Source organism: Microbacterium sp. NPDC055521, from assembly GCF_053619695.1.
Genome location: NZ_JBSHJX010000007.1, coordinates 1 through 56,066, shown reverse-complemented (window position 1 = coordinate 56,066; position 56,066 = coordinate 1). Strand labels below are relative to the sequence as shown.

Annotated in this window: 55 protein-coding genes, 1 pseudogene and 1 riboswitch (1 of these 57 running past the window's edge); of the genes and pseudogenes, 35 read left to right on the top strand and 21 right to left on the bottom strand. The window is 68.9% G+C overall.

Annotated features, from left to right (window positions below; genetic code table 11):
- The 3 genes from ACWGSM_RS08745 to ACWGSM_RS08735 form a co-directional block, all read right to left on the bottom strand.
- Positions 1-17: the start of a F510_1955 family glycosylhydrolase gene (locus ACWGSM_RS08745; RefSeq protein ID WP_452322528.1), read on the bottom strand. The gene continues 790 nt to the left of window position 1, outside the view; only the first 17 of its 807 coding nucleotides appear in the window; its start codon is at positions 15-17; the stop codon falls past the left edge of the window.
- A gap of 179 nt (positions 18-196) precedes the next feature.
- Positions 197-805 (bottom strand): DUF305 domain-containing protein, encoded by a 609-nt coding sequence (locus ACWGSM_RS08740; protein ID WP_344820468.1) that lies wholly within the window; start codon positions 803-805, stop codon positions 197-199.
- Positions 806-896: 91 nt separating this feature from the next.
- The gene (locus tag ACWGSM_RS08735; RefSeq protein ID WP_425562787.1) at positions 897-1,265 is read right to left on the bottom strand and encodes a DUF6153 family protein; all 369 of its coding nucleotides are present in this window, start codon (positions 1,263-1,265) and stop codon (positions 897-899) included.
- 244 nt (positions 1,266-1,509) lie between these two features.
- On the opposite strand from ACWGSM_RS08735, the gene ACWGSM_RS08730 reads away from it, so the two are divergent.
- From ACWGSM_RS08730 to ACWGSM_RS08700, 7 genes are all read left to right on the top strand, one after another.
- Positions 1,510-1,770: a YHS domain-containing protein gene (locus tag ACWGSM_RS08730; protein WP_344820467.1), complete on the top strand. Its 261-nt coding sequence runs from the start codon at positions 1,510-1,512 to the stop codon at positions 1,768-1,770.
- Between the two features lie 71 nt (positions 1,771-1,841).
- A complete protein-coding gene (locus ACWGSM_RS08725; RefSeq protein ID WP_452322527.1) occupies positions 1,842-4,052 on the top strand; it encodes a heavy metal translocating P-type ATPase in 2,211 nt (736 codons plus the stop codon).
- Between the two features lie 21 nt (positions 4,053-4,073).
- Positions 4,074-4,394, top strand: a complete 321-nt coding sequence (locus ACWGSM_RS08720) for a metal-sensitive transcriptional regulator (protein WP_344820465.1) — start codon at positions 4,074-4,076, stop codon at positions 4,392-4,394.
- 531 nt (positions 4,395-4,925) lie between these two features.
- Entirely contained in the window at positions 4,926-5,225 is a 300-nt protein-coding gene (locus ACWGSM_RS08715) for a hypothetical protein (protein ID WP_452322526.1), read from the top strand.
- Between the two features lie 79 nt (positions 5,226-5,304).
- The gene (locus ACWGSM_RS08710; protein WP_452322525.1) at positions 5,305-5,913 is read left to right on the top strand and encodes an SRPBCC family protein; all 609 of its coding nucleotides are present in this window, start codon (positions 5,305-5,307) and stop codon (positions 5,911-5,913) included.
- A gap of 59 nt (positions 5,914-5,972) precedes the next feature.
- Positions 5,973-6,593, top strand: a complete 621-nt coding sequence (locus ACWGSM_RS08705; protein WP_452322607.1) for a DUF4166 domain-containing protein — start codon at positions 5,973-5,975, stop codon at positions 6,591-6,593.
- 84 nt (positions 6,594-6,677) lie between these two features.
- Positions 6,678-7,181, top strand: a complete 504-nt coding sequence (locus ACWGSM_RS08700) for a hypothetical protein (protein ID WP_452322524.1) — start codon at positions 6,678-6,680, stop codon at positions 7,179-7,181.
- Between the two features lie 11 nt (positions 7,182-7,192).
- Here ACWGSM_RS08700 and ACWGSM_RS08695 read toward each other — a convergent pair whose 3' ends face one another.
- From ACWGSM_RS08695 to ACWGSM_RS08685, 3 genes are all read right to left on the bottom strand, one after another.
- Complete coding sequence (locus ACWGSM_RS08695; RefSeq protein ID WP_452322523.1) at positions 7,193-8,080, bottom strand: hypothetical protein; 888 nt, start codon at positions 8,078-8,080, stop codon at positions 7,193-7,195.
- Between the two features lie 133 nt (positions 8,081-8,213).
- Positions 8,214-9,659: a DUF222 domain-containing protein gene (locus ACWGSM_RS08690; RefSeq protein ID WP_452322522.1), complete on the bottom strand. Its 1,446-nt coding sequence runs from the start codon at positions 9,657-9,659 to the stop codon at positions 8,214-8,216.
- Positions 9,660-9,763: 104 nt separating this feature from the next.
- Complete coding sequence (locus ACWGSM_RS08685; RefSeq protein ID WP_452322521.1) at positions 9,764-10,810, bottom strand: alpha/beta hydrolase family protein; 1,047 nt, start codon at positions 10,808-10,810, stop codon at positions 9,764-9,766.
- 29 nt (positions 10,811-10,839) lie between these two features.
- Between ACWGSM_RS08685 and ACWGSM_RS08680 the strand changes: the two genes are divergently transcribed.
- Together ACWGSM_RS08680 and ACWGSM_RS08675 are read left to right on the top strand one after the other, a co-directional pair.
- Positions 10,840-11,430 carry a GNAT family N-acetyltransferase gene (locus ACWGSM_RS08680; protein WP_452322520.1) on the top strand — a complete coding sequence of 197 codons (591 nt, stop codon included), beginning with the start codon at positions 10,840-10,842 and terminating at the stop codon, positions 11,428-11,430.
- Entirely contained in the window at positions 11,427-12,230 is an 804-nt protein-coding gene (locus ACWGSM_RS08675) for a PaaX family transcriptional regulator (protein ID WP_452322519.1), read from the top strand. The genes ACWGSM_RS08680 and ACWGSM_RS08675 overlap by 4 nt, the downstream gene beginning before the upstream one ends.
- 24 nt (positions 12,231-12,254) lie before the next feature.
- On the opposite strand, the gene ACWGSM_RS08670 is transcribed toward ACWGSM_RS08675, so the two are convergent.
- Entirely contained in the window at positions 12,255-12,707 is a 453-nt protein-coding gene (locus ACWGSM_RS08670) for a MepB family protein (protein ID WP_452322518.1), read from the bottom strand.
- A 57-nt stretch (positions 12,708-12,764) separates the two neighbouring features.
- Positions 12,765-14,876 carry a RecQ family ATP-dependent DNA helicase gene (locus ACWGSM_RS08665; protein ID WP_452322517.1) on the bottom strand — a complete coding sequence of 704 codons (2,112 nt, stop codon included), beginning with the start codon at positions 14,874-14,876 and terminating at the stop codon, positions 12,765-12,767.
- A gap of 65 nt (positions 14,877-14,941) precedes the next feature.
- Between ACWGSM_RS08665 and ACWGSM_RS08660 the strand changes: the two genes are divergently transcribed.
- The 8 genes from ACWGSM_RS08660 to ACWGSM_RS08625 all read left to right on the top strand — a co-directional run bounded on the left by ACWGSM_RS08660 (position 14,942) and on the right by ACWGSM_RS08625 (position 21,687).
- A complete protein-coding gene (locus tag ACWGSM_RS08660; RefSeq protein WP_452322516.1) occupies positions 14,942-15,361 on the top strand; it encodes a pilus assembly protein CpaE in 420 nt (139 codons plus the stop codon).
- A gap of 74 nt (positions 15,362-15,435) precedes the next feature.
- Entirely contained in the window at positions 15,436-16,413 is a 978-nt protein-coding gene (gene paaA, locus ACWGSM_RS08655; protein ID WP_452322515.1) for a 1,2-phenylacetyl-CoA epoxidase subunit PaaA, read from the top strand.
- Positions 16,410-16,700, top strand: a complete 291-nt coding sequence (gene paaB, locus ACWGSM_RS08650) for a 1,2-phenylacetyl-CoA epoxidase subunit PaaB (protein ID WP_452322514.1) — start codon at positions 16,410-16,412, stop codon at positions 16,698-16,700. Before paaA ends, paaB begins: the two co-directional genes overlap by 4 nt.
- Positions 16,701-16,702: 2 nt before the next feature.
- Positions 16,703-17,506, top strand: a complete 804-nt coding sequence (gene paaC, locus ACWGSM_RS08645; protein WP_452322606.1) for a 1,2-phenylacetyl-CoA epoxidase subunit PaaC — start codon at positions 16,703-16,705, stop codon at positions 17,504-17,506.
- Positions 17,500-17,997, top strand: coding sequence for a 1,2-phenylacetyl-CoA epoxidase subunit PaaD (gene paaD / locus ACWGSM_RS08640; protein WP_452322513.1), 498 nt, complete (start codon positions 17,500-17,502; stop codon positions 17,995-17,997). Before paaC ends, paaD begins: the two co-directional genes overlap by 7 nt.
- 28 nt (positions 17,998-18,025) lie before the next feature.
- The gene (gene paaE, locus ACWGSM_RS08635) at positions 18,026-19,174 is read left to right on the top strand and encodes a 1,2-phenylacetyl-CoA epoxidase subunit PaaE (protein ID WP_452322605.1); all 1,149 of its coding nucleotides are present in this window, start codon (positions 18,026-18,028) and stop codon (positions 19,172-19,174) included.
- Positions 19,175-19,249: 75 nt separating this feature from the next.
- Positions 19,250-20,020: an enoyl-CoA hydratase/isomerase family protein gene (locus tag ACWGSM_RS08630; protein ID WP_452322512.1), complete on the top strand. Its 771-nt coding sequence runs from the start codon at positions 19,250-19,252 to the stop codon at positions 20,018-20,020.
- A 143-nt stretch (positions 20,021-20,163) separates the two neighbouring features.
- A complete protein-coding gene (locus ACWGSM_RS08625; protein WP_452322511.1) occupies positions 20,164-21,687 on the top strand; it encodes an ATP-dependent DNA ligase in 1,524 nt (507 codons plus the stop codon).
- Positions 21,688-21,703: 16 nt separating this feature from the next.
- On the opposite strand, the gene ACWGSM_RS08620 is transcribed toward ACWGSM_RS08625, so the two are convergent.
- Entirely contained in the window at positions 21,704-22,213 is a 510-nt protein-coding gene (locus ACWGSM_RS08620) for a phosphoribosyltransferase (protein ID WP_452322510.1), read from the bottom strand.
- A 134-nt stretch (positions 22,214-22,347) separates the two neighbouring features.
- Here ACWGSM_RS08620 and ACWGSM_RS08615 point away from each other — a divergent pair, with 134 nt between their 5' ends.
- The gene (locus ACWGSM_RS08615; protein ID WP_452322509.1) at positions 22,348-23,163 is read left to right on the top strand and encodes a class II glutamine amidotransferase; all 816 of its coding nucleotides are present in this window, start codon (positions 22,348-22,350) and stop codon (positions 23,161-23,163) included.
- 29 nt (positions 23,164-23,192) lie between these two features.
- Here ACWGSM_RS08615 and ACWGSM_RS08610 read toward each other — a convergent pair whose 3' ends face one another.
- Positions 23,193-24,326, bottom strand: a complete 1,134-nt coding sequence (locus tag ACWGSM_RS08610) for a YihY/virulence factor BrkB family protein (RefSeq protein ID WP_452322508.1) — start codon at positions 24,324-24,326, stop codon at positions 23,193-23,195.
- A gap of 269 nt (positions 24,327-24,595) precedes the next feature.
- Between ACWGSM_RS08610 and ACWGSM_RS08605 the strand changes: the two genes are divergently transcribed.
- Positions 24,596-26,311, top strand: coding sequence for a thiamine pyrophosphate-binding protein (locus tag ACWGSM_RS08605; protein ID WP_452322507.1), 1,716 nt, complete (start codon positions 24,596-24,598; stop codon positions 26,309-26,311).
- A 97-nt stretch (positions 26,312-26,408) separates the two neighbouring features.
- Here ACWGSM_RS08605 and ACWGSM_RS08600 read toward each other — a convergent pair whose 3' ends face one another.
- The 5 genes from ACWGSM_RS08600 to ACWGSM_RS08580 form a co-directional block, all read right to left on the bottom strand.
- Positions 26,409-27,026, bottom strand: coding sequence for a response regulator (locus tag ACWGSM_RS08600; protein ID WP_452322506.1), 618 nt, complete (start codon positions 27,024-27,026; stop codon positions 26,409-26,411).
- Positions 27,023-28,102, bottom strand: a complete 1,080-nt coding sequence (locus tag ACWGSM_RS08595) for a sensor histidine kinase (protein ID WP_452322505.1) — start codon at positions 28,100-28,102, stop codon at positions 27,023-27,025. The genes ACWGSM_RS08600 and ACWGSM_RS08595 overlap by 4 nt, the downstream gene beginning before the upstream one ends.
- Positions 28,103-28,111: 9 nt before the next feature.
- Positions 28,112-28,870, bottom strand: coding sequence for an ABC transporter permease (locus ACWGSM_RS08590; protein ID WP_271638324.1), 759 nt, complete (start codon positions 28,868-28,870; stop codon positions 28,112-28,114).
- Between the two features lies 1 nt (position 28,871).
- The gene (locus ACWGSM_RS08585; RefSeq protein WP_452322504.1) at positions 28,872-29,825 is read right to left on the bottom strand and encodes an ABC transporter ATP-binding protein; all 954 of its coding nucleotides are present in this window, start codon (positions 29,823-29,825) and stop codon (positions 28,872-28,874) included.
- Between the two features lie 194 nt (positions 29,826-30,019).
- Positions 30,020-31,876 (bottom strand): FAD-dependent monooxygenase, encoded by a 1,857-nt coding sequence (locus ACWGSM_RS08580; protein WP_452322503.1) that lies wholly within the window; start codon positions 31,874-31,876, stop codon positions 30,020-30,022.
- A 105-nt stretch (positions 31,877-31,981) separates the two neighbouring features.
- Between ACWGSM_RS08580 and ACWGSM_RS08575 the strand changes: the two genes are divergently transcribed.
- Positions 31,982-32,671, top strand: a complete 690-nt coding sequence (locus tag ACWGSM_RS08575; protein WP_452322502.1) for an IclR family transcriptional regulator — start codon at positions 31,982-31,984, stop codon at positions 32,669-32,671.
- An 89-nt stretch (positions 32,672-32,760) separates the two neighbouring features.
- Here ACWGSM_RS08575 and ACWGSM_RS08570 read toward each other — a convergent pair whose 3' ends face one another.
- Positions 32,761-34,164 (bottom strand): MFS transporter, encoded by a 1,404-nt coding sequence (locus ACWGSM_RS08570; protein WP_452322501.1) that lies wholly within the window; start codon positions 34,162-34,164, stop codon positions 32,761-32,763.
- A gap of 129 nt (positions 34,165-34,293) precedes the next feature.
- Between ACWGSM_RS08570 and ACWGSM_RS08565 the strand changes: the two genes are divergently transcribed.
- From ACWGSM_RS08565 to ACWGSM_RS08535, 7 genes are read left to right on the top strand one after another with little or no spacing between them, the layout of a single operon-like run.
- Positions 34,294-35,745 carry a fumarylacetoacetate hydrolase family protein gene (locus ACWGSM_RS08565; protein WP_452322500.1) on the top strand — a complete coding sequence of 484 codons (1,452 nt, stop codon included), beginning with the start codon at positions 34,294-34,296 and terminating at the stop codon, positions 35,743-35,745.
- A complete protein-coding gene (locus ACWGSM_RS08560) occupies positions 35,742-36,422 on the top strand; it encodes a GntR family transcriptional regulator (protein ID WP_452322499.1) in 681 nt (226 codons plus the stop codon). Before ACWGSM_RS08565 ends, ACWGSM_RS08560 begins: the two co-directional genes overlap by 4 nt.
- The gene (gene hpaE, locus ACWGSM_RS08555; RefSeq protein ID WP_452322498.1) at positions 36,422-38,008 is read left to right on the top strand and encodes a 5-carboxymethyl-2-hydroxymuconate semialdehyde dehydrogenase; all 1,587 of its coding nucleotides are present in this window, start codon (positions 36,422-36,424) and stop codon (positions 38,006-38,008) included. The genes ACWGSM_RS08560 and hpaE overlap by 1 nt, the downstream gene beginning before the upstream one ends.
- Position 38,009: 1 nt before the next feature.
- A complete protein-coding gene (gene hpaD / locus ACWGSM_RS08550; protein WP_452322497.1) occupies positions 38,010-39,176 on the top strand; it encodes a 3,4-dihydroxyphenylacetate 2,3-dioxygenase in 1,167 nt (388 codons plus the stop codon).
- The gene (locus ACWGSM_RS08545) at positions 39,173-39,961 is read left to right on the top strand and encodes a fumarylacetoacetate hydrolase family protein (RefSeq protein WP_452322496.1); all 789 of its coding nucleotides are present in this window, start codon (positions 39,173-39,175) and stop codon (positions 39,959-39,961) included. Before hpaD ends, ACWGSM_RS08545 begins: the two co-directional genes overlap by 4 nt.
- Positions 39,946-40,767 (top strand): HpcH/HpaI aldolase family protein, encoded by an 822-nt coding sequence (locus ACWGSM_RS08540; protein ID WP_452322495.1) that lies wholly within the window; start codon positions 39,946-39,948, stop codon positions 40,765-40,767. Before ACWGSM_RS08545 ends, ACWGSM_RS08540 begins: the two co-directional genes overlap by 16 nt.
- A gap of 49 nt (positions 40,768-40,816) precedes the next feature.
- Positions 40,817-42,046, top strand: coding sequence for an MFS transporter (locus ACWGSM_RS08535; protein ID WP_452322494.1), 1,230 nt, complete (start codon positions 40,817-40,819; stop codon positions 42,044-42,046).
- 26 nt (positions 42,047-42,072) lie between these two features.
- Here ACWGSM_RS08535 and ACWGSM_RS08530 read toward each other — a convergent pair whose 3' ends face one another.
- Positions 42,073-43,437, bottom strand: a complete 1,365-nt coding sequence (locus ACWGSM_RS08530; protein ID WP_452322493.1) for a short-chain fatty acid transporter — start codon at positions 43,435-43,437, stop codon at positions 42,073-42,075.
- Between the two features lie 101 nt (positions 43,438-43,538).
- Between ACWGSM_RS08530 and ACWGSM_RS08525 the strand changes: the two genes are divergently transcribed.
- Complete coding sequence (locus tag ACWGSM_RS08525; protein ID WP_452322492.1) at positions 43,539-44,264, top strand: DUF6882 domain-containing protein; 726 nt, start codon at positions 43,539-43,541, stop codon at positions 44,262-44,264.
- 21 nt (positions 44,265-44,285) lie between these two features.
- Here ACWGSM_RS08525 and ACWGSM_RS08520 read toward each other — a convergent pair whose 3' ends face one another.
- Positions 44,286-45,167 (bottom strand): bifunctional methylenetetrahydrofolate dehydrogenase/methenyltetrahydrofolate cyclohydrolase, encoded by an 882-nt coding sequence (locus tag ACWGSM_RS08520; RefSeq protein WP_452322491.1) that lies wholly within the window; start codon positions 45,165-45,167, stop codon positions 44,286-44,288.
- Positions 45,168-45,216: 49 nt separating this feature from the next.
- Complete coding sequence (gene glyA / locus ACWGSM_RS08515; protein ID WP_452322490.1) at positions 45,217-46,491, bottom strand: serine hydroxymethyltransferase; 1,275 nt, start codon at positions 46,489-46,491, stop codon at positions 45,217-45,219.
- Positions 46,492-46,527: 36 nt separating this feature from the next.
- Positions 46,528-46,610: riboswitch (ZMP/ZTP riboswitch) on the bottom strand.
- Positions 46,611-46,753: 143 nt separating this feature from the next.
- Between glyA and ACWGSM_RS08510 the strand changes: the two genes are divergently transcribed.
- The 5 genes from ACWGSM_RS08510 (at position 46,754) to ACWGSM_RS08490 (ending at position 51,946) form a co-directional block, all read left to right on the top strand.
- Entirely contained in the window at positions 46,754-47,941 is a 1,188-nt protein-coding gene (locus ACWGSM_RS08510) for an N-acetylglucosamine-6-phosphate deacetylase (protein WP_452322489.1), read from the top strand.
- A gap of 211 nt (positions 47,942-48,152) precedes the next feature.
- Positions 48,153-49,793, top strand: coding sequence for a sigma-70 family RNA polymerase sigma factor (locus ACWGSM_RS08505; protein WP_452322488.1), 1,641 nt, complete (start codon positions 48,153-48,155; stop codon positions 49,791-49,793).
- 9 nt (positions 49,794-49,802) lie between these two features.
- Positions 49,803-50,174: a YrdB family protein gene (locus ACWGSM_RS08500; protein WP_452322487.1), complete on the top strand. Its 372-nt coding sequence runs from the start codon at positions 49,803-49,805 to the stop codon at positions 50,172-50,174.
- Between the two features lie 22 nt (positions 50,175-50,196).
- Positions 50,197-51,558, top strand: coding sequence for an FAD-binding oxidoreductase (locus ACWGSM_RS08495; RefSeq protein WP_452322486.1), 1,362 nt, complete (start codon positions 50,197-50,199; stop codon positions 51,556-51,558).
- A complete protein-coding gene (locus ACWGSM_RS08490; protein ID WP_313357688.1) occupies positions 51,551-51,946 on the top strand; it encodes an NUDIX hydrolase in 396 nt (131 codons plus the stop codon). Before ACWGSM_RS08495 ends, ACWGSM_RS08490 begins: the two co-directional genes overlap by 8 nt.
- Positions 51,947-51,971: 25 nt before the next feature.
- Here ACWGSM_RS08490 and ACWGSM_RS08485 read toward each other — a convergent pair whose 3' ends face one another.
- Complete coding sequence (locus tag ACWGSM_RS08485; RefSeq protein WP_452322485.1) at positions 51,972-52,751, bottom strand: glucosamine-6-phosphate deaminase; 780 nt, start codon at positions 52,749-52,751, stop codon at positions 51,972-51,974.
- 225 nt (positions 52,752-52,976) lie between these two features.
- Entirely contained in the window at positions 52,977-54,158 is a 1,182-nt protein-coding gene (locus tag ACWGSM_RS08480) for an ROK family protein (protein ID WP_452322484.1), read from the bottom strand.
- 175 nt (positions 54,159-54,333) lie between these two features.
- Between ACWGSM_RS08480 and ACWGSM_RS08475 the strand changes: the two genes are divergently transcribed.
- Together ACWGSM_RS08475 and ACWGSM_RS08470 are read left to right on the top strand one after the other, a co-directional pair.
- Positions 54,334-55,800: a L,D-transpeptidase gene (locus ACWGSM_RS08475; protein WP_452322483.1), complete on the top strand. Its 1,467-nt coding sequence runs from the start codon at positions 54,334-54,336 to the stop codon at positions 55,798-55,800.
- A gap of 73 nt (positions 55,801-55,873) precedes the next feature.
- Positions 55,874-56,066: pseudogene (locus ACWGSM_RS08470) on the top strand (proton-conducting transporter transmembrane domain-containing protein); the annotation flags it as partial.

The following is a 56,066-nucleotide window of genomic DNA, read 5'->3' as shown; positions in this document are numbered from 1 at the left end:
GTCGCCAGGACGGTCACAGTGACGGTTGCGAGAAGGAGTGAGCGTTTCATGATGGTTTCCGTTAGTGGCCTCAAGCGGGCCTGGCTTCACGACGCGCAGCAAGAGCACGCCGACGTCTGACTGCTGCCGCAATGGGGCAGCACGGATGACACAGATCTGGGCGGGACGATCGGATACCGGCCCGCCCGGAGGATTCCTACAGCTGGCCGAGGAGTTCCTGCATCGTGGCGATCTCCGCCGTCTGGTCGTCGATCACCTGTTGCGCGAGCTCGAGGACGTCCGGGTTCTGCGCATCATCAAGCGCCGTCTGCGCCATGTCGACGGCACCTTCGTGGTGCACGATCATCTGCTCCAGGAACAGGCTGTTCGCCTCGACAGCATCCGCGCTCTCCAACATGGTCATGTCCTCTTCGGACATCATGCTGTCGTCACCGCCCATCGAACCGTGATCCATGCCTCCCATGGAGTCGGGGTCATACTCCACACCCCAGTCTTCGAGCCATCCGAGCATCTTGTCGATCTCGGGGCCCTGCGCCGCCTTGATCTCCTCGGCAAGTTCCACCACGCGTGCGTCGGCACCGTCTTTAGCGAGCAGCATGTCGGCCATCTCGATCGCCTGCTCGTGATGAGGGATCATCATCGTGACGAACATCTCGTCAGCCTCGTTCGCTGCCGAAGTCGACGACGACTGAGACGGGGAGGTGGATTCGCTGGACGGTGCCGTGGTGTTGTCAGCGCAGCCGGTGAGAACCAGTGCAAGGGTCAGTACACCCGTACTGACAGCAACGGGAATCTTCTTATTCATGGTTGTTCCTTCGATACGTCGTGTGAGGGTTCGCAAATGATGGCGCCAGACGGCGCCAGGAATCCGACCTATCAGGGTCGGCGGCGACTACTCAGGTGCGACTTATCGAAAGGATCGTCAGCGAGGGTGCCCGGGGAGGGATCCCGATCGCTTCCCACCTCACCAGGCTTACACCACGGTGAGGGGGCAGCCCGTGACGATGAATCAATATCGGAGGGAGGAGGAGAAGCAGACCGGCAAGCAACGCCAGCACGCACGCAGTCAGCATCTCGTTGTGACCCTGCCCATGTCCGGTGCTCACATGACACGCACCCTCACACGCGGTGGACTCGCTCGCGACGGTTGACGCCGCTGCGGTGGCGTGCTCCTCCCCAGCTGCGGAGTGGGTGAGTCCGACGGATCCGTGTCCCGCAGGTTCGGAGGTGAAGGTATGCATCGCCAGCAAGCCGACGATAACCATCAGCGTGGCCCCGCCGAGCATCAACAACGCGCGCAACGACAGCTGCGGACGTGCGCCACGAACTGCGACGTGCATGCTCGGCCTCCTCCATTCCGTCCAGGATGCTAACACCACGATCTATGCGGCCACCCGCCCTGATCCTTCAGCGCCGCCATGTACATCCTAGTGCGGAATACCCCTAGGGGGTATATCGTTAGGCATACCGCCGCCGGACTCCGGTGTTTGAGAGAAAGAGGAACAAAACATGTCCGACTCCACTGGATCCTGCTGCAGCCGCAACAGCCACGGTTCCGTCGACGCCGAAGGACGCAAGGATCTCCTCACCCCGCCCGCGGAGGATCTCGCCGAATGTCCTGTGATGGTAGGCAGCACCGTCATCAAGGCGGATGCAGAAGTTGCCGGCCTGTACCGAGATTACGACGGCACCCGGTACTACTTCTGCTGCGCCGGATGCGGGCCCGCGTTCGACGCCGACCCGGCTAAGTACGCCACCGCTGCTGCCTGACACTGTTTCACCGTGCGAGGCACGCCACACAAGTCGGCCCCACGGTTCTCAATTCCGAGGAGGATAGGCCCATGAGCCACCCGCGTAACGACGGCGCAGAGCACACCCACGCACACCACGACCACGCGGCGTCGACCCCCGCAGTGACGACCGAAACTGACCACGATGCGCACGCGGGACATCAAGCAATGGCGCATGCACCGCAGTCAGACGCGGCCGCGCACAGTCATAGGGACCACGGAAGCGACAACGCGCCCTCCGGTCACAACACCCACGCTGGACACGGCGGTCATGCAGGCCATGGCGACCACGTCGGGCAGTTCCGTCGCCTGTTCTGGATCATGCTCGTCCTCGCTGTCCCCACGGTCGCGTTGTCGGGCATGTTCTCGATGATCCTGGGCTACACCCTCCCCGATATTCCGGGTCTGTCATGGGTATCCCCGGTGCTGGGCACTGTCATGTACGCGTGGGGTGGAAAGCCGTTCCTCGTCGGTGCAGTCAGCGAGCTCCGCGCTCGCAAGCCCGGCATGATGCTGCTCATTGGCCTCGCGATCACCGTCGCGTTCGCCGCCTCCTGGGGCGCGACGCTCGGGGTGCTCCATCACGAACTCGACTTCTGGTGGGAGCTCGCCCTCCTCATTGTCATCATGCTTCTCGGGCACTGGATCGAGATGCGCTCCCTCGCCCAGACGACTTCCGCCCTGGACTCACTCGCCGCTCTTCTCCCGGATGAGGCAGAGCGCGTCGAGAATGACCAGGTCGTCACGGTCTCACCGTCCGATCTCGTCGTCGGTGACGTCGTCATCGTACGGCCGGGTGGTAGCGTCCCCGCGGACGGGCGCATCGTCGACGGACGGGCTTCGATGGACGAGTCCATGGTCACGGGCGAGTCCCGCACCGTGGAACGCGGCAGCGGCGACCACGTCACAGCCGGCACCGTTGCCACCGATTCCGGGCTTCGCGTCGAGATCACCGCGACCGGCGACGACACGACCCTCGCCAGCATCCAACGTCTCGTCACTGAAGCGCAAAGCTCGTCTTCTCGTGCTCAGCGCCTCGCTGACACCGCCGCCGGATGGCTGTTCTGGTTCGCCCTGGGTGCTGCGGCGATCACCGCGATCGTCTGGACGTTGGTCGGCTTGCCTGACGCTGCTGTCATCCGCACGATCACGGTGCTCGTCATCGCGTGCCCGCACGCCCTGGGCCTGGCCATCCCGCTGGTCGTCTCCATCGCCACCGAGCGCGCCGCCCGGGGCGGCGTGCTCGTCAAGGACCGGCTCGCTCTCGAGAGCATGCGCACCGTCGATACAGTGCTGTTCGACAAGACCGGCACCCTCACCAAGGGCGAGCCCGTCGTCTCCGAGGTCTCCGTTGCCGATGGCGCCGACCCTGACCGGGTGCTCGCGCTGGCGGCCGCCGCAGAGGCCGACAGCGAGCACCCGCTCGCGAAGGCCATCGTCCGCGCGGCCGCCGACAGGAAGCTCACCGTCCCCCGAAGCGTCGAGTTCACCTCGTCACCTGCTGTGGGCGTTACGGCGACCGTTGAGGGGAAGATCATCCGAGTCGGGGGACCTCATCTGCTGTCCGAGGAGAACGCCGATGAGCTTCCGGTCGCCGATCAGTGGCGTGCGGATGGCGCGATCATCCTCCATGTCATCCAGGACGGGCGCGTCGTCGGAGCCCTGAAGCTCGCCGACGAGGTGCGTTCGGAGTCCCGGGAAGCCGTCGACGCCCTTCACGCGCTCGGCGTGCAGGTCGTGATGATCACCGGCGATGCGGATGCCGTGGCTCGGGCTGTCGCGCAAGACCTCGGCATCGACCGCGTCTTCGCCGGAGTACGCCCGGAGGACAAGGCCGCAAAGGTCCAACAACTCCAGAACGAGGGCCGTAAGGTCGCAATGGTCGGCGACGGCGTCAACGACGCCCCTGCCCTCGCGCAGGCCGACGTTGGGCTGGCGATCGGTGCAGGCACAGATGTCGCGATCGCGTCGGCTGGTGTCATCCTCGCAAGCGACGACCCCCGCTCGGTACTCTCCGTGATCGAACTGTCACGGGCTTCGTACCGGAAGATGAAGCAGAATCTCTGGTGGGCTGCCGGATACAACATCATCTCCGTCCCCCTCGCCGCCGGCGTCCTCGCCCCCATCGGATTCGTGCTCCCGATGTCGGTCGGAGCGATTCTCATGTCACTATCCACCATCGTCGTCGCTCTCAACGCCCAACTGCTGCGCCGACTCGACCTCCGCCCCGACACCACGACCCGCGTCATCCTGAACCGCTGACCACAACCGCCGGAGATCCAGATGACTGATACCGCCGTCGCTACAACATCCTGCAACCACGCAGAGCACGGGTACATCACGGACAAAGCCCGCTACCTTGCTCGCCTCAAGCGCATCGAAGGACAATCACGCGGCATCCACCGCATGGTCGAGGACGAGAAGTACTGCATTGACATCCTCACTCAGATCTCCGCACTGACCAGCGCCTTGCAGAGCGTTGCCGTCGGGCTCCTCGAAGACCACCTGCGCCACTGTGTGGCAGATGCAGCTCGCGCCGGCAGCGACATCGCCGAAGAGAAGGTCCGGGAAGCGTCTCAGGCGATCGCCCGCCTCGTTCGCTGAGTCGCCTCGCCAACGTCGATTGATCGCTGACACTGTTCCGAACCGCAAGGTCGGTCTCGTATCCCATGGGTTACGAGAAAGCTGCCGTCGCCTTGCCACGCGCGTAAGGCGCTCAGCGCGTCTTCACAGGATCAGCCGGAAACCCTTGCCGTTTGGTGCTTATGACGAGCGTTTGTGGCGACCGTTCCGAGCCCGATATCTGGACCGCGCCGTAAACGATCGTTTTCGGCGCGGGCGCAGCGTTGCCGCTCCACGCGACCGAGCGCGACGCTGGAGTCAGAAACGGGCAGCGCGACGCTTGCGCTGGCTCGGCAAAAAACCGAGGGCCAGCGGAACGATGATGCCAAGGACACAAACAATGGCGAAGATCGGACCGGTCATGCAGCCATCGTTCCACGGATAGGGCGTCATAGACAGAACACCGATCGGTCGCCGTCTTCCGGAGATCGTGCGGTCTGCACCGGGAACAATCGTCCGCGGAAGATGGTGGTGCCGTCTGCGGTCCTACAGCAGGTCGCTACCCTCGATCACATGCTCGTGTTCGGCTGGCTCGTTGCAACGGTGGGCGTGCTGCTCTTTCACGTGGCGCTCACAATGACATTGCGCGCCAATCCGGCGACCAGGATTCCGTTCTACCGAAACGCCGATGCGGTTCCGGCCCGGTCGCTCGCTCTGCGCGCAACCGGTGCGGGTCTCATCGTCTTCGGGGCTGCGATGCTGAGCACGAGCGCTTGGTATTGGCCTCTCGCGATCGTTCTTGCCGGCCCGATCGCCGCGCTGCTTGTCATCGCTTTCCATAACAAGAAGGTCATGACCAGATCGAGCAGCTGAGCGTCGCCGCGATCACTGCCGACGCGGTAGCGTCGACTCTCAACGGTGTCGGCGAATATCGAGCCGGAGGGGGGCGGGTATGCGTCGGTCGCGGGCCTTGTACGTCGAGGTGCTCATCCGCGCTGAGATGGAGACGATCTGGGAACTGACGCAGGATCCCGAGCTCCACCCGAGGTGGGACCTGCGATTCAGCAGGATCGAGCAGACCGGTGTCGACCCGACCGGCCGGTCGCTGTTCCGGTATGAACGTGCCTTACCGCTGCACGTGATCCGTGGCGTGGGTGTCTCGCTCGGGGAGAAGTCCCGCGCTGACGGCACCCGCACATCCGCGCTCGCGTTCTCGACCGACGACCGCGTGTCGCCCTTGCGCAACGGTCGCGGATACTGGTGCTACGTGCCGACAGACGAAGGGGTGCGATTCATCACCGGATACGACTACCAACCGGGATGGGGCAGAGTCGCCGATTTGGTCATGCGCCCCTTGATCCTCTGGATGACGGCCTGGAGCTTCGACCGGCTGCGGATCTGGGCTGAGCGGGGCGAAGAACCAGCTAGTTGGCCGCTGCTGTCTGTCACGTGGCTCTGGCGTTCGGACCGACCCCGCGCATCACGGTGTCGCACTGCCCCACCGCGCGACGGCGCGATGGCGGGAGCTCCCGAAACCCTTCAGCAGGTGAGTGTCCCGTGAGCGATACGGCGATCTTTCGGGCTGCGCTCGGCGAGGAGGCCTTCGGGCGCCTGCACCCCATGATGCAGCGGCGTTTCGGGATCTCACTGGCGAACGGCTACGGGTGCGTCGGACGAGGGACCATGAGCCGCATTCGCAGAGGGCCATGGTGGACGGTTCCGTTTCTGCTGATCGGCCGGCTGCGCCACATCCTCGTCGCGTACACCGGCACGAACGTGCCCTTCGTCATCGAGAACTACCCGTACCTCGACCCGTTCGGTCGAGAGACCGTGACATTCGTTCGCGAGTATCGCGCGCGACGGCGACCGGCGCGGTTCGACGCCACCATGGTGCTCGATCCGTCCCGGACCACGATCGTGGACTACCTCGGTACGCATCAGCACCTTGCCGTCGATCTGCACCTCGAAGTCGACGCGCATGGCGGCCTCGTTCTGCGATCGAATGAGCAGCGCTTCTACGAGGGGCCCATCGCGTTCCGATTCCCGATGCTGTTCTCGGGTCGCGCGGAACTGCACGAGCGCTACGACGACGCCAGGGGCGCCTTCCACATCTCGCTCGAGGTGCGGAACCGACTCTTCGGCTTCCTCTTCGGCTACGAGGGCTGGTTCACGTGCGAGTTCCCGCCCGCGACCGATGCCCCGGACCGCCTGAAGCCACGACGACACGAGCGACGCCTCTGACGCTTCAGCGGGAGCGGTTCAGTGCGGCTCCCTCGCGGAGGCGCCGAGGAGACGTCTGCATCGACGGTTGGATAGCATCGCGGGATGCCCGGCCGATCACGACGCAGCCCGAAGAAGCAGCTGCTTCTGATGGCGACCGGGGCCGGCGTGCTCGTTGTCGCCATGTGGGTCGTGACCCTTGCGCTGCCCGATCCGAGGCCGCCGACGGTGGAAGCGGCGGCGGCGAAGATCGAATCGTACTTCGACCGTGTTGAAGGGTCGCTCGCCGCGAGCAGCGTGCTCGATCGTTCGGCAGAGGTCGTCGAGGAGCCCTGTCCGCTGGAGGGCTTCGGCAATCAGGCCACGGTCCGGCGCACTCTACGCATCGACCCGGGCCTCGATCGCGTGGCCTGGGTGGCTGGCCTCGGCGAGGTCTTTCCTGAGGAGGACGGCTGGGTCGTGCGGATCCGGACACTCGATTCTCGCGACAATCTCGGTATCCGCCTCGTGGCCCGGGATCTGACGATCATCAACATCGTTGCCAGCGCCTCCGATGGTGGTGCGCGCATCACGCTGAAGTCCACGAGCGAGTGCAGCCAAGCGAACTGATGCGCAGCAGATCACTCCACCGGAGGGCGGATCTTCGCGAGGATGCTCGCGCCTTCAGTACCCGCGGACACGATCAACGTTTCCGCGTCGACCCATCCCATAGCTCGGATGTCGCAGAGCGGGGGCGAGACCTTTCCGTCACTCGTCTCAATACTCCGCAGGTCGCACAACGCATCACGTTCGACGACCTGGTGCGCGTCGGCGGAGCCGCCCTGCACGTGCCATGGCTCCTCAGCGACTCGCGGCGTGGTGCTCCATACGCGGGCTCCGGCCGGGTTCGTCGCCATCACTGGTGTCCCCTCTGCGAACTTCGCGAAGTGCGAGCGCTCGCCCGTCTCATCGATCGCGATCAATCGAGACCCTGTGTTGGCGATGATCGACAAGTCGGGCGTGACAGACAGCTTCACGTCTTCGTGATGCCTCATCTCGAGTGGCGGGGTGACCGCTGGATCGACGATCGCCTCGTCCAGCCGTCGAACGACGAAACGCGCGTCGCCGCTGTCGCTGAAGAGATACTCGACGTAGAAGATGGTGTCATCGAGTACGGCGACATCGCCGACGACATCCGCATCAGCGTCGATCGGCGTCCAGGCCATCGCAGCGGTGTCGAAGAGCCATAGCCCTCCGTCTGGATCTTCATCCATGTGACCGGAGACGACGAGCGTGAGCGAGTCGATCGCAGACATGCCCCGAACACGCAGGAAGCCCTTCTCTCCCTCGAGGTTGAACCGACGGATCGTCTCGTCGTCCTCGTCGATATGCAGCCACGACCCAGACGACTCCGTCCAGAACCCGCCGGCCGTGTCGACAGCGATGTGCGACATCGGGTAGGTCACGTCGATCATGTCGGTCTCGACGTCGCCGTCCATCGCATTGTCGTACTCGATCGGAGCGATCACCCACGCATCTGCAGGGGGCGGTGGAGCGCAGGATGTGAGGAGTACGACGAGCGCAGCCGCTATGAGAGAACCCGACATCCGATAGCGCTTCACAGCGGGATCGTATCTGTCGCTGGCTCTGCCCAGCTGATGCTTACTCCCGCAGCACCGCGGTGCGCCGTCGTCGCGAGTGCAGGGCGGAGAGTCGTGGGGTGCGCCATCTCTGTTCGGGGTCCCACCAGGCGGGGCCGCGGATCTGCGGAAGTCCGCTGTTCATGCGGATCTCCCACCCGGACTGCCCGAGAGATCGATGGTGCCACCAGCAGAGCGGCACGCCGTTGTCCGTATGCGTCGGGCCGCCCCGGGCGTGCTCGACCACGTGGTGGATCTCGCACCAGGTCGCGGGGACATGGCATCCGGGAATCAGACATTCCTGATCTCGGGCGACGATGGCGCGCCGCTGATGAACGGTGAATACGCGGTCGGTGGTGCTGATGCCCACGATGCGACCCTCATCGAACAGCACGCGCTGCACGGCTCCGGTGCACGCGGTGTGGGTCGCGACGTGCAGCGGAACGGCGCTCTCGGATCCCGGCAGGGTCGCCCAGCCGGTGCCGGCCGCCAGATCGGCGGCGTCGACGTGCACGACCAGAGTCGGGGCCGCACCGCCGAGTGAGGGCATCTCGCTGTGCCGAGCGGCGATCCCGAGAGCGGCGGCGAGCGCATCGTGCCTCTTCTGCGCGGGAGTGCGCGAATCGATCACCTTGCGGAGGTCGCTGTTGAACTCGTCATCGTTGCACGGGTCGTCGTCGAAGGTGAACCGGACGCCCGTGTCGGGAGCACCGCCGACCTTCGGGTTGTTGTACGCGTCATCGATGAGCTGCCACTGCGCGGCCAGCTCGGGGGTGAGGTTTCCCCTCACCGGATGGAGCCCGTCGCGCTCCCGACCGATCGTGAACCCTCGGCGCGTCTGCGCACGCTCGTCTGACGGCTCGGCGCCGTCCGGATCGAGGGCGATGGCCAGGGCGGCCGCGAACTGCTTCAGGTCTTCCGCCGATGCTCGCGGCGCCTGCCGGCGATCACCGTGGTCGGCATCGTCGAGGTCACCGGGGAGCACGTCACCGCGGGCGAACGCCGCCAGATTGGCGTCAGCCCACATCCGCTGCTCGACAGTGATTCGATCCCGTCCGCGCTCCAGCGGGGCAACGGAAGCCAGCAGACCGGCGACACCGACGGCACCGTCGAGCAGCGCCTCGCGCATGGCGGGCCAGCGGGCCGGCATCCGCTCCCCCGACACGAGACTGGTCTCGCGCTGCACGGGCTCCGCCGCCCGGATGATCCGCGCCGCGGTCGGAGCATCAACCAGCGCTGCCCGACGGAGCACCTCGTTCATGCCCCGGCATCCGAAACGATGCCCGAAGTCCACATCGGAGGTGGCGACGGTCTCGACGATGCCGGCATCCGCCAGCCGCGATATCTCCCCGAGCCCGGCAAGCGCTTCCGCGCGCTCCGCATCCGACAGCCCCGCTAGCGCGTCGCCCGACAGCAGATCGCGCAGGTCGGCGGCGACCTGAGCGAGAGCATCGGCGGGGCTGTTCATACCTCCATTCTGACGAGGGCCACCGACATTCACCGGGGTGGTTATCCCCAGATCAGTGGACGCTTTCGGAAGGAGAAGTCTCGGTGTCGCGCAGCCAGAGTCATCTACTCAGACGACGGGATGCTGGAGAGAAATGACCTGTAGTCATCGATGGCCGCAGGCGCGAGGAGAGCGCGGGGCCAGACAGCGCCAGTGAAGAAACCGACGAGGTCATTCTCTTCCATCACGGGTCTGGCCAGGGAGTGAGCTCCGTCGATGTGAGTCACGCTCAGGGACGATCCGAAGATCGATCGGTACGTCTCCTCAGTCTCAACGACGTCGACGTTGCGGTCGTGCATGCCCACCATGAGGTGCACAGGGATGCCGCGAGCGGCTGAGGCGGCGAGGTCAGCAGTCGCGTCCGAGTCGACGTTTCGCTGGACGAACTTCCACCGCGCCTCTGTCATAGGGTCCGCGCGCGCTGATGATGATGATGATGATGATGATGAAAGATATTCCTCGTACGACGCACCCCGCTCGAGGAGAGCGCGCGTCTGGTCGCTTGCCGCGATCGCCTCCTCTCGCTCCTCCTCGCTCGCTCCGTCGTGCTCCAGTTCAGCGACGAGGTTGAAGCGACCCTGCCGAAGCCATTTGATCGCCGTGCCCACGGCGACGACGGCGTCGATGTCATCGCGGATGCGAGTGACTTCAGGAAGGACCCAGCCGGCCTGGCTCGCTCCCCACAGCACGATCGTTCCGGTCGGGACGCCGGCTTGTGCATGAGCCCAGTCGATGGCCGCGGAGACCTCGCTCGCCCGATCCTTCATCGACTGCGAGAGCCAGTCTCCGTCCGAGTCCGCCACGCCAGGCTTGCTCCATGAGAGGGTCGCGAACCCGGCATCCGCCGCTCCCTCGAACCACGGCGAGTAGAGACCGTCCTGCGTCGCCTCGACCGGCCCGTCCCCGTGAACCATCACCACGAGACCTCGAGGCGACCCTTCCGGTGGCAGCGTCAGAACCCCGGAGAGGCTTCCCTCAGGGCCGGGTATCGTCACCGCCGTCTGTTCGAAGCGATAGCTATTGCCCACGACAGCAGTACCGATGACTACCGCCACAGCGCCGAAGAGGCCGAGAAGAGCGAACGTGGTCCGCTTACGTTTCGTGATGCGCACGGTCGTAGCATATGGGATATATTTGTGGCATGGGAGAAGCGATCGTTGCGGAAGGGTTCACCGAAGAGGAGCGCCCACGCGTCGCGACCCTGTACTGGGAGGCTTTCGGGCGCAAGCTGGGTGCGGGGTTCATCGATGCGGCCACCGGGCGGCGCGTCATCGAAGGCGCTCTTCGCGACACGAACATGCTCATCGCCAGAGAACATGGTGCCGTTGTGGGAGTCTGCGGCTTCCACGCAGACGGCACGGGGTCCGCAGACCTCGGATGGTCGCGACTCAGAAGATCGCTCTCAGTCCCCGCGGCATTGCGGGCCAGTCTCGTCTTATCGCTGCTCTCGCACTCGGAACGTCCTGGCGCTCTGGTGCTCGACGGCATCTGCGTCGACCAAGCTGTTCGTGGACGTGGTATCGGGTCTTCGCTGTTGAGCGCAGCCGCTGACAAGGCCCGTCGCATGGGGGCGAGAACGGTCAATCTCTCGGTGATCGATCGCAACCGCCGGGCTCGGGCCCTCTACGAACGCCAGGGCTTCACACCCGTCGGGCGCGGGGCTCTCGGCCTCCTGTCGCCTGTATACGGGTTCGACGGATACACGGCCATGGAGCTCGAGGTCGGACGATGACGCGGCAGGTCTCTCCGAGGACCGTCATCGAAGCCTTCCTCCCCCCGACCGGACGCGCGCCGCTGAAGCTCGTCTATGACACGGCCAACCTTGCTGGCCTTCAGGATCAGCCCGTCCGGCTGGCGCTGCGTCGCATGGTCGCCAGCGGCGATATCGAGCAGACAGGGCGGGGTCGGGCAGGGACGATCGGCCTGACGAGCACCGGGCGACAGCGACTGGAGCGTGATCGACGGAGCCTGGCTCTTGCGTTCGCCCAGGACGCTGGGAACGCGCCCTGGGACGGCCGGTGGCGGTTGATCGCCGTGTCAGTCCCCGAACGTGAGCGTGCAGCTCGCGACGCCTTGCGCCGCGGGCTGCACGAGCTCGGCGCCGTCGCCATCTCGACAGGTCTCCACGTCAGCCCACACGACCTGATCGCAGAACTCCCAGACGAGGCGCTGCCCTATCTGTCGGCAGCGACCACCGGGGACTTGAATGTGCGAGGCACGACCGACGCTCGAACGATCGCGCAGGCACTGTGGCCCAGCGAGCCCACCCTCGCCGCCTACGCGACACTCGACGAAACGCTCCTCCGGCGCATCTCAGATCCCAGCCTGCCGGCCGTCGTGCGCCTGCTCCTGCTCGCCGACGCCCTGGAGCTCGCCATTCGAGAGGATCCGCTGCTCCCCCTCGAGCTGCGACGCACGCCATGGCCACCGTCCCGGACACGCAGAGATTGGGCCCGCCGGTGGGAAGCGCTGCGCGAGGAGTGCCAGAGCCCGGTCTACGACGGATGGTGGCCTCTGACAGCACGTCCGTAGCTGTCGTCGACCCGACGGGGCGCGCTATTCAGGCCGGCTTTGCGGATGATATTCGTGAAAGGCCGACGCCTGAGCGCGCTGCGCGGCCATTGCCTGCACATTCAGATCACTGCTCCAGCTCGGATACACGCGGAACCCGCGTTTGCCTGGCCGCCTGCCCGCGGTGATGCCCAGTTCCCTGAGGTGCGCGGCGCTGAAGCGGAACACACCGTTCCTGCTCTCATGCTGCACGAAGACGAGTAGGCCCGCTGCGACATCGTCGTCGCCGAACGGCGCTGTCCTGCCGTCAGGGTCTCGCTGCCAGAAAGCGAGAAACGCTCCCGGCTTTTTCGGTGTGGTCCTCGCTGTGCGCACGTGCCACACCTCGTCGCCGATCCGCGCCAAGCCCGACTCGTAGTCGGTGTTCTGCAATTCAGGGGTGACGAAGACAGCCACCGCCAGAGTGGTCGCATACCTCTTGAGCGCGGTGAAGGTCACCGCAACAAGCTATCCGCATCCACCCTCACGCCGGGACCGCGCTGCTCAAGGCGACGCTCAGCCCCGCAGCGCCAGCACGAAGGGCAGCACCTCGCCGGCGCCGGCCCGGCGCAGCTCGCGCGCCGCGACGGTGAGCGTCCAGCGGCTGTCGGCCTGGTCATCGACGAGCAGCACCGGCCCGTCCGGCACCGCGAGCCCCTCGGCACTGAAACGCTCCCAGAGCCCGGCGAGACGGAACACGCTGTTACCGCCCGGTTCGCCACTCGGCCCGCCGTTCGCGAAGCCGAGTGCGCCGATGTACGGCAGCCTGCCGATGCCGGCGATGCCGCGAGCGAGCGAGTCGACGAGCAGAGGCTTCGACCGCGACGGCATCGCGACGACGGCCACGGGGCGCCGCTCCCAGCCCCACCCCGCCAGCACCCGCACGCACGCCTCGAGCACCTGAGGGGTCACCTCGGCATCCGGCGCTCCGGCGGCGAACATCTGCCGCAGTGTCCCGCCCCAGCCGAGGTCGGTGAGCCTCGCCAGCGCGCGGCCCTCGCCCGCCTGCTCGTCGGCAGGGATGCGTCCTCTCACCGGCACGCCGACTCGGTCGCCGCCGGTGGGCCATTGCCGGCGCGCTTCGATGGGCACGCCGACGCGGTCGAGAGCCCCGGATGCCGCTGCTCCCGCATCCGAGCCGATCTCGGCCGGAAACCACGGCCCGGCGCAGTTGTCGCAGCGACCGCACGGCGCGGCCGTGTCGTCGTCGAGCGAGCGCTGCAGGAACTCCATGCGACAGCCGTCGGTCTGCTGGTAGTCGAGCATGTGCTGCTGCTCGGCCCGGCGTTCGGCGGCGATGCGCTCGTACCGCTCGGCGTCGTACACCCACGGCTGACCGGTGGCGACCCACCCGCCCTGCACGCGCCGCACCGCGCCGTCGACATCGAGCACCTTCAGCAGCAGCTCGAGGGGCGTGCGGCGGATGTCGACGATCGCCTCGAGCGCGGGAGTGGACAGCGGCTGATCACTCAGCGCCGCGATCACGCGCTCCGCACGCTCGCGGTCGGGCATCGACGCGGTGGCGAAGTAGTGCCAGATGTCACGGTCCTCCACACCCGGCAACAGCAGCACGTCGGCGCTGTCACTGGCTCGCCCGGCACGACCGACCTGCTGGTAGTAGGCGACCGGTGACGACGGGGCACCGAGGTGCACGACGAAGCCGAGGTCCGGCTTGTCGAAGCCCATACCGAGGGCGCTGGTCGCGACGAGCGCCTTGACCTCGTTGCGCTTGAGCATCCCCTCGGATTCCTCGCGCTCGTCGGCATCCGTCTGTCCGGTGTAGGCGCGCACCGCGTGCCCCTGCTCTCGCAGCAGCCGGGCGGTGTCGACCGCGGCCGACACCGTGAGCGCGTAGATGATGCCAGAGCCGGGCAGATCGTTCAGATGGCTGAGCAGCCAGGCCAGCCGCTGCGCCGACCCGGGCAGCTGCAGCACCCCGAGGCGGAGGGATGCCCGCGCCAGCGGCCCACGGATCGTCAGAACCCCGGCATCCGCCGGCGACGTGCCACCGAGCTGCTCGGCCACGTCGGCGACCACCCTGCTGTTGGCCGTCGCCGTCGTCGCCAGCACCGGGACACCTGCGGGCATCTCGGCGATCAGCTCGCGCAGGCGCCGGTAGTCGGGGCGGAAGTCGTGCCCCCAGTCGCTGATGCAGTGCGCTTCGTCGACGACGAGCATCCCGATCCGCCGCACCAGCGCCGGCAGCTGATTCTCGCGAAACGACGGGTTGTTCAGCCGCTCGGGCGAGACGAGCAGTACGTCGACCTCGTCGCGGTCGAGGCGCGCGATCACGTCGGTCCACTCGTGCGCGTTGGTCGAATTGATCGCCACGGCCCGCACCCCGGCGCGCTCGGCCGCCGCGATCTGGTCGCGCATCAGTGCGAGCAGCGGCGAGACGAGCACGGTCGGGCCCGCCCCCTGCCGACGCAGCAGCAGCGTCGCGACGAAGTACACGGCCGACTTGCCCCATCCGGTGCGCTGCACGACGAGCGCGCGGCGGTGATCGGCGACCAGCGCCTCGATCGCCTCGTACTGTCCGTCGTGGAACGTCGCGTCGGGCCGGCCGACCAGCTCACGCAGCGCAGCGAGCGCGGCATCGCGGATGTCGGTCGAGGTCGGTGCAGCCATGGCACCACTCTGCCGCACCCCGCCGACACCGCCCTGGGCATCCGCCGGTCGCTTAGCGTAGAGGCATGATCAGCCGAGAGCTCGCCGTCGCCCTGCGCGAGAACGGCCTGGTCTGGCATCCGGCCAGCGGCGATCGGTTCGCGCTCGACCTGCCCGACGAGATCGAGCTCGAGGCCGAAGCCGACATCTTCACCGTCAGCGAGATGACGATCGAAGCGCGCACGACCCCGTCGGGCACCGACCTCGCCTTCAACGGCACCACGGAGTGGGCGCTCGATGCCGTGCAGCTGACGGAGGCGGTCTGGCTGCCCAGGGAAGACCAGCTGCGCGAGCTTCTGCGCGGCACGTTCCGTTCGCTGCGGCGCCTGCCCGACGCGTTCGTCGTCGAGATCGAGATCGCCGGTGAACGCCTCGATTTCGAGCATCCCGGACCCGCCGAAGCCTACGGTCAGGCGCTGCTCACCCTGCTGCGCCGCGCTCGCTGACACCCGTCTTGCCCACCCGACTCCTGCGTGCGAGAATTACCAAACGAACGGTCAGTAAACCGATGGAGTCGATGATGACCAGCCCCGCAGACCTTTCCCTCGTCGAGGGCGACCTCTCAGACGACGAGCGCCGCTTCGACGAGCTGGTCGAGAACGAGCAGCGCATCGAGCCCCGCGACTGGATGCCCGACGCATACCGCAAGACGCTGATCCGGCAGATCTCGCAGCACGCCCACTCCGAGATCATCGGCATGCAGCCCGAGGGCAACTGGATCACCCGCGCGCCAAGCCTCAAGCGCAAAGCCATCCTGATGGCCAAAGTGCAAGACGAAGCCGGCCACGGCCTCTACCTCTACTCGGCCGCGCAGACCCTCGGCACGACGCGCGAGGAGATGATGCGGCAGCTGATCGACGGCAAGGCGAAGTACTCGTCGATCTTCAACTACCCCACCCCCACCTGGGCTGACATGGGAGCCATCGGCTGGCTCGTCGACGGCGCCGCCATCGTCAATCAGGTGCCGTTGTGCCGCGCGTCGTACGGCCCGTATGGCCGGGCGATGGTGCGCATCTGCAAGGAGGAGTCGTTCCATCAGCGACAGGGATTCGAGATCCTGCTGGCGCTCATGCAGGGCACCGACGAGCAGCGCGAGATGGCGCAGGATGCCGTGAACCGCTGGTACTGGCCGAGCCTGGCGATGTTCGGCCCGCCGGATGACCAGTCGCCGAACTCCGCGCAGTCGATGAAGTGGAAGATCAAGCGCTTCTCGAACGACGACCTGCGTCAGCGTTTCGTCGGGATGCTCGTGCCGCAGGCCGAGATCCTCGGGATCACCCTGCCCGACCCCGACCTGACCTGGAACGACGAGACCCAACAGTACGACATGGGCGAGATCGACTGGGATGAGTTCTTCGAGGTGCTGAAGGGCAACGGTCCGTGCAACGCGGAACGTCTCGAGCGCCGCCGGACCGCGCACGACGAGGGCGCGTGGGTGCGTGAGGCGGCCGCTGAGTACGCCCGCAAGCAGGCGCTGCGGACGGAGGTGGCGTCGTGACCGAGCAGACCGCCTGGCCCCTGTGGGAGGTCTTCGTGCGCGCGAACCGCGGACTCAGTCACGTGCACGTCGGGTCGCTCGTGGCTCCGGATGCCGCCATGGCCGTGCGCAACGCCCGCGACCTCTACACGCGGCGCGGTGAGGGGGTGTCGATCTGGGTGGTTCCGGCGGATGCCGTCACGACGAGTGATCCGGATGCCAAGGAGGCCTTCTTCGAGACGTCGGAGGGCAAGAACTACCGGCACGCCACGTACTACACGGCATCCGAGGGGGTGCCGCACCTGTGAACATCCACATCTCCGTCGAGCAGCGGCAGCTGGCATCCGAACTCGCCGGCGGCGAGAATCGTGCCCCCTCGGCCGACGTCGCCGAGTACGCACTGTGGCTGGGCGACGACGCACTGATCCTCTCGCAGCAGCTCGGCGCGTGGATCTCACGTGCTCCCGAACTGGAGGAGGATGTCGCGCTCGGCAACATCGCCCTCGACCTGCTGGGGCACGCGCGCTCGCTGCTGCGCTACGCCGGCTCGTGGGACGGCCGCAGCGAGGACGACCTGGCGTACTTCCGCGATGAACCGGAGTTCCGCAGCTCATGGCTGGTCGAGCAGCCCAATGGCGACTTCGCGCAGACCATCGCGAGGCAGCTGATCGCCTCGACGTACATGTACGAGTTGTACTCGGCGTTGCGCGGATCGACGGATGAGACCTTCGCCGCGATCGCCGCGAAGTCGCTCAAAGAGGTCGACTACCACCGCGACCACGCCGTGCAGTGGGTACTGCGCCTCGCCGGCGGCACCGAGTTCTCGCGCGAGAAGATGATCCGGGCGCTGACCGATGTGTGGCCGTACGTCGACGAGCTGTTCCGCGACGAGCCGCTGATCGACCGGCTCGAGGGCGTCGCCGTGCGGCCGTCGACGCTGCGCGCGGGATTCGACGCCGTGATCGATACCGTGTTCGCCGAGGCCGGTCTGATGGCGCCCGATGCGAAGGCATCCCGCGCCGGCGGCCGCCGCGGCTCGCACGCCACCCCATTCGGTCACCTGCTCGCCGAGATGCAGGTGCTCGCCCGGCGGCATCCGGGGGCGACATGGTGACCGTCACCGAGCGCTCGGCTCGCGCGCGGGAGGTCGCGGCCGCGGTCGCCGACCCCGAGATCCCCGTGCTCACCATCGCCGACCTCGGAGTGCTGCGCGACGTGCGGGTCGAGGGCGAGCGCGTCACGGTCGACATCACTCCCACCTACTCCGGATGCCCGGCGATGGACGCCATCCGCGACGACATCATCCTCGCGCTGACCGCCGACGGCTTCGCCGACGTCGAGGTGCGCCTCGTGCTCTCCCCCGCCTGGACGACGGACTGGATGAGCGACGACGGAAAGCGCAAGCTCGTCGAGTACGGCATCGCCCCGCCGTCGGGCAGCGCGGCCCATCGCGAGGGGCCCATCCGCGTGACCCTCGCGGTGAAGTGCCCCCGGTGCGGCTCTCTCGACACCCGCGAGGTGTCGCGCTTCGGCTCGACCTCGTGCAAGTCGCTGTACGAATGCCGCGCCTGCCTGGAGCCGTTCGACCACTTCAAGGTGATCTGATGGAGGCGATCTGATGCCGCTGTTCCGGATGCCCGTGGCCGCCACTGGCGACGGGAACGCCGCGCCGATCGCCGCAGACCGGCACCGCGCCCGGTTCCACACCCTCACCGTGTCTGACGTGCGCCGTCTCACCGACGACGCCATCGAGGTGACCTTCACCGTGCCGGCCGACTTCGCCGACGAGTACGCCTACCTGCCAGGGCAGTACGTCGCGCTGCGGGTGCAGCTCGACGGCACCGAAGTCCGCCGCTCGTACTCGCTGTGCCGCCCGCCCTCGCCGGTGCGCGACGGCACCACCAGCCTCAGCGTCGCCGTCAAACGCGACGAGGGCGGCCTGTTCTCGACCTGGGCGCAGACCGAGCTGACGCCCGGGTTCGAAATCGACGTGATGAGCCCGCAGGGCACCTTCACCTCAGGACTCGACGAGCTCGAGGGCACGCACGTGGTCGGCATCGCCGCGGGCTCGGGCATCACGCCGATGATGGCGCTCGCCCGCACCCTGCTCACGGCATCCGACACCACGCGCTTCACCCTGCTGTACACGAATCGGTCGACCAGCGACGTGATGTTCCTCGAGGATCTCGCCGACCTCAAAGACCGCTACCCGACTCGGCTCGTGCTGCACCACGTGCTCTCGCGCGAGCAGCGCACGGCCCCGGTGCTCTCTGGCCGCATCGACGAGCAGAAGCTGCGCACCATGCTGCAGTCGCTGATCCTTCCGTCGACGGTGGACGAGTGGTTCCTGTGCGGGCCGTTCGCGCTCGTCGACCTGTGCCGCGAGGTGCTCGCCGACATCGGCGTGCCGAGCGAGCACGTGCGCTTCGAGCTGTTCACCACCGGGGATGCCGTCGCCGAGCGCGGCCCCCGCCGGGTGCAGGTGCGCCAGGGCGAGAAGACGGTGCGGATCGAGGTCAACCTCGACGGCGTCTCGTCGACCGTCGAGAGTCCGGTCGGCGCGCACGAGTCGGTGCTGAACGCGGCGCTGCGGGTGCGACCGGATGCCCCGTTCGCGTGCTCCGGAGGAGTGTGCGGCACGTGCCGGGCACGGGTGCTCGAGGGCAGCGTCACCATGACCGAGAACTACGCCCTCGAACCCGACGAGCTCGAGCGCGGGTACGTGCTCACGTGCCAGTCCCATCCCACCAGCGACCGACTCGTCGTGGACTACGACGTGTGAGTGTTCGACAGGGCCTGCCCTTCGACTGGGTCGAGCTCTTCGACAGGCCCAGGGAACCGACCGCAAGGAGCCGCCATGATCGACATCCACATCGCCGATGACGTCGCGCAGATCACGCTGAACGCGCCGGAGCGGCTTAACGCCCTCGACGAGCACGCCTTGCGCGAGCTGAGCGCCGCCTACGACGAGGCGGAGGGCGCCGGTGTGCGTGCCCTCGTGCTGCGCGGCGAGGGGCGCGCGTTCTGCGCCGGACGCGACATCTCGGGGGTGGATCCGCGTGACGACGACGTCATCGGCTACCTCGGCGACATCGTCACCCCGCTGCTGAAGCGCATGGCGTCGTTCCCCGCGCCCACATTCGCCACCGCGCACGGCGCGTGCCTCGGCGTCGGGCTCGGCCTGCTCGTCGCCACCGACGTGGTCTACGTCGCCGAGTCGGCGAAGATCGGCTCGCCGTTCGCCGCACTCGGCGCGACGCTCGACTCCGGTGGCCATGCCCTGTTCGCCGAGCGGCTGGGAGCCCATAAGACGCTCGATCTCATCTACTCCGGACGGCTGATGTCGGGCGCCGAGGCGGTGGCATCCGGTCTCTTCTCCCGCGTCTTCCCCGACGACGAGGTGCAGACGGCAACCGAGGATGCCGCGCACGCCGCCGCACGCGGCGCGATGGCCGCGTTCCTGGCGAGCAAGCGGCTGATCGCGCGCATCCGCGACGAGCGGCTGGCGCTGTGGGAGTCGATCGATCTCGAGAACGCCGCGCAGGCCGCGCTCTGCGATACCGACGACTACCGCGAGGGCTTCGCCGCGTTCCAGCAGAAGCGCAAGCCCGAGTTCCTCGGACGCTGAATCCGGCTCGCCGGAGATGGAAAACACCGGTACCCGGCATCCCCCGCCGGCGTTTTCCATCCCGAGCCTTTCCCGGCGGGTGGGAAACGCAGGCACGCGCAACCCCCTGCATTCGTGTCGGCGGCCGATGGGAGGATGCCGGGATGATGCTCTCCGATCTGCTCGCGGCGACCGACGAGGTCTCTGCCACGTCGTCCCGCCTGGCCAAGATCGACGCGCTCGCCCGGCTCCTGGCGGCCGCGCCATCAGAGGAGTTGCGCCCGCTGATCGGGCTGCTGCTCGCCGCACCGCGGCAGGGCCGGCTCGGCGTCGGCTGGCGCACGCTCGCAGGCCTCGACCTCGCTCATGCCGAAGCGGCGACGCTCACGATCGCAGAGGTCGATCAGGCGCTGGATGCCCTGGCCGCGACTTCCGGAGCCGGCTCGACGGCCGCGCGGCAGAGCGTGCTGCACGAGCTCGCCGCGCGGTGCACCGCGGCGGAATGGGATCTGCTCTCCAGAGCGATGATGGGCGAGTTGCGCACCGGAGCGCTCGGGGGCGTCCTGCTCGACGCGATCGCCCGTGCCTCGGAACGGTCGGCGGCCTCGGTCCGCCGCGCAGCGATGCTCTCGGGCGATCTCGGCGAGACCGCCGTGATCGCGCTGACCGGTGACGAGAGCGATCTCGAGGCGGTCGGACTGGCCGTGGGGCGACCGGTGATGCCGATGCTCGCGTCCACTGCTTCCACGCCGACGGCGGCGCTGGAGATCACCGGCCGGGCGTCGGTCGAGTACAAACTGGACGGGGCGCGCATCCAGGTGCACCGCCACGGCGACCAGGTCGGTGTCTACACCCGCAGCCTCGCCGACGTGACCCATCGCGTGCCGGAGCTGGTCGAGATCGTGCGTTCGCTGCCCGCGCACGACGTGATCCTCGACGGCGAGACGCTGTCGCTCGATGAGGATGGTGGCCCGCGTCCCTTCCAGGAGACGATGTCGCGCTTCGGAGCCGACGTCGCTCGCGAACTGGCCCTGAGACCATGGTTCTTCGACATCCTGCACGTCGACGGCCGCGACCTCATCGACGAGCCGCTGAGCGTGCGGCTGGCAGAGCTCGAGCGCGTGGCCGGTGACTGGCGGATGCCTGGCATCGTCACCGACGATGCCGACGAGGCCGAACGGCTGTCGCGCGACGCCCTCGCCGCCGGCCACGAGGGCGTGCTGGTCAAGGCGGTCGAATCGACGTACACGGCCGGGCGCCGGGGCAAGTCCTGGGTGAAGGTGAAACCGGTGCTCACCTACGATCTGGTCGTGCTCGGCGCGGAGTGGGGCTCGGGACGGCGAACGGGGATGCTGTCGAACCTGCACCTCGGCGCCCGCGATCCCGAGGGCGAGTTCGGCGAGCCGGGCGGGTTCGTCATGGTCGGCAAGACGTTCAAGGGACTCACCGACGACCTGCTGCGCTGGCAGACCGAGAACTTCCCGGCGCTCGAGACCAGGCGCACGGCGAGCACCGTCTTCCTGCGACCCGAGACCGTCGTCGAGATCGCGATCGACGGCGTGCAGCGCTCACCCCGATATCCCGGCGGCATCGCGCTGCGTTTCGCCCGCGTGAAGGGCTACCGCCCCGACAAGTCGGCCGCGGAGGCCGACACGATCCAGTCGCTGAGATCACTGCTGCGCGGCTGACCGCGCTCGACACGCGTCACGCCGACGGCGGCAGGCCCTGATCCTCCTCGACGACCGTGCCTTTGAACGACCACGGGAAGTTGATCCAGCGATCAGTGCCCTTCCAGGCGAAATCCGGCTGGATGATCGTCGACGGCTTGGTGTAGATCGTCACCGAGCGCACGTCGGCGCCCTTCTCTTTCAGCAGCTGCACGGCAAGCGCGAGCGTGCGCCCCGAGTCGGCGACGTCGTCGACGAGCAGCACGCGCCGGCCGTCGAGGTACTCCATGTCGAGCTCGGGCGGCAGCACCTCGGGAGCATCGAGCACCGTGCCGATCCCCGTGTAGAACTCCATGTTGATCGCACCGCAGTTCTTCACGCCAAGGCCGTAGGCGATGGCACCGGCCGGCAGCAGACCTCCGCGGGCGATCGCGACGACGACCTCGGGCACGAAGCCGCCGTCGATGATGTCTCGTGCGAGCTCGCGTGTCGCGTCGCCGAATCCGTCCCAGGTGAGCGTCTCGCGCTCGATATCTGCCTCAGTCACCGCTCCATTCTGTTACACCGATGCCATGCCGAGCCAACGGATTCCGCGCCTGTTCAGCCGAGATGAGGTAGAAACGAAGGAGGGATCGCGTCGCCCGCCGCATCCCTCATCCCGATTTCCGAGGTCTTTCCGTCATGTGCCGCCTGTTCGCCTTCGTCTCATCAGATCGCTCCGCCGCCCGTCGCGAACTGGGCCGAGTCGGGATCGAGAGCCTGCTCTCGCTGGCGCGCCTGCACGGCGACGGCTGGGGCTGGGCGGGCGTCAGCGCCCCGGGGCAGCCGGCCGCTGCGCACCGCTCGGCGCGGTCCGCCGTCGGCGATGCCGCATTCGAGCAGGCGATGGATGCCGAGTGCCGTGCGGCAATCGTTCACCTGCGCTGGGCGACCGCAGGCCTGCCGGTGAACGACCGCAACGCGCATCCCTTCGAAGCCGACGGCATCACCTTCGCGCACAACGGCTCGATCAAGCCGCTCGACCGCCTGAAGTCGCTGCTTTCGCCCCAGAGCGTCGCCGCCCTCTCGGGCACCACCGACAGCGAGATGTACTTCGCGCTCATCCGTGAGAAGGTCGCTGAGGGTCTGGGGCTGCACGAGGCCACCACTCGCGTCGCCGCGATGCTGCGAGAGCTGTTCCCGCTCGCCAGCCTGAACGCCCTTGTTCTCGACGCCGAGCATCTCGTGGTCGTGCACGCCAGCGCCACCAGCATCCTCACCGATCACGATCTCTCCCGCCTCGCTCCGCTCGCCGACGTGCTGCCGAGCGAGCACAACGAGGACTACTTCGCGTTGCGCTGGCGGCAGGGCGCCGACGGCACCATCGCGGTCGGATCGACCGGTGTCGCCGGCGACGGATGGACTCCCCTCCCCGCCGAATCGGTCACGGCGATCCGCCTCGACGATCGCTCGGTGTCCACCCTCGAACTCGCGGCCGAGCACGCCCTGCACAGCTGACGCGGACCGCTTCAGACCGCGACCGGCTCTCAGCGCCGGTGCGCACCCTCATCCGGCCGATCGTCGTCATCGCCGTGAGAGCCGTTCTCCGCGCCCAGGCGCAGCTCGCGGCCCTCATCGATGGTCTTCTGCTCCTTCTCCTGCATCTTCTTGCTCTGCCGGTCGTCGCGCGGGGGCAGCTGGATGCTCTCTTCCGCCTCGATGCCGGCCTGCAGCTGACGTCCGCGCTCCATCTCGGCGTCGAACTCCGCACCGAAGAGCAGCGACAGGTTCACGATCCAGAGCCACAGCAGCAGGATGATGACGCCGGCGATGCTGCCGTAGGTCTTCTGGTAGTTGCTGAAGTTGACCACGTAGAAGAAGAATCCGAGTGAGGCGATCACCATGATCACCAGCGCGACGAACGCGCCGAGGCTCATCCAGCGGAACTTCGGCTGCTTCACGTTGGGGCTGCCGTAGTACAGGATCGCGAGCGCGAGAATGGCGAGGATCACGATGACGGGCCACTTGGCGATGCTCCACACGGTGACGGCGACCTCGCCGAGTCCGATCGCCTCGCCGATCGCCTCGGCGATCGGGCCGGAGACGATCAGCAGCATCACGATCGCCACGGCGATGACGAGCAGAATGACGGTCAGCAGCAGCACCATCGGACGCAGCTTCCAGAACGGACGGCCCTCGTCGATCTCGTAGACCGTGTTCATGGCCTGCGAGAAGGCGCTGACGTAACCCGAGGCCGACCAGATCGCTCCGGCAAGACCGATCACGAGCGCGAGGCCCGCCGAATTCGATTGAGCCAGCTGTTCGATCGGCTGCCGGAGCACCTCCACCACCGACTCGTCGGCCACACGTCCGAGCACGCCGAGCAGCAGGTCGGTGGTCTCGTCGGCCTGACCGAACAGGCCGACCAGCGAGACGATGGCGAGCAGCGCGGGGAAGATCGCCAGCACGCTGTAGTACGTCAGCGCAGCGGCGAGCGTGGTGCACCTGTCGCGCAAGAACTCCGAGAGGGCGCGCTTGAGCGCGTACTTCCACGAGGGCTTGTCGATCTCGGGTGGGGTCTGCGGCTTGCGCGCGTCGTCGGGTGGCGGCGCCTGCTGCTCTTTCGCGGTGCTGGTCTGGGCATCACTCTGGGATGCAGGCTGCTCGAGGTTTCCGGACATGACGCCCTCCGTGCTGGTGCGTTTCTGCTGCTGAGCGAGCCACTCTCTCTGACGCCGACGCCCCGTGCCACGGGCTCGACGCACGGCGGCGCGGAGGCTATCCTGCGGCGCCGAGATGCGCTCAGCCAGGCCCGCACCGCCGGTTAGAATCGGATGGTCCGGCCGCTCAGGCCGGTGCTCGAAAAAGGGGCACGAAGCACTCCGCGACGCGGCGTGAGGCGCGAGACACATACGGGTTCCTCCGTTCCTGTCTTGAAAGGCACTTCACCATGCCCACCGTCTCCGCCCACGTCGCGCTCACCCTCGCCCAGCACATCGACCACGTCTTCGGCGTGATGGGCAACGGCAACGCGTACTTCCTCGACGCGATCGAGAAGCAGACCGGCGCCGTCTTCACGGCTGTGCGCCACGAGCAGGGCGCCGTGGTCGCCGCAGACGCGCACTTCCGCGCCTCCGGCCGGATCGCCGCCGCGACGTCGACGTACGGCGCGGGATTCACGAACACCCTCACAGCGCTGGCCGAAGCCGTGCAGGCGCATGTGCCGCTCGTGCTCGTCGTCGGCGACGAGCCCACCTCCGGCCCGCGCCCGTGGGATGTCGATCAGATCGCGATGGCGTCCGCCGTCGGGGCGCGCACCTATACGACCGGGCACGCGGATGCCGCCGCGACCACCGTCATCGCGATCGAGCACGCCCTGACCTACCGCGTGCCCGTCGTGCTGGCCATCCCGTACGACGTCGCTTCGCTCGAGGCGGGCGCCGTCGCGCCGGCACCCATGCCGCGCATCCCCGCACCGCTCGCGCCGCGCGGCGAGTTCGCAGACGGGATGCTCGACGAGATCGCGCACGCGCTGCGCTCGGCCGAGCGTCCGTTCCTGCTCGCGGGCCGAGGAGCCTGGCTGTCCGGGGCGAGCGAGGCCCTCGGGCAGCTCGCCGACGCGACGGGCGCACTCACGGCATCCACCGCTCTGGGCCGCGGCGTCTTCCCGGACACCCGCTACGACCTGGGCGTGACCGGCGGGTTCGGCGCCGACGGCGCCATGGAGCTGGTGCGCGAGGCGGACGTCGCCGTCGTCTTCGGCGCCTCGCTCAACCAGTTCACGATGCGCTTCGGCGAGCTCTTCGCCCCGGGCACGCGCGTCTTCCAGATCGACGTGGCACCGGCGGCGACGCACGCCAACATCGGCGGATACGTGCGCGCAGATGCGCGTCTCGCGGCCGAGGAACTGGTCGCGCGGCTGCACGACTCCGGAGAGACGACTGCGGTCGGCGCCGACACGCAGGTCGGTGGATCTGACGGCGGTCGGATCTCCGGACTCGGAACGCAGCCGTGGCGGGAGTCCGTCGACGTCGCCGCGGCCCGCGCCTACGCGGAAGGCGACGAGATCGCGCCCGACGGCCGCCTCGACCCGCGCTCCGCCGCGCGCCGCATCGCCGAACTGCTGCCCGAGGACCGCGTCGTCGTCTCAGACGGCGGGCACTTCATCGGCTGGGCCAACATGTACTGGCCGGTCGCCGCTCCAGACCGGATGATGATGGTCGGCACGGCGTTCCAGTCGATCGGCCAGGGCTGGCCCAGCGTGGTCGGCGCCACCCGCGCGCGACCCGAGCAGACCATCGTGCTGACCTCCGGCGACGGCGGCGGGCTGATGGCGATCGCCGACCTCGAATCCGCCGTGCGCGCGGCCGCCGGTCGCGGCATCGCGGTGATCTGGAACGACGCCGCCTACGGCGCCGAGGTGAACCTCTACGGCCTCAAGGGGCTCGCGGAAGGGCCGATGCTCATTCCTCAGGTCGACTTCGCAGCCTTCGCCCGAGCAGTCGGCGCCGAAGGCGTCGTGGTGCGCAGCCTCGACGACCTCGAGCGCCTGCGCACCTGGGCATCCGAAGACCCGGCCGAGCGCCGCTTCCTGGTGCTCGATCTGCGCATCTCGGGCAAGGTCATCGCGCCGTACCAGCAGGAGATCATCCGCGTGAACTCCTGACGCGGCGCCCTCGCAAGAAACGCAGGAGACCACGCGAAACGCAGGAGCCGACCGTGGATGGGCTCCTGCGTTTCGTGCGAAGTCCTGCGTTCGGGAATCAGATCCAGCCCTTGTCCTGGGCCGAGCGCACAGCCTGCGCGCGATTGGCCGCGCCGGTCTTCCCGATCGCCGAGGAGAGCACATTGCGCACGGTGCCCGGGGACAGGAAGACCTCCTCGGCGATGCGCCCTGCTGTCCGGCCATCCGCCGCCAGACGCAGCACCTGGCGCTCTCGCTCGCTGAGGGGGTTCGCGCCCTCGAACAAGCTCTGCTCTGCGAGAGAGGGATCGAGGACCCGCAGTCCTGCGTGCACGCGACGCACCGCGTCCGCGAGCTGCTCGGCCGGGGCATCCTTCGCGACGAACCCGGCAGCACCGGCGTCCAGCGCCGACCGCAGGTACCCCGGGCGGGCGAACGTCGTCACGATCAGCACGCGCGTGCCGGGGCAGGCTGCGCGTACGGCACGCGTTGCCTCGATCCCGTCCATCCCCGGCATCTGGATGTCCATCAGGCAGACGTCCGGTCGCAGTTCGGCGGCGAGACGCACGGCGTCCGTGCCGTCGGCCCCGGTGCCGAGAACGGTCATGTCGCCTTCGAGCTCCAGCAGCGCCGCCATGGCGCCGCGGATCAGCGCCTGGTCGTCCACCAGAAGCAGACGGATCGCGTCGGCGCTCACCAGGTCACCTCGACGTGCGTGCCGGCGTCGGAGCGCACGGAGAAGGCGGCCCCGGCCGCCGCGGCGCGCTCGCGCATCCCCCGCACGCCGTTGCCCTCCCTGCCGCCCGAGCCGACGCCGTCGTCATGCACCTCGAACCGCCCCGGCGCGATGCTCACGCTCACGATGCTCGCGCGAGCGTGCCGGAGCACGTTGGTGGTCGCCTCGCGCAGGATCCATCCCGAGGTGAGCGCCTGCGAGGGAGACAGCGCATCGGGCTCACCGCTGACGCGCACGTCGATACCGGCCGCCCGCAGCGCTTCACGGCTCGCGGCCAGCTGCTCGGCGAGCGCTGCGACGCGGGCACCGGCGACGGTGGACCGCACGCCTGCGATGGCCTCGGCCGTGAGCTCTTCGATGGCCGCCAGCTCCTCCTTGGCCCGTTCTGGGTCGGAGTCGATGAGCCGTCGCGCGAGCTGCGCCTTGAGTCGCACGACGGTGAGCGAGTGTCCGACGAGGTCGTGCACGTCCCGCGCCACCGCCTCCCTGCCCTCGCTGGTCGCCAGCTCGCGTCCCAGCGCCTCGGCCTGCGCCGAGCGGATGATGAGCCACGTGGAGACGGTGTTGACGACACCGACCATGGCGATGATGGCGAGTACCGAGGCATAGCTGCGCCCCTCCGGGGCGAACAGCACGGTCGCGGCGGTGACGGCCAGGGAGGTGATCGTGGTGATCCAATGCCAGGGTCGGGTGAGACCGTAGGAGGCGAACGACATGATGAACGGCAGGAAGCTCAGGGCCGAGCCACCCTCGGCAGGCACCGACACCACCGCGCATGCGATGAGCGCGGCGAAGATGATCCACTGACCCTTCCGCGGAGGGTCTCCCACTGCGTTGCCGTCGGCCATCCCGCGAATGAATCCGATGACGTACAGCACGGCGAACGCGGTGATGGCAGTCCAGCCGATCACCACCCAGTGCGCCTCGGCCCGCGAGCGCAGCAGGGCCATGACCGGGTAGATCAGGAAGACCAGCCAGACGACTGCCATCAACCACCCGAAGCGCTCCCAGGGGTTCTTCACCGCGTGCGTGGTCACCGTTCGACCTTATCGGCGCGCGCGCGAGCGCTTGGCGCCGGCCACCACGAGCAGGACGAAGAACGCCGTCCATGCGCCCATGTTCAGCAGGAGCGCCCACAGCGGATCGCTCTGACCGGTGGTGAGAGTGCCGTCGGTGAGCGGCCAGCGTGCCAGGGCAGCGAAGCCGTACATGGGCGTGAAGCGGGCGATCTCGAGCATGATGCCGTCGAGCGGCATGAACACGTTGCCCAGGAACCCGAAGAAGGTCATCGAGATCGATGCCAGCGCCGCAGCGGAATCGCTGTTGAAGAACAGCCCGACGCCGAGCCCGTACAGGCCGAACATCAGCCCTGCTCCGAGGATGATCGTCGCTGCGGCCGCCCACCGCCACATGTCGTCGGCCTGCGCTCCGGTGGCGAACCCGGCGATGAACACGGCGACCAGGGCGAGCACGGCGAAGGTGAGCGCATTGATGAGCTTCGTGAGCGCGTATCCGGCGGTGCCGAGCGGCGTCATCGCGAGCTGGCGGCCCCAGCCCTGCTTGGCCTCGGCTGCTGCGAGGGACGAGAGCGAGCTCATCGCGACCGCGGTGCCGTAGGCGGCCATCGAGACCATGATGTAGAACGACACGTTGCCGTGTCCTGCGGAGAGGTGGCCGACGTCGCCGCCTGCTCCGAAGAGCAGGTACATCGCGACGGGCATCGCCAGCGTGAAAGCGAGGGTGTAGGGGTTGCGCAGCTGACGCAGCGCCTCGACGCGCAGCATGGTGGGCGAGATGGTGGTCATGTCAGTTCTCCGTCAGGGTGGTGAAGGCGGTTTCGAGGGTCGGCGCGACGATTTCGAGATCATGCGCCCCTGAGGCGAGAAGAGCGGATGCCACGACATCCGAGTCGGCTGCGCGAAGGCTCACCCGGCCGGCGTCGACGCGCAGATCGGTGACGCCGGGACGAGCATCGAGGACGGTGAGGAGCTCGCGCGCGCCCTCGGCGGGCAGCGTTGCGGAGAGCGTGCGTGCGCCGAGGCTGGCACGCAGCCGGTCGGTCGTAGCGTCGGCGACGATTCGACCGCGGTTCATGACGACGGTGCGTCGGGCGAACTGCTCGGCCTCCTCGAGATAGTGCGTGGCGAAGACGATGGTGCGGCCGGCATCGGCATCCGCCCGCATGACCTCCCAGAACCGGCGGCGGGCGGTGACGTCCATCCCAGCGGTGGGCTCGTCGAGCACGAGGATGTCGGGGTCGGCCACCAGCGCCAGTGCGAACTTGACGCGTTGCTGCTCTCCTCCTGAGCACTTCGCTACGCGCCGGCGTGCGAGCCTGAGCAGGTCGGCGCGCTCGAGCGTCTCCGGCACTCTGCGGAGCGCCTCCCGGCTGTGCAGCGAAGCGATGACCTCGACTGTCTCACGCACCGACAGGTCGGAGAGAAGCCCTCCGGTCTGCAGGACGGCGGCGATGCGCCCGGAGGCTGTCGCGTGCGCCGGCGCCTGACCGAAGACGGACACGCGCCCTTCGCTGGCAGGCGTCAGACCGAGGAGCATGTCGAGCGTCGTGGTCTTGCCCGCTCCGTTCGGGCCGAGAAGCGCCACGATCTCGCCGCGGTGCACAGTGAGGTCGAGGCCGGCGACGGCGTCGACGCGGCGGTCGCTCGCGCCGTAGTGGCGGCGCACTCCCTCGAGGACGATGGCGGGCGAACGCTCGGAGATGGTCACCGGCGGTTCTGCCGGGACGGTGAGAGTGGTCATGCATCCACTCTCACGGCGCGCGGTCCCGCGAGCAGGAGTGCGCTGTCACGCCTTCCTCGTGACACCTGTCACGTGCTGAATGGGGCATCCGACCCCGCGCGGATCACAGGAGAACGCGCAAAACGCAGGAGCCGATTCGAGATCGGCTCCTACGTCTCGTGTGAAGTCCTGCGTTTCGCGCGGAGGGCGTGGGTTCAGGATGCCGGGAGCAGCGCTCCCTCGAAGAACGCGGCGAGCTCGTCGACCGCGTCGAGGGGCAGGATCGCGGCGACGTACTGGTCGGGGCGCACCACGACCACGACGCCGTCGCGCGAGAGGTCACGCGCCTCGAAGATGTCCGTCTCGTTCCATTTGCTGGGCGCGGCGGCGTAGACCTTCTCCCAGTCGGTGAGGCCGAGCGGTCCGGTCTTCGGGGCGAACAGCGCCGGCACCGTCGTGACCTCGACATCCTCGTAAGACCCCTGATAGACCGCCTTCACATCGAAGACGGAGTCGACGTCGGCATCCGCCGGGGTGAACCGCGCGAAGACCGGCGCCGCCTGCGCCGCCCAGGCGTTCAGTCGCTCGCCCGAGGCGTCACCGAAGGCGTAGACGCGCCAGCGGCCGTCGGCCCGGGCGTGGTGGCCGAGGTGGATGACGTTGCCGTCGCAGACGCGGGTGACCTCGGCCGACTTGAACCGCTTGCCCAGCGGGAAGCCGGCCGCGAGTGCCTGGTGCGCGTCGGTGCCGGTGATCATCGACGAGGTGTACTGCGTCATGAACCCTGAGGGGAACTCGGCCGTGCCGAGGTAGAAGGTCGCGAGCTCCTGCGGGTCGGAGATCTCCTCGGGCTTGCGGGCCATCAGGCTCGACCACTCGCGATCGAAGTCGATCAGCTGCTGCGCGACCGGCTTGCGCTCGGCGCCGTAGGTGGCGAGCAGGGTCTCGGGGCTGCGGCCGGTGAGCACCGAGCCGAGCTTCCAGCCGAGGTTGAAGCCGTCCTGCATCGAGACGTTCATGCCCTGACCGGCCTTCGCGCTGTGCGTATGGCACGCGTCTCCGGTGAGGAAGACCCGCGGAGTGCGGCCGCTGCCGTCGATGACGTCGTCGAAGCCGTCGGTCACCCGGTGACCGACCTCGTAGACGCTGTGCCAGGCGATGTCCTTGACATCGATCGAGTACGGATGCAGGATCTCGTTCGCCCTGCGGATGACGGTCTCGATGGGCGTCTGGCGCACCCGGTGGTCGTCGTCGGCGGCGACCTCGCCGAGATCGATGTACATGCGGCTGAGATAGCCGCCCTCACGCGGGATGTGCAGGATGTTGCCCGCCTCGGCGTTGATCGCGCACTTGGTGCGCCAGTCGGGGAAGTCGGTGTTCACCAGCACGTCCATGACGCCCCACGCGTGCGCGGAGGCGTTGCCGACATGCGTGCGGCCGATGGCCTTGCGCACCCCGCTGCGCGCGCCGTCGCAGCCGACGACGTACTTGGCGCGGATGGTGCGCTCGACGCCCTTGTCGTCGATCTGCACCTCGACCGGATGCTCCCCCTCGTCGTGCACGGTGAGTCCGAGGAAGGCGACGCCGTAGTCGGGCACGATGCGGCCGGGGCCGTCGGCGGCCGCCTCGGCGAAGTAGTCGAGCACGCGGGCCTGGTTGACGATGAGGTGCGGGAACTCGCAGATGTCGTAGGCGTAGTCGGCGGTGCGCGCCGTGCGGATGATGTTCTGCGGGTTCTCGGGGTCGGGGCCCCAGAAGTTCATCCAGCCGATGTTGTAGGCCTCTGCGACGATGCGCTCGGCGAAGCCGAACGCCTGGAAGGTCTCGACGCTGCGTGGCTGGATGCCGTCGGCCTGGCCGAGCACGAGACGACCGTCGCGCTTCTCGATGATGCGCGTGTTCACGTTCGGATACTGCGACATCTGGGCGGCGAGCAGCATGCCCGCAGGTCCCGAGCCGACGATGAGCACGTCCACCTCGTCGGGCAGCGTATCTGGCCGGTCGATTCCCAGGCCCGCCGCGGGCAGCACCCGCGGGTCGTGGGACACATAGCCGTGGTGGTGGAACTGCATCGTCGTCGATTCCTTCCGGCGTGTTCTAAATTGGAACACAGCGTTCTACTATTGAACAGATCGTATACGAAGGCGTACGACGCCACAACAGAACTGGAGCCGACGATGACCCCAGCGCCCGCTTCGCAGACGCTCAGCCGCGGCATCCGCATCCTCGAGGTGCTCGCCGACGGCCCGCTGTCGATCGACGAGGTCGCCACCCGCCTCGACGTGCACCGCTCGATCGCCTACCGCCTGCTGCGCACGCTCGAGGATCACCGCCTCGTCATCCGCGATGCGTCCGGACGCATGGCCCTGGGCCCGCGCATGGCCGCCCTCGCCGCCGGAGTCGCGCACGATCTGCATGCCGAGGCGCTGCCCGAGCTGACCGCGGTGGCGAACGAGCTCGGCCACACCGCCTTCCTCGCCGTTCTCGACGGCGACGAGGTCATCACCCTCACCAGCGTCGAGCCGCGCCACGCGGTGGCCAATGTCGCCCAGCGGCCGGGCACCAGGCATCCGGTCACGGTGGGAGCGCCGGGCAAGGCGATCCTCGCTCAGCTGCGTGATGCCGAGTGGCCAGCGGTCGATGCGGCGCTGCGCGCCGAGGTCGAGGCCGGGCGCGAGCGCGGCTACGCGCTCAGCCACGACGAGGTGATCCCGAACCTCAAGTCGATCGCCGTGCCGCTGCCGCTGCGCGGCGCGCGCCCTGCCGCCCTCGCCGTGGTGCACGTGGCATCCCGCTTCGCGGATACCGTGATCGCCGCACGGCTGACGCGCTCCGCGGACGTCATCCGGGCCGCCCTCGACGGCTGATCGCACAGGCCGCCAAGACTGACGCAGGTCGGAGGGATGATCCCGTACGAACCATCCCTCCGACCTGAGAGAGCTTCAGAGGCGGAGGCTCAGGCGCGAGCGAGCCCGTGGATCGGGCTCACCGCCTGCTCGGCCTCGTGGTCGGGCCCGAGCGGGATGCCGCTGCGGTCGCGCAGCAGCAGCGTCGCGATGAGTCCGATCACGGTCATGCCCGCGAGGTACCACGTGACCGACATCGTCGTGCCGGTCGCCTGCACCAGCGCGGTCGCGATGGTCGGGGCGAACGCACCGCCGGCGATCGCGCCGATCGCGTACGAGATCGACACCCCCGAGAAGCGGATGCTGGCCGGGAACAGCTCGGTGTACAGCGCCGCCTGCGGGCCGTAGGTGAAGCCGAGCCCGAGGGTGAGGATCGCGAGGCCCGCGAACATCAGGCCAATGTCGCCGGTGTTGACCAGCGGGAACAGCGCGAACACGCCCCCCAGCTGCAGCACCCACCCGATGACGTAGGTGGTGCGACGGCCCAGCTTGTCGCTGACGAATCCGGCCAGGAGCGTCGAGAGCAGCCAGGTGACCGCCGAGCCGGTGACGGCCCACAGCACCGGTCCGCGCTCGAGGGCGAGCGGGCCGTCGGGGTTCGTGGCGTAGTTCTGGATGTAGCCGCCGGTGGTCATGTATCCGACCGCGTTGTTGCCGGCGAAGACGAGCGCGGCGACGATCACGAGCAGCAGGTGCTTGCGGAACAGCTGCACGATCGGCATCCGCGCCTCTTCCTTGCGCTCCGCGAGCTCGGCGAACACCGGGCTCTCCTCGACGTTGCGTCGCACGTAGTACCCGATCAGGATCAGCACGATGCTGAGCAGGAACGGAACTCGCCAGCCCCATGCGAGGAACTGCTCACCGGGGGCGATCGCGGTCATGATCGCCATCACGCCCGAGGCCAGCAGCAGGCCGAGCGGCACGCCGATCTGCGGCGAGGCGCCGAAGATGCCGCGCTTGGTCTTGGGTGCGTGCTCGACAGCCATCAGCACCGCGCCGCCCCACTCACCTCCCGCCGACAGGCCCTGCAGGATGCGCAGCAGCACCAGCAGCAGCGGCGCCGCCACGCCGATCGCCTCGTAGGTCGGCAGCATGCCGATCAGCGCGGTCGCCGCGCCCATCAGGATGAGCGTCCACATCAGCACCACCTTGCGGCCGACCTTGTCACCGAAGTGGCCGGCCAGGAAGGCCCCGAGCGGACGGAACAGGAAGCTGATCCCCACGGTCGCGAAGCCGATCAGGATGCTGTTCGCACCCAGCGGGGCGAAGAAGAGCTGCCCGAAGACGAGCCCGACCGCGGTCGCATAGATGAAGAAGTCGTACCACTCGACGGTGGTGCCGACCACCGTGGCGAAGACGACGCGGCGTCGATCCGCCGCATTGGCGATCGTGCCGGTGGGGGTGAATCCCTCGGGTGGACGAGATGCCCGAGAACGGCGTGACTGCTCGCTCATGATGCTCCTTTGACGACTCTGTCGGGGTGGTGATCGGATGCTTGCCACCCGCTGGGGGATCATATACGATTTCGAATACGACGCACAAGACCACCGAGTCATCCCGTGCACGATGCAAGGAGGCGCCCCATGGCCGAGCTCGCACGCCCCGGCAAGATCATCGCGATCCACCTCAACTACGTCTCGCGCTCCGACCAGCGCGGCCGTCGTCCCGCCGCCCCCTCCTACTTCTTCAAGCCCGCCAGCTCGCTCGCCGGCACCGACGGCGTGGTCGAGCGCCCCGCCGGCACCGAGCTGCTCGCCTTCGAGGGCGAGATCGCGCTCATCATCGGCACCGCGGCCCGCCGCGTCTCGGTCGACGAAGCGTGGTCGCACGTGGCATCCGTCACCGCGTCGAACGACCTGGGCCTGTACGACCTGCGTGCCAACGACAAGGGGTCCAACGTCCGCTCCAAGGGCGGCGACGGTTACACGCCGGTCGGCCCCGACCTCATCGACGCCGCGGCCGTCGACCCCGCAGCTCTTCGCGTGCGCACCTGGGTGAACGGCGAGCTCGCGCAGGACGACACCACCGCCGGGCTGCTCTTCCCGCTCCCCCAGCTCGTCGCCGACCTCTCGCAGCACTTCACGCTCGAGCCCGGCGACATCATCCTCACCGGCACGCCCGCGGGTTCCAGCGTGATCGTGCCCGGTGACGTGGTCGAGATCGAGGTGGATGCTCCGGATGCCCCCGGCGCCCCCTCATCGGGCCGCCTGCGCACCACGGTCACCCAGGGCGACGTCGAGTTCGACCCGGCGCTCGGCTCGATGCCGGCCGTCGACGACCTGCAGCGGGCAGAGGCCTGGGGCTCGCGAGAGCTCGCCGGTCTGCCCGCCATCGAGCAGACGCCCTCCGGGCTGTCCGCCGAGCTGCGGACGAAGCTCGAAGCCGCACCCACCGCGGGCCTGTCGAGTCAGCTGCGCAAGCGCGGCCTGCACTCCTGCTTCATCGACGGCCTCTCCGCCAACCTGCCAGGCGCCAAGATCGTCGGCACCGCCAAGACCCTGCGCTTCGTGCCGGCCCGCGAAGACCTCTTCAAGAGCCATGGCGGTGGGTACAACGCCCAGAAGCGCGCATTCGACGCGGTCGGCGAGGGCGAGATCATCGTGATCGAGGCCCGCGGCGACGAGACCACCGGCACCCTCGGTGACATCCTCGCGCTGCGTGCCCGCACCCGCGGTGCCGCCGGCGTGGTCACCGATGGCGGCGTGCGCGACTTCGACGCAGTAGCCGAGATCGGGCTGCCGGTGTTCTCGAAGGGCGCGCACCCCTCGGTGCTCGGCCGCAAGCACGTACCCTGGGAGTTCGACGTCACGATCGGCTGCGGCGGGGCGACCGTCCAGCCCGGCGACGTCATCGTCGGCGACGGCGACGGCGTGATCGTCATCCCCGCGCACCTCGCGGAAGAGGTCGCCGATGCGGCTCTCGCGCAGGAGGACGAGGACGCCTGGATCGCCGAGCAGGTCGCCGCGGGCACCCCGGTCGACGGGCTGTTCCCGATGAACGCCGAGTGGCGCGCGAAGTACGAGGCAAGCCGATGAGCACGCTCGTGCGCGAGGGCAGCAAGTCCGAGCAGGCCTACACCTGGCTTCGCTCGCGAATCGCCTCGCACGCTTACGGCCCCGGCTACCGCCTCGTGCTCGGTGCCATCGCCCGCGAGCTGCAGATGAGCGTCGTGCCGGTGCGCGAGGCGATCCGCCGCCTAGAGGCCGAGGGCTTCGTGACCTTCGAGCGCAATGTGGGCGCGCACGTGTCGCTGATCGACGAGGACGAGTACGCGCACACCATGCAGACCCTCGGTCTGGTCGAGGGCTCGGCGACCGCGCTGTCCGCTCCCCTGCTCGACGAGGAGGCGCTCGTCCGAGCCGAGCAGATCAACGAGCAGATGCGCGAGCTGCTCGATCACTTCGACGCCCACCGCTTCACGCAGCTGAACCAGCAATTCCACTCCGTGCTGTTCGAGCCCTGCCCGAACCCGCACATCCTCGACCTCGTGCACCGCGGGTGGGGTCGGCTCTCGGGCATCCGGGACTCCACCTTCGCCTACGTGCCGGGCCGGGCACGGCACTCCGTCGAAGAGCACGAGCAGATCCTGCAGCTGATCCGCGACGGCGCCGAGCCGCTCGAGATCGAGCTGTCCGCACGAAACCACCGCTGGCGCACCCGGGACGCGTTCCTGGCTGCCCGGCACTCCCACACCAGCGAAGAAGGACGATGATGACCGACGTCTACACCCCCGCCGACCTCCCCTCGAAGATCCAGCACTACATCGACGGCGAGTTCACAGACTCGATCGACGGCGACACCTTCGCGGTGCTCAACCCCGTCACCAACGAGACGTACGTGCACGCCGCCGCAGGCAAGAAGGCCGACATCGACCGCGCCGTCACCGCCGCCCGTCGCGCGTTCACCGAGGGCCCCTGGCCGCGCATGCTGCCGCGCGAGCGCTCGCGCGTGCTGCACCGCATCGCCGACATCGTCGAATCGCGCGACGCGCGCCTGGCCGAGCTCGAGTCGTTCGACTCGGGTCTGCCCATCACGCAGGCCCTCGGCCAGGCCCGCCGCGCCGCCGAGAACTTCCGGTTCTTCGCCGACCTCATCGTCGCGCAGGCCGACGACGCCTTCAAGGTTCCCGGCAAGCAGATGAATTACGTCAACCGCAAGCCGATCGGTGTCGCGGGCCTCATCACGCCGTGGAACACCCCGTTCATGCTCGAGTCGTGGAAGCTCGGCCCTGCGCTCGCAACCGGCAACACCGTGGTGCTCAAGCCCGCCGAGTTCACCCCCCTGTCGGCGTCGCTGTGGGCAGGCATCTTCGAAGAGGCGGGCCTGCCGCAGGGCGTGTTCAACCTCGTCAACGGCCTCGGCGAAGACGCCGGCGACGCGCTGGTGAAGCACCCCGACGTGCCGCTCATCTCGTTCACCGGTGAGAGCCGCACCGGGCAGATCATCTTCGGCAACGCAGCCCCCTTCCTGAAGGGGCTGTCGATGGAGCTGGGCGGCAAGAGCCCCGCCGTCGTCTTCGACGACGCCGACCTCGACACCGCGGTGGATGCCTGCGTCTTCGGCGTGTACTCCCTCAACGGCGAGCGCTGCACCGCGGGCAGCCGCATCCTCGTCCAGCGCGGCGTCTACGACGAGTTCGTGGAGCGGTTCGCCGCGATCGCCCAGCGCGTCAAGGTCGGCCACCCGCACGACCCGACCACCGAGGTCGGCGCGCTGGTGCACCCCGAGCACTACGAGAAGGTGATGAGCTACGTCGAGGTCGGCAAGACCGAGGGTCGCCTGATCGCCGGCGGCGGTCGCCCCGAGGGCTTCCCGACCGGCAACTACGTCGCGCCGACGGCGTTCGCCGACGTGGCGCCGGATGCCCGGATCTTCCAGGAGGAGATCTTCGGCCCCGTCGTCGCCATCACCCCCTTCGACACCGAGGAGGAGGCGCTGGCGCTGGCGAACGACACCCGCTACGGCCTGGCGGCCTACATCTGGACGAACGACCTCAAGCGCGCGCACAACTTCGCCGGCGCCGTCGAGGCCGGAATGGTGTGGCTGAACTCGAACAACGTGCGAGACCTGCGCACCCCGTTCGGCGGCGTCAAGGCATCCGGACTCGGACACGAGGGCGGGTACCGCTCGATCGACTTCTACACCGATCAGCAGAGCGTGCACATCACCCTGGGCGAACCGCACAACCCCGCCTTCGGCAAGCAGGATCTGGACGACCCCGGACCCGCGCTGACCCTTCGACAGGCTCAGGGACCCAACCGGGCACCAACCCATTCTCTGAACAAGCAAGGACGCTGACATGACGAACCACGCAGGAAAGACGCTCACCTCTTCCGGCTTCTACGTGAGCCAGGAGGCGCCGATCCGCACCGACGACCCGATCGCGACGCCCGCCGCGAGCCCGCCCGATATCCTCCGCTGCGCGTACATGGAGCTCGTGGTGACCGACCTCGCCGCCTCGCGCGAGTTCTACGTCGACATCCTCGGGCTGTACGTCACCGAAGAGGACGAGCGCACGATCTACCTGCGCTCGACCGAGGAGTTCATCCACCACAACCTCGTGCTGCGCACGGGCGAGGTCGCGGCCGTCGCCGCGTTCTCGTACCGGGTGCGCACGCCTGAAGACCTCGACCGTGCGGTGGAGTTCTACACCGAGCTCGGCTGCGACGTGCGCCGCAACCCGAACGGGTTCGTGAAGGGCATCGGCGACTCGGTGCGCGTGGTCGACCCGCTGGGTTTCCCGTATGAGTTCTTCCACCAGAGCGAGCACGTCGAGCGGATGTCGTGGCGCTACGACCTGCACATCCCCGGCGAGCTGGTGCGCCTCGACCACTTCAACCAGGTCACCCCCGACGTGCCGCGCGCCGTGCGCTACATGCAGGACCTCGGCTTCCGCGTCACCGAGGACATCCAGGACGGCGACGGCACCGTGTACGCGGCGTGGATGCGCCGCAAGCCCACCGTGCACGACACCGCGATGACCGGCGGCGACGGGCCGCGGATGCACCACGTCTGCTTCGCGACGCACGAGAAGCACAACATCCTCGCGATCTGCGACAAGCTCGGGGCGCTGCGCCGCTCGGACGCCATCGAGCGCGGCCCCGGGCGCCACGGCGTCAGCAACGCGTTCTACCTGTATCTGCGCGACCCCGACGGCCACCGCGTCGAGGTGTACACGCAGGACTACTACACCGGCGACCCCGACAACCCGGTCGTCACGTGGGACGTGCACGACAACCAGCGCCGCGACTGGTGGGGCAACCCCGTCGTGCCCAGCTGGTACACCGACGCGTCGCTCGTGCTCGACCTCGACGGCAACCCGCAGCCCGTGCGCGCCCGCACCGACTCGAGCGAGATGGCCGTGACGATCGGCGCGGACGGCTTCTCGTACACCCGCCCCGGCGAGGGCGAGAAGTCCATGCCCGAGTGGAAGCAGGGCGAGTACAAGCTCGGGCACCAGCTGTGACCCTCCCCGCCGAGATCATCGCCGCCCTCGCGGCGGAGCTGGCCGAGGCCGAACGGACGCGCGGTGTGATGCCGCGCATCACCGCCCGGTATCCGGATGCCACGATCGAGGACTCCTACGCGATCCAGGGCGTCTGGCGCGACTCGCAGCTCGCCGCCGGACGCCGCCTGGTGGGACGCAAGATCGGGCTGACCTCGAAGGCCATGCAGCAGGCGACGGGGATCACCGAGCCCGACTACGGCGTGATGTTCGACGACACCGTCTACCCGTCCGGCGCGGAGATCCCATTCGACGACTTCTCGAACGTGCGCATCGAGGTCGAGCTCGCGTTCGTGCTGAAATCACCGCTCGAGGGCCCCGGCTGCACGCTCGACGACGCGCTGGCGGCGATCGACTACGCCGTGCCCGCCCTCGAGGTGCTCAACTCGCACATCGAGCTCGAAGGCCGCACGATCGTCGACACGATCAGCGACAACGCCGCGTACGGCGCGATGGTGCTCGGCGACGTGCACATGCGGCCCGACGAGATCGACCTGCGCTGGGTGCCCGGCGTGCTGTCGAAGAACGGCCAGATCGAGGAGACCGGCGTCGCGGCCGGCGTGCTCGGGCATCCGGCGACCGGCGTCGCGTGGCTGGCGAACAAGTTCCACCAGCACGGCGCGCGGCTCGAGGCAGGCGAGATCATCCTGGCAGGATCGTTCACCAGACCCATGTGGGTCGAGCGCGGCGACGAGGTGCTGTGCGACTACCGCGAGATGGGAACGATCGCATGCCGCTTCGTCTAGAGCCCACCTTCCGTGACGCGCTGGCCGCCGCGGACCGCCCGCTGATCGGCATGTGGCTGAGCACCGGCACCACGCTGAACGCCGAGATCTGCGCGGGATCGGGCGTCGACTGGCTGCTGATCGACATGGAGCACGGCCCGAACACGGTGATCTCGGTGCAGCAGCAGCTGCAGGTGATCGCCGCGTACCGGGTGCCCACCATCGTGCGGGTGCCGGTGAACGACACGGTGGTCATCAAGCAGGTGCTCGACACGGGCGCGCAGAACCTGCTGGTGCCGATGGTCGGCTCGGCCGCCGAGGCGCAGGCGGCGGTCGCCGCGGTGCGCTACCCGCCCGAAGGTGTGCGCGGGGTCGGCTCGGCCCTCGCCCGCAGCGGCCGCTGGGGTCGGGTGCCCGGGTACGTGGCGAACGCATCCGCGACGGTGTCGCTGTTCGTGCAGATCGAGTCGGCGGATGCTGTGCACGCGGCGGCCGAGATCGCCGCCGTCCACGGGGTCGACGGCGTACTCGTGGGACCCGCCGATCTCGCGGCCTCGATGGGTCTGCCCGGTCAGCAGGCGCACCCCGACGTGCTCGCCGCTGTGCGGCGCGTGTTCGAGACGGTGACCGCGGCGGGTAAGAAGGTCGGCGTGAACGCGTTCGACCCCGCCGGCGCCGACGCGTACATCGCCGCGGGCGCGCACTTCCTCTCGGCGAGCGCCGACGTGACGATCCTCGCCAGAGGCGCCGAGGCCCTGGTGGCGCGGTTCATCCCGGCATCCGGAGCCGACGAGACATCCGAAGCCGACGACACCGACCAGTACTGACGCGGCCCCGCCCGTGTCAGGATGAACGGATGCAGAATCGGCGACCCTGGTGAGCCGCGGGCTCGCGGCGATGACGGACCGCAACTTCCGCTGGTTCTTCCTCGCGAGGGCTATCACGATGGTGACCGGGTCGATGTCGTCGATCGCCCTCGCCTTCGCCGTGCTCGAGATCGACAACGATCCGCTCAGCCTGTCGCTCGTGCTCACCGCGTTCACCGTGGCGAACGTCGTCTTCCTGCTGTTCGGCGGGGTGGTGGCCGACCGGCTCCCCCGGGCGCTGGTGATCCAGGTCTGCTACGTGCTCGACATCCTCTCGATCGGCACGATCGCCGTGCTGCTGTTCACCGGCACCGCGAGCATCCCCGCGGTCGCCGCGCTCGCGGCGGTGAACGGCGCCTCGACTGCGTTCGTGATGCCGGCGATGCAGGGCATCATCCCGCAGCTGACCAGCCCCGAGAACCTGCAGCAGGCGAACGCCATGCTCTCGTTCGTGCGCTCGGCCGTCACGATCGGCGGGCCGGTGATCGCCGGGATCCTGGTGACCACGGTCGGCCCCGCCTGGGCGATGCTCGCGCAGATGGCGGGCTGGCTGCTCGCCATCCCGATCCTGGCTCTGGTGCGGCTGCCGCCGCCGGTCGGCGACGGCGGGTTCTCGCTGTTCGCCGACCTGCGCGAGGGGTGGACGGAGTTCTGGAGCCGGTCGTGGCTGGTCGCCGTCGTGCTCGCGTTCATGATCATGAACGCCATCCACGTCGGTGCGTGGGGTGTCGTCGGACCCTACATCGCGAAGAACGACGAGCGACTCGGCATCGCCGGCTGGGGCTGGGTGGTCAGCGCGGAGGGCGTCGGCGTGCTGCTGATGACCCTGGTGCTGCTGTGGTTCCCGTTGAGGCGACCGCTGCGCTTCGGGATGGTGGGCATGAGCCTGTTCGCGATCCCGCTGACGATGCTGGGCGTACATCCGGCGGTCGTGCTCGTCGCGATCGCGGCATTCCTCGCCGGCGCCGGGGCCGAGGTCTTCAGCACGGGGTGGAACGTCGCGATGATGGAGAACATCCCGCTCGACAAGCTCAGTCGCGTCTCGAGCTACGACATGCTCGGCAGCTTCGTCGTCATGCCGATCGGCACGCTCGTCTACGGCTGGCTGATCACGCACGCCGACCCCGCGACCGTGCTGATCACCTCGGGCATCCTGTACGCCGCGATCGCGCTGGCGACGGTCGCCGTGCCGAGCGTGTGGCGGATGGGCCGCGTCGAGGCGGCGACTCTGCGGGGCTGAGCCCGCGGCCGCCGCCTCACGGCGGGTCAGAGGCTGACGAGCAGCAGCGCGGCGGCCATCACGACGCCCGAGCCGAGCAGCGTCACGAACGTGTACCCGAGGATGTCGCGCATCTTCAGCCCCGCGATGGCGAGCACCGGCAGCGCCCAGAACGGCTGGATCATGTTCGTCCACTGGTCGCCGTACGCCACCGCCATGATCGCGATCGACGGGTCGACACCGAGCTGGTTCGCCGCGTCGAGCATGATCGGGCCCTGCACGGCGAACTGCCCGCCGCCCGACGGCACGAAGAAGTTCACGATGCCGGCCGAGAGCAGCGCGAGCACGCCGAAGGTGGTCGGCGTGGCGATCGAGACGAAGGCATCCGAGAACAGCTTGATGAGGCCCGAGCTCGCCATGATCCCGAGGATGCCGGCGTACAGCGGGAACTGCAGCAGGATCTCACCCACGTTCGAGGCCGCCCGCTTCGTGAGGTGGATGAGCTCGAACGGGTTGCGCACCAGCAGCAGGATCAGCGCGAGGAACGACCAGTTCACGATGTCGAGCGTCAGAGTGCCGCCCTGTACGAAGTGCACGATCAGATAGGAGACGAGGGCGAGTCCCAGCACGAGCGTCAGGATGCGCGACGCGTCGATGCGGTCGGCGGGGGTCACGATCTCGTCGTCGATCTCGTCGGCCGCCTCCGAGCCGACGTGCACCGGCAGCTCGTACACCGGGTCGCCCGTGCGCGGCCGGATGACGAAGAACAGCAGCCCGCACACGACGATCACGCCGAGCGCGGCCAGCATGTTCCAGATCGAGAAGGTCGTCTGCGAGACCGGGATCACCTCTCCCCCGAGGCTCGACTCCAGGAACGATCCGGGGGTCGCTGCCGTCAGCGGGCCCGACCCCGAGTACCCCATGTGCCAGACGACGAAGCCCGAGTAGCCGGCCGCGACCAGCAGCGGGAAGTGCACCTTCATGCCCCGCTCACGCGCCTGCACGGCGATCTCGCGGGCGAGCAGCGTGCCCACGATCAGTCCGAGGCCCCAGGTGATCAGACTCGCCACCGCGGCGACGACGAACACGAAGACGTACGCCATCGCGGCGGTGCCGGGCACGCGGGCGAGCGCGCGCAGCAGCTTCTGCACCGGGCGGGTGTTGGCGAGCATGTACCCCAGCAGCAGGATCAGGCACATCTGGGTCATGAAGGCCAGCAGACCCGCCAGCCCGTCACCCCAGCCCTTCACCACGTCGACCGGACTGGTCTGCGTGAGCGTCATCGCCAGCACCGCGACGATCAGCGTCAGCACGATCGCGAAGGTCAGCGCCGAGGGCACCCACCTCTCGAGGAACCTGTTCACGGGGCGCATGATGCTGCGCTTCTCGGGTCTTGCCTGCGTCGTGGGCATGGCGGAAACTCCTTCGTTTCGGGATCGCTCCTGTCTTCGACCATAGCCACCTCGCAGAAGACCTTTCGGCGGGTCATAGCATCCGCCGTCAGACTGGTGCGATGAGCTTCGAGACGCTTCGCGCGCTGGCCGACCGCGCCGCCCTGTTCACCGCCCTCCGGCAGGATCAGCTCGCCTCGGCGACCGAGTCACTGGGTGAGCACCGCTGGGATGCCGATCTCTCCGCCGGCACGTTCGCGTTCACCGCGCACGACGAGCCGGCGCGCACCCTCCAGGCTGTGCCGCACCTGCTCGTGTCGATCGCGCCGGGGCCGCGCACGCTGATGTGGTCGTGGGCGCTGCCGCAAGGCGACCGCAGCGGCATCACCGATCCGCTGCGCGGGTACGGCGAGCAGCACGGCATCGCTGAGCTGACCCGGGCCGAGGTGCCGTTCCCCGACGACGTCGGCGAAGACGTCGATGCGTGGATCGCCGACGTCGCGCACGCCATCGGCGGGGCCGCGGTCGAGATCACGGGCCGCTCACCGTACTACTCCGCGCCGTTCGGGGGCGGGTCCAGAGCCGTTCTGCTGCTCGATGTGCCGCTGCCGCCGCTCACCGTCGCCGCGGCTCTCGCCGCGCTCCCCCGTGTGATCGGGGATCTCGAGCTGAGCGACCCGCGGTCGTCGGTGTGGGATCTCGCCCGCCTCGCCGGGTGGCGGCTGGTGTGGGCCGACGACGCGTTCTCGGCGGCCGAGGTGACGGATGCCACGGGAACGGCGACCTTCGACTTCGACGAGTACGCGCGGATCAGCGGCATCCGCGGCCGTCTCGCAGCGACCGCCTGACCCCGACCCTGCGTCGCCGGATCAGCCGGCGGCGCGCTCCGCGGCCTCGACGACGTTCGTCATGAGCAGCGCGACCGTCATCGGGCCGACGCCACCGGGGTTCGGTGAGAGGAAGCCGGCGACCTCGGCGACGTCGGGGTGCACGTCGCCGTAGACCTTCGACCTGCCCGTCTCGGGGTCGTCCTCGCGGGTGACGCCGACGTCGAGCACGGCGGCGCCCGGCTTCACATCCTCCGGCCTGATGAGGTGCTTGACCCCCGCACCGGCGACGATCACGTCGGCCTGGCGCAGGTACGGCGACATGTCGGGCGTGCCGGTGTGCACCTGCGTGACCGTGGCGTTGATCGCGCGGCGGGTGAGCAGCAGCCCCATCGGGCGTCCGATCGTCACGCCGCGTCCGACGACGACCACGTGCTTGCCGCTCAGGTCGTAGTCGTTGCGCAGCAGCAGCTCGATCACGCCGCGCGGCGTGCACGGCAGCGGGGTGTGGATCGGTCCGTTGACGTTGAGCACGAGCCGTCCGAGATTGGTCGGGTGCAGGCCGTCGGCATCCTTCGCCGGGTCGATGCGCTCGAGGATCGCGTCGGTGTCGAGATGCTTCGGCAGCGGCAGCTGCACGATGTACCCGTGGCAGCTGTCGTCGGCGTTGAGCTCGTCGATCAGCGCCTCGACCTCGGCCTGCGTGGCATCCGCCGGCAGCTCGCGCTGGATCGAGTTCATCCCGATGCCTGAGGACTGCTTGTGCTTCATGCCGACATACAGCTGCGAGGCCGGGTCGGCGCCGACCAGCACCGTCGCGATGCCGGGCACGACGCCACGCTCGCGCAGTGCCGCCACACGCTCGGTCAGCTCGGCCCTGATGGCGGCCGCGGCCGTCTTCCCGTCGAGGATCTTCGCGGTCATGTCTGCTTTCTTTCTCGACGAGGAGGACGAGAACGAGGAGAGGGCGTGCCTACTGCTGCAGGTCGGGGTACAGCGGGAAAGCACCGGCGAGGGCGTCGACGCGGGCGCGCAGCGCCTCGACGTCGGCGCCCGGCTGCAGTGCCAGGGCGATCACGTCGGCGACCTCGGTGAACTCGGCGTCGCCGAAGCCGCGCGTCGCGAGCGCGGGGGTGCCGATGCGCAGGCCCGAGGTGATCATCGGCGGACGCGGGTCGTCGGGCACCGCGTTGCGGTTCACGGTGATGTGGATCTCGTGCAGCAGGTCCTCGGCCTGCTTGCCGTCGATCTCGGCGTCACGCAGGTCGACGAGCACGAGGTGCACGTCGGTGCCGCCCGAGCGCACCGCGATGCCGGCGTCCTTCACGTCCTGCTGCGAGAGGCGCTCGGCGATGATCGCGGCGCCGCGAAGCACGCGCTCCTGACGCTCCTTGAACTCCGGGGTGCCGGCGATCTTGAACGCGGTCGCCTTGGCGGCGATCACGTGCATGAGCGGGCCGCCCTGTTGACCGGGGAACACGGCCGAGTTGATCTTCTTCGCGATGTCGGCGTCGTTGGTGAGGATGAAGCCCGAGCGGGGTCCGCCGATGGTCTTGTGCACGGTCGACGACACGACGTGCGCGTGCGGCACCGGGTTCGGGTGCAGGCCGGCGGCGACGAGACCGGCGAAGTGCGCCATGTCGACCCAGAGCAGGGCGCCGACCTCGTCGGCGATCGCGCGGAACGCCTCGAAGTCGAGGGTGCGCGGGTAGGCCGACCAGCCGGCGATGATGACCTTCGGCTTGTGCTCGAGGGCCAGGCGGCGCACCTCGTCCATGTCGATCGTCGAGGTCTCGGGGTTCACGCCGTAGGCGACGATGTCGTACAGCCGGCCCGAGAAGTTGATCTTCATGCCGTGGGTCAGGTGACCGCCCTGGTCGAGCGAGAGGCCGAGCAGCGTGTCGCCGGGGCGGGCGATCGCATGCAGCACGGCGGCGTTCGCGGTGGCGCCGGAATGCGGCTGCACGTTGGCGAACTCCGCGCCGAAGAGCTCTTTGGCGCGCGCGATCGCGAGTTCTTCAGCCACGTCGACCTCTTCGCAGCCGCCGTAGTAGCGACGACCCGGGTAGCCCTCGGCGTACTTGTTGGTGAGCACCGACCCCTGCGACTGCAGCACCGACACCGGCACGAAGTTCTCGGATGCGATCATCTCGAGGAAGGTCTGCTGGCGCTTCAGCTCGCGATCGAGGACCTCGGCGATCTCGGGGTCGACCTCGGCGAGCGGGGCGTTGAAGTAGCGGTCGGTCATGACGGTCTCCTGTTCACACGGGAATTAGGGGTGTTCCTCATCGGCCCAGGCGCGCGGTCGATTCCTATGAGGCCGCTCCCCGGTGGTGACCCACCCAGACGCCAGTCGCGACGCAAGAAGCTTAGCGGATCGACCTCGCCGGACCCCAGCGCATCGGCGTCTGCCGCGTCACATTCCCCGGCCGGGATACATTCGATTCATGGTCCTTCCCGGGCATCCGCGACACCGGCGGCCGGGCACCCCACAGATTCTGGAGCAGACGATGACCCTGGAGCACGCGATCACCACCGACTTCCGCGGGTCCCGCGTCGTGCATTCCGCGCGGATCGTCGACGGCGACGGCAGCATCACCGACGATGGCTGGGTGCGCTTCGAGCAGGGCCGGGTCGCGGCGCGCGGCACCGGCGACGACTGGGCGCCCGCCGACGACGTGATCGACGCGACCGCCGTCGCGGGACCGGATGCCGTGCTCACGCCCGGCTTCATCGACATCCACGGGCACGGCGGCGCCGGCGTCGCGTACGACGACGGCATCGAGGCCATCCGCCGTGGCCGCGCCATGCATCGCAGCCACGGCACCACGCGCGCGGTGATCTCGCTCGTCACAGCGGCGGTCGACGACCTGGCCGCCCAGGTGGCGTCGATCGCCGACCTCGTCGAGACGGACGACGACATCCTCGGCAGCCATCTCGAGGGCCCCTTCCTCGATCCCGGACATCAGGGGGCGCACGAGCCGTCGCTGCTGCGGCATCCGCAGTCGGCCGAGGTGACCCGACTGCTCGAGGCCGGCCGCGGCACCGTCAGGCAGGTGACCATCGCCCCCGAGCTGCCCGGCGGGCTCGAGGCGGTGCGCCTCGTCGTCGCCGCGGGAGCCGCGGCGACCGTCGGGCACACCGACGCCGACGCCGAGATCGCACGCCAGGCGTTCGATGCCGGGGCGACGATCCTCACCCACGCGTTCAACGCGATGAACGGCATCCACCACCGCGCACCGGGACCGGTGCTGACCGCCGCGGCCGACCACCGGGTCGTGCTCGAGGGCATCGCCGACAACTTCCACCTGGCGCCGGCGGTCATCAAGATGCTGTTCGACATCGCGCCGGGACGTGTCGCTCTGATCACGGATGCCATGGCCGCGGCCGGCAGCGCCGACGGGCACTACGACCTCGGCGCCGTGAAGGTCACCGTGAAGGACGGCATGGCGCGCACCGACGGCACCGGCTCGATCGCCGGGTCGACGCTCACCCAGGACGTCGCGCTCCGCCGCGCGGTGGAGGCGGGGGTTCCCCTGGGCGACGCCGTCCAGGCGCTCACCGCCACGCCCGCGCGAGCGGTCGGCCACGGCGGGTCGCTGGGTGCGCTGCGCCCGGGAATGGTCGCGGATGCCGTGCTGCTGAGTGCACGGTACGACGTGGCGCGCGTCTGGGTCGGAGACGCCGCACGCCGGTGAGCAGCGGGGCCTCCCCGGCCGCAGCGGCGAGCGCGTTCGTTGGGCGGTCGCGACAAAACGGCGTCTGCGATCCGTGGGAGCGCTCTTGCAGGTTCTCCACAGGGGTGGTCTGGGAGCGCGTTTGGGGTCAGAATGAACGAGGACGCGTGACCAGGCGACACCCACGCGTCCGTTCTTGTGGGACCGATCCGGGGTGGGGGGAGGACAGACGATGGCGAGCCGTGACACGAGCATGCAGGCGGTGGCCGACGTCGACCTCGTGCTGCACACCAGATCGGGAGATGCCGAGGCCTTCCGCGAGCTGTGGCGCCGCCACCACGCCTCCGGTATGGCGGTCGCCCGCTCTGTGTCCGCATCGATCGACCCGGACGACCTCGTGGAAGAGGCCTACTCCCGCATCCACCAGGCCATTCTCAAGGGCGGCGGACCCAACGGCTCGTTCCGCGCGTACCTGTTCACGAGCATCCGCAACACGGCGGCGGCGTGGGCCGCGGAGCACCACGACGCGACCGCCGACGACATGGAGATGAGCTCGGGTGCCGGGCCCGTCGCGGGATCGGCCGACGAGACGCTCGACCGCAGGCTGATCGCGCAGGCGTTCCGCTCGCTGCCGGGGCGCTGGCAGGAGGTGCTCTGGTACACCGAGATCGAGCGGATGACGCCGTCCGACATCGCGCCGCTGCTCGGGATGGGCGCCGGTGCCGTCGCTCAACTGAGCTTCCGCGCCCGCGACGGGCTGCGCGAGGCCTGGTTCCAGGCGCATCTGCGCAGCGCCGGACAGGGCTCCGACTGCCATTGGACGATCGAGAACCTCGGCGCTCACGCACGCGGCAATCTCAGCGCCCGCGCCCAGCGCCGCGTCGACGATCACCTCGAATCGTGCTCGCGCTGCTCGATCGTGGCGACGCAAGCGCAGCACGTCGCCGATCACCTGCCGCTCGTGCTGCTTCCGCTGGTGCTCGGCCTCACCGCCGGCAGCGCGTACCTCGCTTCGATCCGCTCCGGTTCCGATCGATCGGGCATGCGGCCGTCGGCGCCGGCCGCCATGCCGCGCAGCGTCATCGACGGCACCGCCGCGGCATCCGATGAGGTGACGCCGGACGGCGCGGCAGCGGCGCACGTCGGCGCGTCGGGTTCCGTTCTCGGCATCGGGGCCGTCATCGGAGCGGGGTCGGTGGCCCTGCTGGTGGCGGGAGTCGTCGCCGCCGCGGCCGTGGTGCCGACCTTGATCTCGGGCGCCCCCTCGACCTCACGACCGAATGCCGCCGACCCGGCCTCGTCGTCGATCGCGTCCGCGGTCGAGCCCGACGAATCCATGAACGCCGATCAGTCGACGATGATGCGCCTCGATGAGGAGCGGTCCCGCCCCGCACCGCGTACTCCCCCTGCGCCCATCCCTCATGCCCCGACGGTGCCGCGTGCTGTCGCTCCGGCGCCGGTGGCGGCCGCGGAGCCGGTCACGCCCGCGGCGACCCCGACCGTGTCGCCGTCGCCTCAACCCGATCCGACGCCGACCCCCGCGCCCGAGCCCACCCCGACGCCGAAGCCCACCCCGACGCCGACACCGGATCCGACTCCGACACCCGATCCGACGCCCACCCCGGGCGACGGGTCAGCACCGGGCGACGAGTCAGCACCGGGCGACGACTCGGCAGCTGGCGACGGTCCGGCAGCAGGCGACGGCTCGGCAACAGGCGACGGACCGGTCACCGGTGATGAGCCGGCGACCGGCGACGAGAACTCCGGCGGAACGGCGCCGGCTAATCAGGCCGTCCGTGGCGATGACCCGGCCCTCCCCCGGGACGAAGTGGCACCGGCCGGCGAGAATCCGCTCTCGGGGACCGCCGAATAGACTGGGATCATGTCCCAGAACTCCGCCGCCGAGCCGGGCGTCCACCGTCCGGCGATCACCGCTCTCGACATCGTCCGCGTTCTGGTGCTGATCGCCGCTCTCGTCTCTCTCGCGCTGTGGGGCTTCGGCGCGTGGCCCCTGCCGTGGAACATCGTCGTGGGCATCGGGGCGCCGGTGGCCACCCTGCTGATCTGGGCGCTCTTCCTCTCGCCGCGTCCTGTGCTGCGCCTGCACCCGTTCCTGCGCGCACTGGTCGAGGTCTTCATCTACGTCGGGGTCACGCTGGCGTGGTGGTCGATGGGTCAGGCCTGGGCGGGGATCGCGTTCGCGGTCGTCGCCGTCACCTCGGGCATCATCGCCGGTCGACGAGCGCTGGGCTGATCGTCGTGCAGCAAGCACGAGCATGACCGTTCTCGAGCGCCTCACCCGCGAGCTCGGTGACATCGTCGACACCTCCGCTCCCGCCCTCGACGACGCCCGCGCGGACCGCAGCGGACACCGCTCGTCGGGCGCGCCGATCGCCGTCGTGCACGCCCGCTCGGTCGACGACGTGCAGCGCGTCATGCGCATCGCGTCGGCCACGAGCACCCCCGTGGTGGTGCGCGGCGCGGGAACCGGGCTCGCCGGTGCGGCGAACGCCGGCCCGGGAGAGATCGTGCTGTCGACCGTGCGGATGGACCGCATCGTCGAGGTGCGCCCCGACGATCTGCTCGCCGTGGTCGAACCGGGCATCCTGAACGCCGACCTGAACGCACAGCTGGCCACCCACGACCTGTGGTGGCCGCCGGACCCCGCCAGTCGCGAGATCTCGACGGTCGGCGGCAACATCGCGACCGGCGCGGGCGGGCTTCTCTGCGCGAAGTACGGCGTGGTCCGCGATGCCGTGCTGGGCGTCGACATCGTGCTCGCCGACGGCCGGCTGCTCCGGCTGGGGCACCGCACGGTGAAGGGCGTCACCGGGCTGGACCTCACCTCGCTCGTGATCGGCTCGGAGGGCAGACTCGGCGTCATCGTCGGCGCCACTCTGAAGCTGCGTCGGCTCGTGGTGGGCACGGTGTGCACGATCACCGCGTCGTTCCCCACCGTGCGCGACGCCGCCGCGGGCTCTGCCGCCGTCACCGCCGCGGGTGTGCAGCCGGCGATCATGGAGCTGATGGATGCCGCGTCCCTTGCGGCCGTGCACGCTCTGCTGCGATTGCCCGCACCCGTGTCCGGTGCCGCGCAGCTGACGATCCAGACCGACGGCCCTGCAGCGCGCGCCGAGGCCGAGCGCATCGCGAGCGTGCTGCGCGAGGCCGGTGGTGCGGTGGTGCTCTCCGACGACCCGAGCGAGGGGGAACGGCTTCTCGCGGTGCGCCGCTCGATGCATCCGGCCATGGCGTCCCTCGGCACCACCCTGATCGAGGACGTCGCCGTGCCCCGCAGCGCGATGGCGGCGATGTTCGACGAGATCGCCCGCATCGAACAGGAGTTCGGCGTCAGCATCCCCACCGTCGCGCATGCCGGAGACGGCAACCTGCATCCGAATTTCATCTTCCAGGGCGACACCGTGCCGCCGCGCATCTGGGCGGCGGCCGGCGAGCTGTTCCGTGCCGCGATCCGCCTCGGCGGCACGCTCACGGGCGAGCACGGGGTCGGGATCCTGAAGAGCCGCTGGCTCGCCGAGGAGCTCGGCGACGATCAGTGGCAGATCCAGCAGCAGATCCTGCGCGTGTTCGACCCGCAGGGCATCCTCAACCCCGGCAAGGTGTTCGCGGATGCCTGACATCCGGGTCAGCGCCGCTGTGATCGTCGATGACCGCGGCCGAGCCCTCGTCGTGCGCAAGCACGGCACCACGAGGTTCATGCAGCCGGGCGGCAAGCCGGAAGCCGGCGAGAGCGCCGCCCAGACGCTGATTCGAGAACTGGATGAGGAGCTCTCGCTGCGCGTGGGTGAGGCCGACCTCACCCCGCTGGGGACGTTCGTCTCCGCGGCCGCGAACGAGCCTGATCACCGTGTGATCGCCGACGCGTTCGCGCTGCGTGCCCGACCGGACGACGTGATCGTGCAGGCCGAGCTCGCGGAGCTGCGCTGGCTCGAGCGGGGCGACTGGACGAGCGTTCCGCTCGCGCCGCTCAGCACCGAGCACCTGCTGCCGATCGCCTGGTCGTGACCCGGCGATCGGCGGCAGCCCCGGGTCAGATGCCCTGCCAGGACGGCTTGTTGTCGTAGCTGTACCGGTAGTAGTCGGTCAGCGCGAGCTTCGAGGCGGCAGCCTCGTCGAGCACGACGGTCACATGCGGGTGCAGCTGGATGGCCGATGCCGGCAGGATCGCGCTGACCGGCCCCTCGAGAGCGGCGGCGACGGCTCGGGCCTTCGACTCGCCGAAGGCCAGCAGCACGAGGTGACGTGCGCGCAGGATGGTGCCGAGTCCCTGCGTGATGCAGTGGCGGGGAACATCGTCGCGCGAGTCGAAGAAACGCGCGTTGTCCTCTCGGGTCCGCTCGGTGAGCGTCTTGAGACGGGTGGTCGAGGCGAATGACGAGCCGGGCTCGTTGAAGCCGATGTGCCCGTCGGTGCCGATGCCCAGCAGCTGGAGGTCGACACCACCGGCCTCGGTGATGTCGCGCTCGTAGTCATCGCCCGCATGGCGGATGGTCTCGAGGTCGCCGTTGGGCACGCGGATCAGCTCGGGGTCGAGCCCGAGCGGCTCGATCACCTCGCGGGTGATCACCGAGCGATAGCTCTCGGGATGCGCGGCGTCGAGTCCGACGTACTCGTCGAGAGCGAAGCCGCGCACGTGCGACACGTCGTGCCCGGCCAGGCGCTCGCGCAGCGCTTCGTAGACCGGCAGCGGGGTCGAGCCCGTCGCGAGTCCGAGCACCGGGTTCTTCACCTCGTCGATGAGACGGACGATCTCATCCGCGACAAGCGCACCTGCGGCGGCCTTGTTCTCGAGGATCACGACTTCAGCCATGAACGGGCATCTCCTTCGAAGGGGGTCGATCTCGGCGAGCGCAGAGCTCAGCAACGCAGCGCCGATCGCCACGACCGGGGAATCGGCGGGCAGCATCTCGATTCTCTCATCGAGCCGCAGCCTCCGCGGAAACGGCCACCCGGCGGCGACCCCGCAGCCGCGCGCGATGCCCTGTTCGATCCGCGGCACGAGCACGGTGAGTCGATGACCACCGTCTCGACCCGATCACGAGACGCCCAGCTGTGCCGAGAGAACCATCACCGCAGCGCCTCTGAGCACGATGTCCTCCTGCTGGGTGAGCCGTATCTCGACATCGGCGAACACGCCGTCGAGCGTGCGCTCGTGCAGGGTGCGCGTTGCAGCGTCGACGAAGTCGCCCGCGAGCAGCTCGTGCGGGCCGGCGAGCACGACCTGCGAGAGGTCGAGCGCGGCGACGATCGGTGCGAGGGCGATGCCCAGACGAGCGCCGGCCCGGGCGAGGATCTCCGCGCGACGCGCGGGGTCCGTGTCGATCGTGCTCTGCAGGTGCGGCCCGTTGACCCACGCTTCGAGGCATCCGTGGTTGCCGCAGGCGCACAGCGGCCCGTCGTCGGTGCCGGTGACGACGTGGCCGATCTCGCCGGCGGCGAAGCGGCCGCCGATCACCGCCTGGCCGCCGGCGATGAGCCCTGCCCCGACGCCTCGACCGATCCGGATGAGCATCAGGTCGGACCGCGCAGCGCCGAAGGTGTACTCGGCGAGCACGGCCGCGTTCGCGTCGTTGCGCACCAGCACCGGCAGGGCGAACTCGTCATGCAGCCGCTGCTCGAGCGGGAGGTCGATCCAGCCGAGGTTTCGAGCGTTGAGCACGGTGCCGTCGGGGCGCACGATGCCGGGGCTGCCGACGCCGATGCCGAGCACCGGCTGATCCGCATCCGCGACGAGGTCGCGCACGAGCTGCTCGACGGCGGCGTAGGCCTGCTCGGGACGCAGGTCGGCGGGAAGCGGCACGGTGCGACGCCGCAGCACCTCGCCGTCGAGGTTCAGCACGGCGCCCTCGAAGCGGTCGACCCCCGACAGATCGATGCCGACGATCTGGTGACCGTGGCGATCGATGTCGATGACGATCGGCGGCTTGCCGGGGCCCGCCGCCTCGCGCACGCCGATCTCCCGGACGACGCCGTCGGCGATGCACTCCCCCACCAGGTCGGAGATGGTGACGCGGGTCAGCCCGGTCTCCCGGGAGAGGTCGGCACGGCTCATCTCGCCGCCGTGGTACAGCGTCTGCAGCACGAGCGAGCGGTTGTGCGACCGCGCGTGCTCAGGCAGCACCTTGCCTGTCGCCCGCAGTCCTCTGCCACCGCCGAACGATCCGCTGACGATGGCGGGCGCCGGTGCGCCCGGCCGGCGATCGATGGAGGAGTTCACATTTGTGAGCACACCTTACGAACCGGGTCAGCGCAAGAGGAATCCCAGGTCGGACGCAGCGCTTTATTCAAACGTTACCGTCTCAGGTGCCCTCCCCTGCGGCCGTTGCCTCTCCGTTATCGCCCGTCCCGTACCATGAAAAGACACGTCGCGCAGCACTTAGGGGGGTGAGTCCGTGACCGATCTGATCTCCGGACCCGGCACAGGCCAGTCGAACGCCGTCTCGTCAGACGCCGAGACGGAGGCTCAGCCGCCGTCGTCCGACACCCCCGCCATGGAGTGGGCGCCGATGGAGCCCGCCCCGAAGAAGCGTCGACTCGGACTGTGGATCGGCCTGAGCGCGGGCGTCCTCGCAGTCGCCGCCGGCGCCGCCTCGCTGATGCTCATCGCACCGGGCACCACTGTGGCGGGCGTGTCGGTGGGCTTCATGACTCCCGGGATGGCGGCCGAGGCGGTCAGCAGCCGCGTGGCATCCACCGAGGTGCAGCTGACCGGCGCCGGAGAGGGCACGCGCCTCGACGGCGCAGACCTCGGCGCCGGCGTCGATGCCGCCGCCCTGATCGACCAGGCGTTCGCCGACCGCCCGATGTGGAATCTCGGCTCCTGGATGGGCGAGCCGATCACGGCCGACGTGACACTCGACCCCGAGACCGCCGACAGCGCGCTGCGCGCCGCCGTCCCGTCGAGCTACACCCCCGCCACCGACGCGACGGTCGTCTTCGATCCGACAGCGCAGGCATACACCGCCACCCCCGCCGAGCCCGGCACGGGCGTGTCGGTCGACGATCTCGCCGCGGCGTTCACCGACGCCGTCACGGCCGGTGAGACCTCGTTCGACTACTCCGCCGAGCCGGCTGAGGTGCCGGCGCTCATCACCGACCGCAAGGCCGCCGCCGCCGTCGAGAAGCTCAACGGCATGGTGGCCGAGGCGGGCTTCTACGTCGGCGACGAGCGCACGGTGCCGGTGGCACCGGAGGTCGTCGCATCGTGGCTCACCATCGACGCGGTCGAGGGCGAACTGATGATCTCGGCGGATCCGGCGAAGATCCAGCCGGCCGTCGACGCCCTGCCCGGGCAGGTGAACCGCGACACCGTCAACGCGACCAACATCGTCGACTCGGGCGGCGAGGTCCTCAAGGCGCTCACCGAGGGCCTGGAAGGACGCGTGCTCGGCGACACCTCGAAGACCGCGGCCGACTTCGCCAAGGAGCTGGGAGGCGGCGACGCGACCTTCGCCCTCCCCGTCACCGCGACCCCGTTTGAATCGACCAGCCTGTTCCGGCGCGTCGAGGTCGACCTCAGCGAACAGCGCACCTACCTGTACGAGAACGAGAAGCTCGTGAAGTCGTGGGCGGTCTCCACCGGCACGAACGGCACGCCCACCGACAAGGGACGCTTCCGCGTGTACGCTCAGCTGCGCACGCAGGACATGCGCGGCAGCAACGCCGACGGCAGCAAGTACGTCACCAAGGGGGTGCCCTACATCACCTACTACAACGGCGATGAGGCGCTGCACGGCACCTACTGGCACTCCAACTTCGGCACGCCGATGAGCCACGGCTGCGTGAACATGAGCATCGACGCGGCGCGCTACGTGTGGGAGTTCGCCACCAAGGGCACCGAAGTCTGGGTGCACGACTGAACCGTCCGGCGCCCCGCGGCGCCGGGAGAGACGGAAGAGGCCGGATGCTGAGCATCCTGTCTCTTATACACATCTCACCGCCATCGGCCTGATGCTGCTGCTCGCCGCGTGCGGCAAGTCCGCGCAGGTGCCGCTGCAGTCCTGGCTGGGCGACGCGATGGAGGGCCCGACCCCGGTCTCGGCCCTGATCCACGCGGCGACCATGGTCACCGCCGGCGTCTACCTCATCACCCGCTCCGGCGCGATCTTCAACGCCGCTCCCGACG

Coding starts and splice junctions, on each gene's coding strand:
- ACWGSM_RS08740 (WP_344820468.1), bottom strand. CDS start 805: ATGAATAAGAAGATTCCCGTTGCTGTCAGTACGGGTGTACTGACCCTT.
- ACWGSM_RS08735 (WP_425562787.1), bottom strand. CDS start 1,265: ATGGTTATCGTCGGCTTGCTGGCGATGCATACCTTCACCTCCGAACCT.
- ACWGSM_RS08730 (WP_344820467.1), top strand. CDS start 1,510: ATGTCCGACTCCACTGGATCCTGCTGCAGCCGCAACAGCCACGGTTCC.
- ACWGSM_RS08725 (WP_452322527.1), top strand. CDS start 1,842: ATGAGCCACCCGCGTAACGACGGCGCAGAGCACACCCACGCACACCAC.
- ACWGSM_RS08720 (WP_344820465.1), top strand. CDS start 4,074: ATGACTGATACCGCCGTCGCTACAACATCCTGCAACCACGCAGAGCAC.
- ACWGSM_RS08715 (WP_452322526.1), top strand. CDS start 4,926: ATGCTCGTGTTCGGCTGGCTCGTTGCAACGGTGGGCGTGCTGCTCTTT.
- ACWGSM_RS08710 (WP_452322525.1), top strand. CDS start 5,305: ATGCGTCGGTCGCGGGCCTTGTACGTCGAGGTGCTCATCCGCGCTGAG.
- ACWGSM_RS08705 (WP_452322607.1), top strand. CDS start 5,973: ATGATGCAGCGGCGTTTCGGGATCTCACTGGCGAACGGCTACGGGTGC.
- ACWGSM_RS08700 (WP_452322524.1), top strand. CDS start 6,678: ATGCCCGGCCGATCACGACGCAGCCCGAAGAAGCAGCTGCTTCTGATG.
- ACWGSM_RS08690 (WP_452322522.1), bottom strand. CDS start 9,659: ATGAACAGCCCCGCCGATGCTCTCGCTCAGGTCGCCGCCGACCTGCGC.
- ACWGSM_RS08680 (WP_452322520.1), top strand. CDS start 10,840: ATGGGAGAAGCGATCGTTGCGGAAGGGTTCACCGAAGAGGAGCGCCCA.
- ACWGSM_RS08675 (WP_452322519.1), top strand. CDS start 11,427: ATGACGCGGCAGGTCTCTCCGAGGACCGTCATCGAAGCCTTCCTCCCC.
- ACWGSM_RS08665 (WP_452322517.1), bottom strand. CDS start 14,876: ATGGCTGCACCGACCTCGACCGACATCCGCGATGCCGCGCTCGCTGCG.
- ACWGSM_RS08660 (WP_452322516.1), top strand. CDS start 14,942: ATGATCAGCCGAGAGCTCGCCGTCGCCCTGCGCGAGAACGGCCTGGTC.
- paaA (WP_452322515.1), top strand. CDS start 15,436: ATGACCAGCCCCGCAGACCTTTCCCTCGTCGAGGGCGACCTCTCAGAC.
- paaD (WP_452322513.1), top strand. CDS start 17,500: ATGGTGACCGTCACCGAGCGCTCGGCTCGCGCGCGGGAGGTCGCGGCC.
- paaE (WP_452322605.1), top strand. CDS start 18,026: ATGCCCGTGGCCGCCACTGGCGACGGGAACGCCGCGCCGATCGCCGCA.
- ACWGSM_RS08630 (WP_452322512.1), top strand. CDS start 19,250: ATGATCGACATCCACATCGCCGATGACGTCGCGCAGATCACGCTGAAC.
- ACWGSM_RS08625 (WP_452322511.1), top strand. CDS start 20,164: ATGATGCTCTCCGATCTGCTCGCGGCGACCGACGAGGTCTCTGCCACG.
- ACWGSM_RS08615 (WP_452322509.1), top strand. CDS start 22,348: ATGTGCCGCCTGTTCGCCTTCGTCTCATCAGATCGCTCCGCCGCCCGT.
- ACWGSM_RS08610 (WP_452322508.1), bottom strand. CDS start 24,326: ATGTCCGGAAACCTCGAGCAGCCTGCATCCCAGAGTGATGCCCAGACC.
- ACWGSM_RS08605 (WP_452322507.1), top strand. CDS start 24,596: ATGCCCACCGTCTCCGCCCACGTCGCGCTCACCCTCGCCCAGCACATC.
- ACWGSM_RS08590 (WP_271638324.1), bottom strand. CDS start 28,870: ATGACCACCATCTCGCCCACCATGCTGCGCGTCGAGGCGCTGCGTCAG.
- ACWGSM_RS08585 (WP_452322504.1), bottom strand. CDS start 29,825: ATGACCACTCTCACCGTCCCGGCAGAACCGCCGGTGACCATCTCCGAG.
- ACWGSM_RS08580 (WP_452322503.1), bottom strand. CDS start 31,876: ATGCAGTTCCACCACCACGGCTATGTGTCCCACGACCCGCGGGTGCTG.
- ACWGSM_RS08575 (WP_452322502.1), top strand. CDS start 31,982: ATGACCCCAGCGCCCGCTTCGCAGACGCTCAGCCGCGGCATCCGCATC.
- ACWGSM_RS08570 (WP_452322501.1), bottom strand. CDS start 34,164: ATGAGCGAGCAGTCACGCCGTTCTCGGGCATCTCGTCCACCCGAGGGA.
- ACWGSM_RS08565 (WP_452322500.1), top strand. CDS start 34,294: ATGGCCGAGCTCGCACGCCCCGGCAAGATCATCGCGATCCACCTCAAC.
- ACWGSM_RS08560 (WP_452322499.1), top strand. CDS start 35,742: ATGAGCACGCTCGTGCGCGAGGGCAGCAAGTCCGAGCAGGCCTACACC.
- hpaE (WP_452322498.1), top strand. CDS start 36,422: ATGACCGACGTCTACACCCCCGCCGACCTCCCCTCGAAGATCCAGCAC.
- hpaD (WP_452322497.1), top strand. CDS start 38,010: ATGACGAACCACGCAGGAAAGACGCTCACCTCTTCCGGCTTCTACGTG.
- ACWGSM_RS08540 (WP_452322495.1), top strand. CDS start 39,946: ATGCCGCTTCGTCTAGAGCCCACCTTCCGTGACGCGCTGGCCGCCGCG.
- ACWGSM_RS08530 (WP_452322493.1), bottom strand. CDS start 43,437: ATGCCCACGACGCAGGCAAGACCCGAGAAGCGCAGCATCATGCGCCCC.
- ACWGSM_RS08525 (WP_452322492.1), top strand. CDS start 43,539: ATGAGCTTCGAGACGCTTCGCGCGCTGGCCGACCGCGCCGCCCTGTTC.
- ACWGSM_RS08520 (WP_452322491.1), bottom strand. CDS start 45,167: ATGACCGCGAAGATCCTCGACGGGAAGACGGCCGCGGCCGCCATCAGG.
- glyA (WP_452322490.1), bottom strand. CDS start 46,491: ATGACCGACCGCTACTTCAACGCCCCGCTCGCCGAGGTCGACCCCGAG.
- ACWGSM_RS08510 (WP_452322489.1), top strand. CDS start 46,754: ATGACCCTGGAGCACGCGATCACCACCGACTTCCGCGGGTCCCGCGTC.
- ACWGSM_RS08505 (WP_452322488.1), top strand. CDS start 48,153: ATGGCGAGCCGTGACACGAGCATGCAGGCGGTGGCCGACGTCGACCTC.
- ACWGSM_RS08500 (WP_452322487.1), top strand. CDS start 49,803: ATGTCCCAGAACTCCGCCGCCGAGCCGGGCGTCCACCGTCCGGCGATC.
- ACWGSM_RS08495 (WP_452322486.1), top strand. CDS start 50,197: ATGACCGTTCTCGAGCGCCTCACCCGCGAGCTCGGTGACATCGTCGAC.
- ACWGSM_RS08490 (WP_313357688.1), top strand. CDS start 51,551: ATGCCTGACATCCGGGTCAGCGCCGCTGTGATCGTCGATGACCGCGGC.
- ACWGSM_RS08485 (WP_452322485.1), bottom strand. CDS start 52,751: ATGGCTGAAGTCGTGATCCTCGAGAACAAGGCCGCCGCAGGTGCGCTT.